This window comes from Collinsella sp. OM04-5 (genome assembly GCF_003439125.1).
Classification (GTDB): Bacteria; Actinomycetota; Coriobacteriia; order Coriobacteriales; family Coriobacteriaceae; genus Collinsella.
Genome location: NZ_QSUU01000012.1, coordinates 21247 through 78917, shown reverse-complemented (window position 1 = coordinate 78917; position 57671 = coordinate 21247). Strand labels below are relative to the sequence as shown.

Genomic DNA, 57671 nt, shown 5'->3' with positions numbered 1-57671 from the left:
CGACAACGCTCGTGGGCTTGGCGGACACATTGGCCACGAAGGTCGTGGTGCGGTTGGAGTCGTAGCCGTTGTAGCCGCCCTGCGAGGCCTCGGCGGTAAAGGTCGCGGTGCCGCCTGCGGCCTTGGAGCTGTAGACGGTGCTCACATGCTCACCGTAGGAGATATTGTCGATCGTGCCGTAGGAATCGTCCTCAGTCGTGTTGTTCTCGATGGAGGAGCCGTCGTCCTCGTACTGCGTAAAGGTGCCGTCGCCCTCGGTGGCGAAGAACTCGACGATACGCTGGCTGCGGTCGGTACCCTTGGTGTTGGTGTCGCTCACGGCCTCGGGGTTGTTGTTCTCGGCGTACATCGGCACGATAGCGTTGGCCTTCACAAACAGCGGCAGCTTCCAAAGCGGAGCCTCGTAGTTGTTGAGAACCTGGCCGCCGCGATACTGCTTACCCGAGAAGTAATCGATCCAGATGGTGGGATTCTCGTCGGTGCCGTAGTTGGGGAGGTAAATCCCATTGCGAATGTCGTTGCCGTTCTCGTCTGCCTGGGTATCCTGATACACCGGTGCCACTAGGAAGTTCTCACCGAACATATACTGGTACTGCGTCGAAGTGCTTGCGGCGTACTCGGAGTTGTCGGAAAGCAGCATGGCGCGGATCATGGGCAGGCCGGCATCGCCGTTACCCGTGTCGATGTTGGCCGCCGAGGCCGCGCTCGTGTAGATATAGGGCATGAGCTGCGCCTTGAGCTTGAGGTAGAAGCGCGAGATGCCTGTGTAGGGATCGCCGTGCGTCATGGGCGATTTACGGTAGGTGCCCCAACCGTCCATGTCAAGCATAGAGGGCGTGAACGTCTTCCACTGGTAGTCACGCGCAGAGATGATGGGGTCGCCGCCAAAGATGCCATCCATGTCGGAGCCGATGTTGGGGTTGCCCGAAAGACTCTGACCGATATACGTGGGGATATGGAAGCGAATGTACTCCCAGTTACCGCCATACTGGTCGCCGGTCCAAATGCCACCAAAGCGCTGCGTGCCGGCCCAACCATCGAGCGTGATGATGTTGGGGCGCTTGTTAGCGCCGGTCGTCACCGTGTCATAAGCTGTCTTGATGCCATTAAGACCAAAGGAGTAGCCAGATCCAACCCAGGCAACGTCGGTCTTAAGGGTAGTGATGCCTCCCGTCTTGACCTCGGCGTCGAAGTCGCGAAGCAGATGCCACGGGGTCTCAGGGTTGCTGTCGGGCTCAAGGTTGGACTGGGTCCACAAGCCCGTGCTCACACCCTTGGAGTTGGCATACTCGGTGAACTTCTTAAGGTTGTCGACATTGGCACGCACAGCGTTAAGACGGTCGGCCGAGCTCGCTCCGTCGGAGTTGACGCCGCCGGTCTTGTAGTAACCGTTCTGGCCATAGCCGGCGCCGTAACCGTCGTTCGGCAGGAACCAGCCGAGCGGCATGTCGTTGTCCTCGTAGTCATCGATAACCTGACGAGCAGAGAACTGGCGGTCGAAATCGGTCGCTTTCATGTTCTCGGTATCAACCGTAGGGCCCTCACCGTTGAGCGTCTCGGCCGCAAGTGTGCCGTCGAGCTTGTAGCCCGTCGACATGCCAGACTCGTACTTAACGTCGCCCTTCTCGCTCGAGGACTTGCTGCCCTTGGTCTCCCACTTCTTTTGACCCGAGGTCGTTGACCAGCCATCACGGTTATAGGCATTAAGATGACCAAGGTAGAACCCGTACTCGGGCAGCAGTACCGGGTTACCGGTCACCTTGTAGTAGTCCTGCAGCATCTCGGTTGCCACGTTCGAAGCGCCCTCGTTGGTCGCCACGAAGTAGTAGGCATCAAACTCATTCTCGCTGTGCAAAGTCGTGACCGTCGATGAGTCCGTGGAACCGAAGTCGTAGGAACCCTCTGCAAACGTGTTTCGGAGTACGCCGTAGCCGTCACTCGTCCAATAAAACGGGTTGGGCGAGGCAACGCCGCCATCGGTCCAGTTGTTCGTGTTGGAGATGGCGATGGTCTGGTTGGTGTGCAGGAAGCGTCCGTTCTGGGTGCCGCCGCCAAAGAAGTTCTCGGACTTCTCCTTGGCGAGCGTCTGGACGGTACCCTTCTTATCAAGGTCGAGGGACGCGGACTCGGAAACCACGACACGGTCGCCTGACTTGATACTCATCTTGCCGGTCGCCTTGTCCAGGATCACGGTCGCCTTTCCGCCGGTGATCTCGATAGTGTCGCCCTTGTCGGCAACCGTCGCACTCGGCTTGCTGTAGGTGTCCGAGGTATCGGGCTGAGCCTGGATTTTAGCCGTGTGGGACTTACTGCGCGGTGTGGCGTAATCGGAAAACTCACCCTTGGGGTCGACGTTATAACGGAAAATACCGTCCTCGAGGAACGTAATACGGCCCTTGATGCCGTCAGCGAAATCGATGTCGACGACATTCGAGGCAGACTGGGACACGGTCGCTGAGTCGACGCCCTTGAGTGGCGTGGCAATCGCCTGTTGGGGGTTGGCAAACACGAGCGTCGCTGCAGTGGCAACGAGGACCGCGCTTCCCTTCACCCACCGTTTCGTAAAAATGGAATTCCTGCGCACCTGGTCTCCTTTCTTCCGAGATGCTGAGGTGCCGAGGACGCCCCCCGGCAGCATGGGAAAACGTATCAAACGGGGATGTTCGGTACATTCCGCACAATGGGGCCACCCGTTACCAAGGGGCCAACTGGTAGTAACCAGATAGCCACCTACTAGGTCATATCAATATATGGGAGCACTTGCGCAACCAAGTTCGGAAGTCCACCAGCGGCAGTAAAATGAGCGTCAACGGCAAGGTGGGCTTAATAAGCCATACCAATTGGTTCTTCAGTCAAATACCAATCTAGCAAAAATGTACTGTTTATCTGGTATTACACAGACCATACCTTTCCCTCGGGAACTGGGCTTCGCGAAGTTTCCCGAGAGAAAAGCTCGACCGCCGCCCTGCGACCTACCGGAGATTGCTATGCCGTACGTTGGCTGATTTGGTTTGGAATGAGATGCTGACGGTAGTCAATGGGCACAACTGTCCCGGGTGCATTTCAAGATGCACCTAAATGTCTGCCTTCATCCTTATAGATTGTCCAGGTAGTCGTCGGCATCATAGGTAAGGCTGTAGGCTTTATTCAGGATGCGCACGAGCTCCTGAGCATCGTGTTCGCCGAGCGCTGAGAGCTGCTTCGAGAGCGATGCCACACTCTCGGCATTTTTTTTCGCCGCGAAATCACGGCCTTCCTCGGTAATGCTCACCAGCACACGCCGACGATCGTTTGGATCGGTCCTGCGCTGAACGTAACCCTTGCTCTCGAGTGAATCCAAGATATGCGACATGCGCGCACGGGAGAATTTCAGCTTCTTGGCAATCTCGGAGGGAATAACATCACCGTCAATACCCGATAGATACTGTAAAACCGGTGCCTCGCCCACACTGGCGCCGCCGGCAGCACTCAAGGATCCCTTGGCAAGGGAACGTGAGTACACAATCAGTTTTCGAGCGACGTCATCGTAATCCACTGGGGATATTGTCCTTTGCAACTCTAGAAGGGCCATAAAACCGTCATTTGCCGTACATTAGTTAACATTCGCAACAATTATTTATGATACCCCAACGCGGAAGTCTATTGCTCGTCCTTCTTGCGTCGCATAAGCTCCTCAACGTCGATACCCGCGGCCTCGAGCATACGCTCAACATTCTTTTTGGCGTTGGTCGTGCCAACCTTAAGCACAATCGAAAGCGGAGTGCCCACCACCAAGCATACGATGCCCGCGGGGACGCCCCAGCCGGGGCCGCCCTGCATACCCCACATCCCCACCAAAAAGCCAATAGCCACGAGCGAATAGCCCAGACGCAGCCAAACGTTGAGCCGCTGAATAGCATCGGTCTGCATCTTTGCCTCGCGGATCAAGTCGTCGCGCGAAAGGTCGTGTCCGTGTTTCTCGTGCATATGGGTCCTCCTCGTGCAAAGCGTGCATCATGTGCAAGAACATCGTTTTTCGAATACGTCATCTTTCAAGAGCAATATAGCGGGTGTCGTGTAGGCGATGGAGGTCGCTGGCCATATTGCCCTTGAAGGGCGGCGCAAAATCAGAAGGCCGTGCGGTTGAGGCCGCACGGCCTTACAGGGGGCCAGGGGATGATGACTAGTAGCTCAGTGCCGGGTCGAAGAAGCCAATAACAACGCCCACGAATGCGATCACGACGAGAATCAGCATCATAACGATGGGGTTGACCTTCTTCTTGGTCATCATGTACCAGCAGAAGATGATGAAGACCATCGGCAGCAGGTGCGGATAGATGCCATCGAGAGTGTCCTGGAACTTACCGCCGCCGGGCAGCACCAGGTTGGGGCTGCAGGTGATGGAGACCCAGGTAGCACCGACTGCACCGATGACCATGGTACCGACCATCACGATGGAATCGCGAAGAGCCTTTGCCTTGGGGCCGACCAGTGCCTCAACCGCCTTGCCGCCGAGCTCATAGCCCTGGTTGTAGGCAAAGCGCATGCCGAGGTACATGAGCAGGTTCCACACGACGATATAGAAGATAGCGCCGAGCGGGGAGCCGCCGGTCGAGAGACCGAGGGCGATACCGAGCAGGATCGGGATCAGGGTACCGACGATCAGCGAGTCGCCAAGGCCGGCGAGCGGGCCCATGAGGCCGGCGCGGATGCCGTTGATGGCGTCGTCGTCGATGGCCTCGCCGTTTGCGCGAGCCTCCTCGAGGCCGGCGGTGACGCCGACAATCATGGTGCCGATCTGCGGCTCGGTGTTGAAGAACGCGGAGTAGGTCTGGAGGGCCTGCTTCTGCTCCTCGGGCGTGTCGTAGAGCTCCTCGACGATCGGAAGCATGGCGCACAGGTAACCGAAGGTCTGCATGTGCTCCTGCGAGAAGCAAGTCAGGTTGCCATAGGACCAGTTGCGGAACGACTTGGCAAGCGTTTTCTTAGAGAGTTTCTTCTTCTCTGCCATTAGATGTCCTCCTCTTCCTCACCATCGGAGCCCGAGGCGATAGCTGCCTTGGGAGCGTTTGCGAGGTCGATCTTGAGCGAAGCGATCTCATAGTTGATCAGGGCGAAGAAGCAGCCGATGCCGGCGGCGGCAATCAGGTTGCATCCCATGACAGCGGACAGGGTGAAGCCGAAGAAGAACGTGAGGAAGTCCGTCGGCTTGGAGATGACCTGCTTGAGCAGGATGGCGATACCGACGGTAGGCAGCAGCGAGCCGACGGTGAACAGCGTCTTCATCGCGATGCCGTCCATGGGCATGTAGGTCTTCATGAGGTCGACCATGGCGGTGCCGCCCATGGTGATGATGAACGTCGGGAGGAACGAGCAGACGATGTGACCAATCCAAGGCAGAACGTTGTTGACCAGGTAGAGCTTGTGGAGATCGCCCTTCTCGAGCCACTTCCACCCCATGCCCTGCCACACCAGGTTGATGGTGGCGGTGCCATAGAAGAGCACAGTGCCGAGCGTGCCGACGGCGGCACCGAGGGATGCGGCCATGCCGGCAGCCTCAGCGGAGGCGGGATCGATGCCCGAGTTCTTGATGGCGAGGATCGCCAGCGGGATGCCGATATAGGACACGGCGCGGACGTCGGCGGAGACGGTTCCGCCGGGGGTCACGAGAGCGATGTAGACAACCTGGATGGCAGCGCCGACGAGGATGCCCGTCTGCATATCGCCCATGATGATGCCGACGATGAGGCCGGCGACCAGAGGACGACCCAGAGTGTAGTTGCCGATCGTCGTGCCGCCCATGCCAGGCAGTGATGCCAGGCAGGCGAACAGGCCGAACAGCGCGGCTTGGAATGCATTGATTGCCATGCTTTCCCCTTTCTTTATTCCTCAGCCCCTTTCCCCAGGGCTGTAGGTACCAAAATGCAGCTGGCGCCTAACTAGAAGCCAAACTGACCGCGGAACTTGGGCCACTCACCAATGGATTTCTCCTTGATAAGGGCGAACTCGACCGTGTAGCCGGCGTTGGTGAGATCCTCGAGCGCCTGGGCCTCTTCCTGCGTGATCGACTGGTTGTTGCCGAGCTTGGTGGCGCCGGGACGGTCGTTGCAGGGGCCGACGATGATGCGGTCCATGCCGGGCTTAAAGCCAAAATCGACGAGAAGTTCCTTCATGTCGAGCGGGTTCTTGGTGATCAGGAAGTACTTGGTGTTGGACTTGAGAACCTTCTCGGAGACCTCCTTGAAGTGCTCCTTGGTCCACACGAACGTCTTCTTGCCCGAGGCACTCTTGTAGGCCTCCTTGAGCACGGGGTTGGACGCTGCAGCGTCGTTGACGGCGATAAGACCGTCGCAGGGATACTCGAGGGCCCAACGGGTAACGGTCTGTCCATGGATCATACGGTCGTCAATACGGATGAACGAAATCATGCGTTCTCCCTTTCTTTATCACCGGGGGTCTTTCCTCTTAACCCCCGCTCCATCACAAAAATTGGGGCGGATGCGCTGCCTAGATGTCGTCGTCCTCGTCGTCGGCGTCATCGGTCGGGACCACAAGCTCGGACATACCGTTCTTGCCCTCCTGCAGCATCATCTGCTTGAGAGAATCCAGGTCCATGGTGGCAAGCCCCATCATGGCGGTCATAGCCATGGGCAGATTCATACCGCCGAAGGCAATGGTGTGGGCGAGCAAACCCTTCTCGGCCAGCGTGTTCATGGCATTGGTGAGCGGCGATCCGCCCAGGATGTCACCAAGCAGGACAACCTCGTCATCGGCGGTAACGGGAGCGAGCATCGCCTTGACGTTCTCGACATACTCGTCAGCGCCCATGCCGTCCACGAGACTCGTCGACAAGATGTTCGGGGCGTCATTGCCGAGCATCTTGAGGACACTGTGCAGTCCGGGAGCGAGCGTTCCGTGACTGACCATTACCAGATACCGCATGCGGTCTCCTCTCGACCTGCCGTGTGTCGCACGGCTTTGCTTTTTGCTGAGATTATTGTTGCGCCGGGGCATGTTCGGTACAAGAAAATAGCTGCGAACGGCAACTATTCATCGGTTAACGGTAGCAACTATTTTTGTGCCTAAATTATTTTTTCTTCTAATTACTTTTTAAAATAGCAGGTAGATTGCCTGATAAATGGTTTATGTTCCTTATGCACCATACATACCAGCAAGAATCGGGCCTGGCATCTCCGGTTTGCCCCGCAGTGTCAGACCATGTCACGTACGCCCACGACATGGAGGTACCCCATGGATATGATCTCGTTTCTCGCCTCCGAACCCTTCGACCGCAGCGGTGATACGCCGCTCTATGTCCAGCTTAAACATCGAATCGCTCTGCTTATCGCCAGCCAGGCGTTCGACACCAAGACGCCGCTGCCACGCGAGCTCGAAATCTGTGAGCGGCTGGAGTTATCGCGCGCGACCGTGCGCCGTTGCTTCCAAGATCTCGTCATCGAGGGGCGCGTGGTGCGCAAGCGCGGCCAGGGCACGTTCATCAAGCCCCAAACTTCAGCACCCGGCATCGACCTGGCCCTGAATTTCAGCGCGCGGATGCGCGAAGCGGGACGGGTTCCGAGCTCGCAGATTCTCGCCTTTTCAAGCATACCGGCCGTCCGCGGCATCGCCTCCGGGCTCAAAGTGCCCGAAGGGACACCCGTCTGGGAGATTCGCCGCCTGCGTCTCGCCAACGACAAACCCATGGAGCTCAACTACGTCTATATCCCCGTGTCACTTTGCCCCGAGCTCACGCGCAAAGACGTGGATGGCTCGCTCTACGCCTACATCGCGGAAAAGACCGGCATCCTGCCCGCAAGCGTCGATGCCGTCTACGAGACGGTCAACCTCGACAAGCATGAGGCGCGTCTTTTGGGACAGAACACCGGTAAGGCGGCGATGCGCATCGTGCGTTCGACCTACGACAAGACGGGAACCCCGTTCGAGGTAGGCGTGCTCATCAGCTGCGACGGTCAGGCAAAGCTGCACGTGCACATCGCCGCCGACAAAACAACCTTCACCGCCACAGCCCAATAAATCCAAAACGTGGGCGCCGTCGTTCAAACGAACGACGGCGCCCACACTCATTTTCTATTCAGCCCTAGTCATCGCACAAAGCCCCTTCGGCAGCACACGGTGCAACCGAGTCACCGTAGGCCGGGGCGGGAGGCGGTCCTTTCTCTCGGAAAACTTCGCGAAGCCCAGTTTCCGAGAGAAAGTGTCCGGCTGCCGCCCCGGCCGACCAGGTCACATTACACCGTGTGCTGCGGCAGGTCCTGCAGGGCGATGACGTCCATGCCCATGTCGTTGGCGCTGCCGTGACCCTGCTGGTCCTCACGCACCGCCTCGATGGCACTCACGTACGTGTTGGCGGCAGACATCGCGGTCACGCAGGTCACACCGCGTCGCACTGCCTCGGTGCGCAGCAGATAGCCGTCGCCGCGCGAGCCCGGACCGTACGGCGTGTTGATGATCACCGCGATCTTGCCATCGGCGATGAGGTCGCCGATGTTGGGGCGCTCGCCGTCGTGCGGGCCGCTAATCTTCTCCACGATCTCGCACGTCACGTTGCCTCCACGCAGCACGCGCGCCGTACCCTCGGTAGAGCAGATGTCAAAGCCCAGATAGCGCAGGATACGGGCGACCGAAAGGATATGGCGCTTGTCGCGGTCGCACACGCTAATGAACACCTTGCCGCAACTCGGGTCGGGCAGCTTGTAGTCGATCGCCAGCTGCGTCTTGGCGTATGCCTCGGGATAGCTCTTGGCGATACCCATGACCTCGCCCGTCGACTTCATCTCGGGCCCCAGGATGACGTCGGCGCCCGGGAAACGGCCCCAGGGCATAACGGCTTCCTTCATGCAGAACCAGTCCAGCTGACGCTCATCGCTCGGCAGGCCCAAGCTCGCGATGGAATCGCCCGCCATGATACGCGCCGCGCACTTGGCCAGCGGCACGCCGGTGGCCTTGGAGATAAACGGCACGGTACGGCTGGCACGCGGGTTGGCCTCGATCACGTAGACGGTCTCACCCTTGATGGCATACTGCACGTTGACCAGGCCGCGTACGCCCAGCGCCATCGCGATGCGGCGCGTGGTCTCGCGGAGCTTCGCCTGCAGGCTCTCGCTAAAGCTAAACGGCGGAATGCAGGTCGCAGAGTCGCCGGAGTGAATACCGGCCTCCTCAATATGCTCCAGGATGCCGCCGATGTAGACCTCTTCGCCGTCGCACAGGGCATCGACATCGGACTCAATCGCACCCTCCAGGAAGCGGTCGAGGTACACCGGGTAGTCGGGGCTAATGCGCGCAGCCTCGGCCATGTAATCGCGTAGATGCCCGGCATCGTAGGCGATCATCATGCCGCGGCCACCCAGCACGTAGCTCGGACGCACCAGCAGCGGGTAGCCGATGTGCGCGGCCACGGCCTCGGCCTCCTCAAACGAGGTGGCCTGACCCGCCGGCGGGTACATAATGCCCAGCTTGTCGAGTAGGGCGGCAAAGCGCTCGCGGTCCTCGGCAAAGTCGATGGCGTCGGGCTTTGTGCCCATAATGTTGACGCCGCTCTCCTCGAGCATGCGCGCCAGTTTAAGCGGGGTCTGGCCGCCGAGCGTCACCACGACGCCGTCGGGGCGCTCGACATCGATAACGTCCATGACGTCCTCGTAGGTGAGCGGCTCAAAGTACAGACGGTCGGACGTGTCATAGTCGGTCGAGACGGTCTCGGGATTGCAGTTGACCATGATGGTCTCGAAGCCGCGGGCCGCCAGCGCGTAGCTCGCGTGCACGCAGCAGTAATCGAACTCGATACCCTGGCCAATGCGGTTGGGGCCGGCGCCCAGGATCATCGCCTTGGGCTTGTCCGCCGGCGTGGTCTCGTCGGGAGCCACGCACTTCTTGGCATCCGGGCTCGTGCGGTAGATGTTCTCGTACGTCTTGTAGTGGTACTCCGTGGCGCTCGAAAACTCCGCAGCGCAGGTATCGACCGTCTTCATGCTGGGAACCACGCCCAGACCCTTGCGATAGGCGCGCACAAAGCGCTCGTCCGAGCCGGTCAGCGCGGCAATCTCGGCGTCGCTCGTGCCGTACTGCTTGAGCAGGCGCATCGCGTCGGCGTCGATATCCTCCACACGCAGGCCGCGGATGCTCTCCTGGACCTGCACCATGTCGTTGATACGGTTGAGGTACCACGGATCGATACCGCAGATGGCATGGATGTGGGCGATGTCCCAGCCACGGCGCAGGGCCTCGACCACAAAGAAGATGCGGTGCTCGGTCGGGGTTGCCACGGCCTGAGCGAGCTCATCGTCGCTCAGCTTGTCGGCACCCTCCTTGCCACCGGCGCAGATGCCCTGGTGACCGTCCTCCAGTGAGCGCATGGCCTTGCCGAAGGCCTCCTCAAAGGTGCGGCCGATCGCCATAATCTCGCCCACGGCCTTCATGCGCGTGGTGAGCGTGGGGTCGGTACCCTTAAACTTCTCGAAGGCAAAGCGCGGCACCTTGACCACACAGTAGTCGATCGTGGGCTCAAAGCAGGCGGGCGTTGCCTTGGTGATGTCGTTGACGATCTCGTCGAGCGTGTAGCCCACGGCCAGGCGAGCGGCGGCCTTGGCGATGGGGAAGCCCGTGGCCTTGGAGGCCAGTGCGGACGAACGGCTCACGCGCGGGTTCATCTCGATGACGATCAGACGGCCGGTCTGGGGGTTCACGGCAAACTGCACGTTGGAGCCGCCGGTCTCGACGCCAATCTTCTCCAGAATGGCGAGCGACGCGACACGCATGCGCTGGTACTCAAGGTCGGAGAGGGTCTGCGCTGGCGCCACGGTGATGGAGTCGCCGGTGTGCACGCCCATGGGGTCGAGGTTCTCGATGGAGCACACGATGATGCCGTTGCCGGCGTGGTCGCGCATGACCTCCATCTCATACTCTTTCCAACCCTCGATGGACTCCTCGACCAGCACCTCATGGGCAGGCGAGAGCTCAAGGCCCTGGCTCACGATGGAGACGAGCTCCTCGTGGGTATGCGCGATGCCGCCGCCGGCGCCACCGAGGGTAAAGCTCGGGCGCAGTACGCAGGGATATCCCACGCGCTCGGCGATAGCCTCGGCGTCGGCCACGCTGTAGGCATAGCCCGAGCGCGCGACCTCCAGGCCGATCTCGGCCATGGCCTCGTTAAAGAGTTTGCGGTCCTCGCCGCGCTCGATAGCGGCCAGGTCGCAGCCGATCATCTCGACGCCGTACTTGTCGAGCGTGCCGTCCTTTGCCAGCTCGACAGCGGCGTTCAGACCGGTCTGGCCGCCCAGCGTGGGCAGCAGCGCGTCCGGGCGCTCTTTCTTGATCACGCGCTCGATAAACTCGGCGGTGATAGGCTCAACATAGGTGCGGTCGGCCAAGCCCGGGTCGGTCATGATGGTCGCCGGATTGGAGTTGACCAGGATGACCTCAAAGCCATCCTCCTTGAGCACCTTGCAGGCCTGGGCGCCGGAGTAGTCGAACTCGCAGGCCTGGCCAATAACGATGGGGCCCGAACCAATAACGAGGATGCGCTTGATGTCAGTACGTTTAGGCATGTTAGTTCTCCTCGGTCGCAGCGTTCTCGGACTCGGCGAAATTCCAGCCGGCGAGGCGGTCCTTCGCGGTGTCGATGTCCAGGTAGTTCTCCTCGCCGTCCATGAGTCGCGTAAAGGCGGTAAAGAGATAGTGGGCATCGGTGGGGCCGGGCGAAGCCTCGGGGTGGTACTGGACCGAGAAACACGGGGCGTCGAGCAGCTGGATGCCCTCGGCGGTGCCGTCGTTGAGGTTCACATGTGTCAGGCGAATGCGACCAAAGCGCTCGTTCATCACGACCGGCGCGACGCCGCGACGCACCCAGGCGCGCAGGTCGCCATCGGCCGCATGCTCGGTTTCGCCGCCGGAAAGCTCCGGAATCAGTTTGCCCAGACTGGGGAACAGCAGGCCAAAGCCGTGGTTTTGTGCGGTGATCTCCACGCGACGGCTCACCAGATTCATAACCGGCTGGTTACCGCCACGGTGACCGAATTTAAGCTTTTCCATTTGGGCGCCGCAGGCCAAGCTGATCATCTGGTGACCCAGGCAAATACCAAAGACCGGCACCTTGCCGATCAGCTGCTGCACCTGCTCGTAGGTCTCCACCACGGCATCGGGGTCGCCGGGGCCGTTGGACAAAAAGACGCCATCAGGATTCATGTCGAGCACCTGCTGGGCGGGCGTATCCCACGGCACGACGGTGAGGTCGCAGCCGGCACGGACCAGGCCCTCCAGAATACCGCGCTTCACACCGCAGTCGTAGGCGACCACTTTGTGACGGGCAGGAGCGGCAGCCACAAGCGCAAAGCCATGCGTGGCAGGCAGGTCGGCGGCCACAAACTCGTGAGGCGCGGGACAGCTCACGGTCTTGACCAGGTTCTCGCCCACCAGCGTGGGCGCTGCGTCCAGACGCTCGGCGAGCTCGTCGACGTCGAAGATCTCTGTCGAGATAATGCCCATCTTGGAACCATTGTCGCGCAGATGGCGCACCAGAGCGCGGGTGTCGACACCCTCGATAGCGACGATGCCGTGAGCGCGCAGGTACTCCGGCACGCTGACGGCCGAGCGCCAGTTAGAAGGCGTGGCGCACATGTCGCGAACGATCATGCCGCGCATAGCCGGAGCGCTCGCGGGGCGCACGGCGTCGCCGGGGAAGGCCGACTGGACATCGGTCTCGTCGATACCGTAATTGCCGATCTGCGGATAGGTCATGGTTACAATTTGGCCGGCATAACTCGGGTCGGTCATGACCTCAAAGTAGCCCTCAAGCGAGGTGTTGAAGCAGACTTCGCCGGTCGCGGTGCCCTCGGCGCCGCATGCACGTCCATAAAAAATGGTCCCATCCTCAAGATACAGGATACAGGGACCGCAGGCGCCCTTGCTGGTTTTGGCCAGCATACGCTGGCAAAGCTCGCTGGGCGCGAAGGTGCGGGCGGCAGCGCCCGCGGTATGGTTGTTCGCCATAATTCTCCTTCCCGGTCTCACAGGACCGGCTTAAAGGTGTGTAGTTAGGCCTCGCGGTATTGTAACCGCAAGCATGCCTCATGGCGTTAATTTCATCGAAATGTTTACGAAATGATAATTATGACTTTCTATGCATAATGATTTTTTAATCCCCGTCCCGGAAAAATCATCCCGCGGGGCTTGTGGCTCACGCGGGATGATGGCGTCTTATTTTATCTTGTCCTGCTCCAGCAGTTCGGACGGTGTGCGATCGGGCTTGCCGCCGCGGAAAATCTCGCGGCCATGCAGACGATGCTCCAGGTCACGTTCGGCCTTTTCCTCGTCAATCTTGGTCTGGCTCACCACCGGGTCCTCAATCAACGACGACACCGAGTTCACCTGCTTCTGAATGCGCTCGGCGATGGTGTCATCCATACTCACGATGCGCATCTTCCAGTCGATACTCGTAGCGTTGGATGAGCTCTTGGTCCACACGAACGTCAGGATGGCGCTCTGGTGGCCCTGGGCGGGAAACATGCCAAAGAAGGAATCGTGCTGAATGTTGCTATCCTCGTCGATATAGGCGTGAACGTTATACACCACGCGGTCGATCTTATCGTTGAGCAACGCGTTGGTCGCAAGCGCCGCGGCCTGAATCTGCCCGTTGGACAGCAGCTCGAGCTCGTTGGCAGACGATGTGTCCAACACCGTCACCTCGACCGTGCCCGTACGCTCATCGGCTTCATCGACGGTAAAGTCGAGCGGGAACTGCGTAAAGCCGTTGCCCCACTCAAGGCCGCCCTTCAGCGCCGTCGAAACGGTATCGACCGAAACGCTCTCGGACAGGTTGGCGGTGTTCAGGCGACGCATCACGCCGTAGCCAATCTGCATGCCCACGATCAGCACCAAAATACCAATGACCACGGCCATCGCGGTCTTCGTAATGGTATGACTCACCTGCGAACCCGAAGGATCATCCTCGGACAGCGGGTCGATATGTTTTGCCTGGCTCGCGCGGTCCTCGCTGCGCAGCTGCGCTAGCGCCGCTTTGTCACCGCGCTTGGCCGCAGCCTCCTTCTCACGCATGCGCTCGGTTCGCTTTTTGGCAAGCGTGGGATCCAAGACACCGGATGCATCGATTTCGGAGAATAACTCCGTCACTTCTTCCGGAGTCAAAGGGTTCTTGTCAGCCATAAACTTCCTGTCATATCAATCAGTCGAGCTCGTGCGCACGCGCACCTTCGAACTGCATTCGATAGTAACGGGCATAGGTGCCGCCACGGGCGAGAAGCTGTTCATGCGTGCCACGTTCCACAACGCGACCATGCTCAACGGTCGCAATCTCATCGGCGTGTTTAATGGTCGAGAGACGGTGGGCGATGATGATTGTGGTACGGCCGCGTGCCAGCTCTTCGAGCGACTCCTGGACCGCCTCCTCGCTCTCGTTATCCAAAGCACTCGTCGCCTCGTCCAAGATCAAGATTTTGGGATTCTTGAGAAACACACGCGCGATGGCAACGCGCTGTTTCTGTCCGCCCGAAAGACGGCTGCCGCGCTCGCCCACGACCGTGTCATAGCCCTGTGGAAGCGACTCGATAAAGGCATCGATGTTGGCGCGACGGGCGGCCTCGGCGATCTCTCCTGCCGTAGCGCCCGGCTTGCCGTAGGCGATGTTCTCGCCAATCGTGCCGTCAAACAGATAGACATCCTGCTGCACCAGGCCGATGGCGCGACGCAGGCTCTGCTGCGTCACATCGCGCACGTCCTGGCCGTCGATGCTAATGGATCCGGCGGCCACGTCATAAAAGCGCGGCAGCAGCGAACAGGTCGTGGACTTGCCACCGCCCGAAGGGCCAACCAAAGCGATGGTCTGCCCGGGCTTGATGGACAGGTCCATATGGTCGATAACGGGACGCTCGTCGGCATCGCCCTCGCCCAGCTCAACATCCTCGTAGTTAAAGCACACGTCGTGATACTCCACGGCGCCGGCAGTCACCTGCAGATCCGTAGCGCCCGGCTTGTCCTGGATATCCGGCGCGGTCGAGAGCACCTCGTCCATACGCTTAAAGCCGGCGATAGCCTTCTGATACGTTTCGGCCGAATTGACGAGTGTCTCGAGCGGCGTGCAGAACAGCGAAATATAGAGTGCAAAGGTCGCCATATCGACCGCCTGCAGCTGCCCCTGGGCGACCAGCCAGCCGCCCAGCAGCACCACGATCACATAGAGCACACCCGAAAGCAGGCCATACGTCGCGGTATAGACGCCCATGGCGTGATACATGTTCTCCTTGGACGAAAGATAGCGATTGTTTGAGGCGCGGAACTTGAAGCGTTCGGTCTCCTCATTGGCAAAGCTCTTGACCACGCGCATGCCCGCCAGCGAATCCTGCAGCTGCGCATTGATGCCGCTGATCTTTTTGCGGTTGTCGCTAAAGACCTCGCGCATGCGCATGTTCTGCCAAAACATGATGGCCGAAAACGCCGCCGTCACCACGGCCATGGCGAGCGCCAGCACCGGGGCGATGGTAAAGAGGATCACAAACGAGCCGATAATCTCGATGCCGCAGATGATGATCCACTCGGGCACGTGATGCGCCGCCTCGCAGATATCGAACAGGTCGTTGACCACGCGGCTCATCATGTCGCCCGAGCTGTTGCGGTCGAAGTACGCAAAGCTGAAGCGCTCATACTGGTCGAACAGGTCCTCGCGCATCTTGGACTCCATGCGCGCGCCCATCACGTGACCCCAATAGCTCACAAAGTAGCGGCAGGCGCAGCGGACGGCATACATCAACACCAAGCCCACCGCGATCATGCCGAGCGCCTGCATAATGGCAGCCTGACCCTGAGTAAATAGCCCACCGGTCAAATTGCGCAGGATAATGGGGAGCGCCAGGTCAATGGCGGCAAGCACCAGAGCGCAAACAGTATCAGCAACAAAAAGCCCCATCTGGGGCTCGTAATACGAGAGAAACCTTTTAAACATGCAATCCTCGAAGAGAAATAAATAGCGTGAGAAATCCGGTTGAACCGGTCAGGCTGAAAACAAAGCGTCCCAACAAGCATAACGCCGATGTTCTGGCAGCGTCAGCGAAAACGTCCCTAAGCGAGCAAGGTGCCTTGAAAGAGGAGCGACGCGTACTTCGGTACGCGAGCGACGATTGAAAGGCAGATTGCCGCTTAGGGGCGTTTGCAGCGTCGACTCGTTACGCGGTTTGGTAAAACCGCGTAACCTAGAGCTCGGCCCCACCCAAGCGGTGCGCGATGCTGTCGCAGGCAAGCGCGCCTACGACGGTCTTGGCGTCTTCGATCTTGCCGTCGAGCACGGCGTCGATCAGCTCGTGCAGCGGCACCAGGTCCACGTTGACAAACTCGTCATCATCGGGGTTGGGCGCATCAAACTCGAGCTTGGTAGCCAAGTAGATGCGGATGATCTCATCGCAAAAACCGCAGGACGTGACAATCGACGTCAAAAAGCGAATACGACCAGCCCTAAAGCCCGTCTCCTCATGCAGTTCGCGCTTGGCGCAATCGAGCGGGTCCTCACCTGAATCGAGCTTGCCGGCGGGAATCTCGACCGTCACGCGGTCGATGGCGGTGCGGTACTGACGCACCAGTACGATCTTGCCACTCTCGGTCAGCGCCACAACGGCCGCCGCACCCGGATGGCGAACGATATCGCGGGCGCTGCGGCGACCGTTGGGCAGCTCAACCTCAAGACGGTGGACGTCGAGGATCTTGCCCTTCCAGGCGCACTCCTCCGAAAGAATCTTCTCGTGCAGCTCGGCATCGTGCGGGTCATCGTCGCCCAGCACCAGCGCCGGCTCGTCAGCGACCTCGCCACCAGGTTCGCCCTCGGCGTGCCCATACACGCGGCTGTCCTCCTCGACGATCTGCGCATCCACGAGCTCTTCGTTCTTTTCGTCCATCCGTCTCATTCCTCTCGGACTTTAGGCATCCCAGGCGTCGCGGCCGCGCAGCGCGCGCAGGCCGATGTCGTGACGCAGGGTCTTACCCTCAAAATCAATCTTCTCGCAGGCCTCGTAGGCAAGGTTGCGAGCGTTCTCGAACGTGTCGCCCAGAGCGGTCACGGCAAGCACGCGACCACCATTGGTCAAGAGCTGGCCGTTCACCACAGCAGTGCCCGCGTGGTACACGGTCACGTTCTCCATGGCCTCGGCATCGGTGATACCGGCGATGACCTTGCCCCTCTCGTAGCTGCCGGGATAGCCCGCGCTCGTCAGGACAACGGCCACGGCCCACTCGTCGCGCCAGTCGAGCTCAATCTGATCGAGCTCACAGTTGGCGCAGGCCAGCATGACCTCAACCAGGTCGTTCTTAAGGCGCGGCAGCACGACCTGCGTCTCGGGGTCGCCAAAGCGGGCATTGAACTCCAGCACCTTGGGGCCGGCGGGCGTGAGCATAAAGCCGCCGTACAGGCAGCCGCGGTAGTCGATGCCCTCGGCAGCAAGCTCGGCAACGGTCTGCTCCATGACCTTCACCATGGTGGCGTGCTCCTCGTCGGTCACGATGGGCACCGGGCTGTAGACACCCATGCCGCCGGTGTTGGGGCCCTTGTCGCCCTCGAGCGCGCGCTTGTGGTCCTGCGAGGTGGCCATGGGGCGCACGGTCTTGCCGTCGGTAAAGGCCAAAAGCGAGCACTCGGGGCCGGTCAGCATCTCCTCGATAACCACGGTGTTGCCGGCATCGCCAAAGGTGCCGCCAAAGCACTCGCGCACGGCCTCCTCGGCCTGCTCAAGTTCGGTCGCCACGATAACGCCCTTGCCCGCGGCAAGGCCGTCGGCCTTGACGACCAGCGGAGCGCCCTGCTCACGCACATAAGCAAGAGCCGAAGCCTCGTCGGTAAACGAGCCGTAGGCTGCCGTCGGAATGCCCGCGCGCTCCATGAGCTGCTTGGAGAACAGCTTAGAGCCCTCCATCTGGGCGCCCTCGGCACCCGGGCCAAAGCAGGGAATACCCACCGCGCGCACGGCGTCGGCCACGCCCGCCACGAGCGGAGCCTCGGGGCCAATTACCACGAGTCCGCATCCGTGGCTCTGCGCAAACGCCGCCACGGCCGCAGGATCGCAGTCGTCGAGAACAACGTTCTCGCCGCAGCTCGCGGTGCCGCCGTTGCCCGGCGCGATGTAGAGCTTGCCGGCGCGCGGTGATGCTGCGAGCTTAGCTGCCAAAGCATGCTCACGGCCGCCGCTGCCCAACAACAGGATGTCGATGGTTTGAGTGTCCGCCTTCAAGGGTGCCTCCTCTATGGATGAATGGCCCGCTCCGCGCGAGCCCTTTGCAAGCAAATATACCCCTCGGCCGCCCGCTTGGGCTGCAAAGGGGTATATCGCAATAACCAAATAGTCCCGATTACTTCCAGAATCGGTTGATGATCTGCTCGCGACCGGCGCCGACGCCAATGAACGTCACGCGGGTGTGTGCCAGATCCTCGATAAACGCCACGTAGTCCTGAGCCTCCTGCGGCAGCTCATCAAAGCTGCGGCAACCGGTGATGTCGCACTTCCAGCCGGGGAGCTCCTCGTAGATGGGCTTGGCATGCTCAAAGCGCACCTGATGCTCGGGCACGCTGGTGTAGCGCTCGCCATCGACGTCGTAGGCCACGCACACCTTGATGGTGTCGAAGGCCGAAAGCACGTCGAGCTTAGTCAGGGCGATATCGGTGAGGCCGTTGACGCGTGAGGCGTAGTTGGCGATGGGGCCGTCGAACCAGCCGCAGCGACGACGGCGACCGGTGGTCACACCGTACTCATAGCCCTCCTCGGTCAGCGTGTGACCGGCCTCGGACTCATAGGAAAGCTCGGTGGGCATGGGGCCCGAACCGACGCGGGTGATATAGGCCTTCATGACGCCCAGCACGCGGTCGACGTTCTTCATGCCCACGCCGGAGCCGGTGATGGCGCCGCCGGCGGTGCAGTTGGAAGACGTCACGTACGGATAGGTGCCGTGGTCGATGTCGAGCAACGTCGCCTGGGCGCCCTCAAACAGCAGGTCCTTGCCCTCATCGATCATGTTGTTGAGCAGCAGGCTCGTCTCGGTGATGTAGGGACGCAGGCGCTCGGCCATGGGCAGGTACTCGTCGCAAATCTGGTCCACGGTGTAGGTGGGCAGGTTGTAGATGAGCTCAAGCTCGGGGTTCACGCGGGCGAGAGCGGTCTCCAGCTTGTCGCGGAACAGCGCCTCGTCCAGCATATCCTGCATGCGCAGGCCAATGCGGGCCATCTTGTCCTGATAGCACGGACCGATACCGCGCTTGGTGGTACCGATGTTCTTCTTGCCGAGCTTCTGCTCAAAGGCGCCATCCAGGTCGATGTGGTACGGCATGATGACATGCGCGTTGCCGCTAATCTTGAGGTTCTTGGTGGTGATGCCGTCGGCCTCAAACATGTCGATCTCCTCAAGGACAACCTTGGGGTTGACGACGCAGCCGTTACCGATCACCGACACATGGTCGGAATACATGATGCCGGAGGGCACCTGGTGCAGGCCGTACTTCTTGCCGTTGACGACGATGGTGTGGCCGGCGTTGTTGCCGCCCGAGTAGCGCACGACGGCATCGAAGTCGCCGGCGACCAGGTCGCAGATCTTACCCTTGCCCTCATCGCCCCACTGGGCACCGACCAAAACGGTTGACGGCATGTTTACTCCTTACATTCATGGACTGTCTACGCGCCACGCCGGCACGCAGAAGCACAAAACATTCCCAGTATACCCGTGCAACGGGCGCCTGTCCTACTCCTCGGCATGTGCCCCATCAAGCTCATAGAACTTGGTGGATGCCGGCAGGAACATCAGGTCGACGTCGCCGATCGGGCCCGAACGGTTCTTGGCCACGACGATACGCGTAACGCCCTCGTCGGGTCGATCGTCGCGCGAGGCTTCGGCCTCGTCGGCGGAGCGGTCCAAGAACATAACGATATCGGCGTCCTGCTCGATGGAGCCCGATTCACGAAGGTCGGAAAGCTGCGGGCGCTTGCCGGTACGGGATTCGACCTGACGCGAGAGCTGCGACAGCGCGATGAGCGGGATCTTGAGTTCCTTGGCCATGATCTTCAGACCACGCGACATCTCGGAGACCTCGACGGTACGGCTCTCGGAGCGGCGTCCCGGCGGAGGACTCACCAGCTGCAGGTAGTCCAGGATGATGATGGCCTTCTCCTTGTTGTGGAGCATGCGGCGGCTCTTGGCGCGAATCTCGGTCACTGTGGTGCCGGGCGTATCGTCAATCAGAATATCGAGCTTGGACAAGGTCTGCGTGGCCTCGTTGATATTGGCCCACTGCTCGGGGCTAATGCGGCCCATGCGGAAGTCACTGATCGAAATCATGGCGTAGGCGCAAATCAGACGCTGGGCAATTTCCTTGCCCGACATCTCCAGCGAGAAGAAGCCGACGGTATAACCGGCCGCGGCAGCGTTGAGCGCCAGATTCAGGGCGAACGACGTCTTACCCACAGCAGGGCGGGCGCCGATGATGATGAGCTGGCCCTCGCGAAAACCCATGAGCATGCGGTCGAGCGACGGGAAGCCCGTGGGCACGCCCGCAGCCTGGCCGCCTGCCTGGCACACTTCCTCGGCCTCGTTATAGGCCTCGACCATAAACTCGGTCAGCGTCTTGTAGCTCGACTTGACCTCGCGCGCCGTGACCTTGAGCAACTTGCTCTCGGCCAGCTCCACGACCTCTTTGGTATCGGTGGGAGCGTTATAGGCCAGCGCGTTGATCTCGTTGGTGGCGCCGATCAGCTCACGCAGCATCGAATCGCGGCGAACGATAGCGGCATGGTGCTGCCAGTTGACGAGCGACAGGGTCTGACCCATCAACTCCAAAATGTAGGCCTCGCCGCCCACGGCATCAAGCTTGTTGATGCTTCGCAGGTAATCGATCAGCGAGATGGAGTCGATGGGAATGCGGCTGTTGTACATATCGACCATCGCGGTATAGATGGTCTTATGAATGGGCCGGTAGAAGTCATCGGGCTGCAGCTCGACCTGGGCCTCTTCGACCACCTCGGGCGATAGCAGCATAGCGGCCAGTACATTGGCCTCTGCATCTTGGTTTTGGGGAAGACCCAACTTGGAGCCGCGGTCCTCAACCGTCAGCCCGGTCTCCCTATCGTCATATGCCATGAGCATCCTCATTCATATCGCTTGCGAGCATCCATAGTATCAGCCACGGTCCCAAAACGCGCCGCGCGCCGCCAATCATCACCGAACCAAACGGATGAACGGTCCTGTATATAGGACTTCGACGCAACGTTCACCATGACACTCACTCAGCGCAAAAAACAAAAGGGCGCCCTGGTTTCCCAGAGCGCCCTTCTTAGAACAAGATTGTTGCGTTGCAGCAAATGCTACTCGGCAGCAGCCTCAGTCTCGACCTCGGCGGTCTCGGCCTCGGCGACCTCAGCGGCCTCCTCGACCTCAGCCTCGGCAGCGAGCTCCTCGGCGGTAACGCCGACGAGAACGACAACCTCGGCCTTGATCTCGCGGTACAGCGAGATGGCAACGGTGTGGGCACCGGCAACCTTGATGGGCTTACCGAGCTCGACGCGCTTGCGGTCGATGTCCATACCGAGCTGAGCCTTGATGGCGTCAGCGATCATAGCGGCGGTAACGGAGCCAAAGAGGATGCCCTCGTCGCCGACCTTGACGTCAACGGTGACCGTCTTGCCCTCGAAGGCAGCCTTGGTCTCGTTGGCGGTAGCCAGACGGACGGCCTCGCGCTTGGCGATGTTGTTGCGACGCTCGTCAAGCTGCTTGAGGTTGCCCTTGGTGGCGGCAACAGCGAGCTTCTTGGGGAACAGGAAGTTCTCAGCGTAACCCTGAGCGACCTCTACGACGTCACCCTCGCCGCCCTTGCCCTTGATCTCATCGAGAAGAATAACCTTCATGATGCGTCTCCCTTCTTAGCCGCGGTCGCGGTTGCCACGAGAGGAAACCACGGGGACGGTGTACGGCAGGAGAGCCATCTCGCGGGCGCGCTTGATGGCGTTGGCGATGTCATGCTGATGCTGCGTGCAAGCGCCAGTGACGCGACGGGGCTTAATCTTGCCACGGTCGGTCATGTACTTACGGAGAAGCTGAGTGTCCTTATAGTCGATGAACTCAGTGTTCTCCTTGCAGAACTGGCAGTACTTACGACGCGGCTGACGTGCAGAAAAATCATTAGCCATGTCAAAATACCTTTCGTTTGGCAACTTCGGCGAACCGAAGCCGCCTCTCACTCAAAAATAGGTGAACAACCCTTAGAACGGGATGTCCTCATCGTAGACGTCGACCGCGGGCGGCGTAGCCACCGGTGCGGCAGGACGTGCTGCGGGCGCGGGAGCTGCGGGGGCGTAACCGCCCTGGTCGTAGCCACCCTGGCCACCACGGGAGCTCATAAACTCGATCTCATCGACGATGACCTCAAGCTTGCTCCGGCGCTGGCCGTCGCGCTCCCAAGAGCTGTAGCGCAGCTTGCCCTCGATCGCGACCTTGTTTCCCTTTGCCAGGAAACGGCTCACGGCCTCGGCGCGGGTGCCGAACATGGTGCAGTCGACAAAGTTGGGATAGTCCTCCCACTCGCCAGTCTGCGCGTTGCGGCGACGATCGTTCACGGCGACGCCAAAGGACAGAACCTGGGTTCCGCCGGCGGTGGCGCGCAGCTCGGGATCGCGGGTGAGGTTACCGGTGATGTTCACTCGATTGATGCTCATAACTCACTACTTCCTCTTGGGGCACAAGCCCAGTCCAAAACGACAGTCTTACTCCTGGTCGTCGCGACGGACGATCATGTGGCGGACCACAGCGTCGGTGATGCGCAGGACGCGATCAAGCTCGGCGATCTGGGTAGGATCTGCGTGGAAGTTGATGAGGGTGTAGTCACCATCGGTGAGGTCGTTGATCTCGTAGGCGAGCTTGCGCTTGCCCCACTCGTCAACGGAGTCGACCTTGCCAGCGCCCTCAGCGATCGTGGTATCGATACGCTTCATAACAGCGAGACGAGTCTCGGGGTCGAGCGACGGGTCAACAAAGAACAGCAGTTCATAAGCCTTCATATTGTCACCTCCTCTGGGCAAATGTGGCTTCAGGTCGTGAAGGTGCGCCTGAAGCAGGAAAAGACTTGGTAATAATATCTTTCAACCTCCTAGGCTGCAAGAATATGCAGCTACAACCTCATGACCTCCACATATGTCCATGCTCACACGGCACTTCATGCGCATTCCAACCAAATGCTGACCAAATGCTTGACGGATCTGTGTTCAAGATACGGTGCCGTGGGGACAAGTTGAGTCAAGCCGCAGGTCAGCGGGCACAAGGCTGTGGTCGCAAAATGCATACCAGTGGCCCACAGCACCACCCAAAGATTTTTAAATTCATTGCCAAGTCGCTTATGAATACCCTTTTTTGAACAATTGAGTTGATCAACCACGCTGGTCGGAAGCCGTTTTTTGGGACCTCAAGCCCCACTGCAGCGCCAAGCACGGCCAAGCGTTTTAAAAAATGCCAACTTTTCTGTTTGCACTTTGCGATTCCTCGTGTATACTGACTTTCGCATTTAACGGAGAGTTGTCCGAGTGGCCGAAGGAGCACGATTGGAAATCGTGTAGGCGTCAAAAGCGTCTCCAGGGTTCAAATCCCTGACTCTCCGCCAGTTAATTCCAAAGCAGGCCTTCGAGCCTGCTTTGTTTTTACCCCACGCGGAGGGGTGGCAGAGTGGTTGAATGCGGCGGTCTCGAAAACCGTTTGGCCTGTATAAGGTCACGAGGGTTCGAATCCCTCCTCCTCCGCCATTTTGGTTGAGAAAGCTCCCGAAAACGGGGGCTTTTTTGTTTAGAGTCCCTTACAAGCAAATACGGCGGAGGAGGAGGGATTCGAACCCGTCAGGACGCGGAGCGTAAAGAAAACGCGCCAGTGGCGCGTTTTTAGCGCAGCGCGGTCGGCGCAAGCCGACCGAATAAATTTTGAGCTCCGCTCAAAATTTGGACATCCCTCCTATTCAGCCACGTCCCCCATTGCTTTCGATTTCACCTTGAATCTCAAACATGTACATCACCCTCCAAAAACGACATTTTTCGGCATCTTTGGAGGCTGATGTACATGTTTGGTACCCATGACCGTTCCCAGTCCCTACCGTTTGCCGAGCAATAGGGTCTCAATCGCCGCCAACCATGTACTATGTACGGGCATTGTTCAAACCCGAGAATCAAAGGACCTCATCTTGCCCGTCGTCGCCGCTATGACTGTTACTTCACACGCCTCAGATGCCATGGTCGCTATCCCATTTTGGCTCGAGATGTTCGCCGTTGTCGCGGCATCGATCTCGGGCGTGCTGGTCGCTCGCGAGCACAAGCTCGACCTGATGGGCGCGGTCGCGCTCGCGGTGGTCTGCGGTCTGGGCGGCGGTCTTTTGCGCGATATGACGCTCCAGGTCGGCAACGTCTACATCCTCAACCAGCCCATGGCACTACCGCTCTCCATCGCCACAGCCGCCATCATCTATATCTTCCCGGCAATCGTCGATAAGCCCGAAAAACTCATTCCCCTGCTCGACATCATCTCGGTCGGCATCTATGCAGCAACCGGCGCGGACAAGGCGTTGGTGTACGGATTTGCGCCCGCCGTATGTATCATGATGGGCTTCTTTACCGCCGTGGGCGGCGGCATGCTGCGCGACGGCTTTATGGGCGTGGTCCCGGGCATTTTCCAACGCACCAACTTCTATGCCATCGCGGCCATCGCCGGATCGGCAAGCTATGTAGCCCTCGTCATGAGCGGCCTCATGAGCAATGTTGCCGCGCTGGTCGTATGCGTTGTGGTGACCATGGGGCTGCGTTGGCTATCACTGCGCTTTGACATTAAAAGCCCTACCGAGGAAGACATCGCGCGCTTTTTGCACCGTAAAAAGTAGGTAGCACAGCACAACCCCTCGAAATGCAACCGAGAGATTCTTTTAGAGCGCCCGCGCGTTGGGTACCCTGTTAGATACCTGTCGAGTATCTAACGAAGGATTCACTATGCCTTGCAACCAAGTACCGTCGATCCGGCGCCACAAAGCGCAGGCCCGCATCACCATCCTATTCGCGCTGATTGCGCTCGCGCTCACCGCACTTCCCACGGTGTCGTTCGCCGGCACCGACACCGCGGGAAACGTGCTCGCAACCGAAGTTGACTCAACTCCGTCCGGTATCGAAGGCGACCTGTACTGGGCCGGCCAAAGTCTCAACCTAGACGACGCCTCCATCGGCCGCGATATTATCGCGGCGGGTGAGAACCTGTCGATTCGCGATTGCACCGTAGGCGGCGCCGTTCGTCTGGCGGCACGCACCATCGATATCGCCAAAACCGCAATCGATGGCAGCGTCACGGTGGCCGGCCAGCACGTCGTGCTCAACACCGGCAGCACCGCCAACTGTTTTTACGCGGCAGGCGAAACGGTCGCCCTGCGCGGCTCCGCCAAATCGGCGGCGCTTGCCGGCGACACCGTAACCATCGACGGCACCGTCGATGGCGATGTTGAGGTCTGGGCCGACAAGCTCATCCTGGGTAAAAACGCCCGCATCACCGGCACGGTGAACGCCCACGTCTCACAGGACCCCGAGCGGGCCGAGGGCGCCCAGGTCGGAGCTCTCAAGATCGACCGGACCGAGAACGAGAACACCTCTACGGCCAACGACATTATCGGCGGCATCGTTGCCGCGGCGCTTTCCACCTGCTTTGTCGCCATCCTGCTTGAGCTTGTCTTTCCACGCGCAACCGCCAGCGCTGCCGGCATGCTCCATCAGCGACCCATGCCGCTGTGGGTAAGTGGTCTTCTGGGCACGGTCGCCGTCGCTCCCGCCGTGCTGCTGCTCATCATCTCGATTGCAGGCCTGTCGCTCGCCGCCGCCCTCATGTGCGGCGTCATCGGCATCGCTTTGGTCTCGGCGGCATTTACGGGCACCGCGGTCGCGCGCATGGTCGGACACAACCAAAACCGCTACGCCATGGCCGCCGTGGGCGGTATCGTCGCGGGCGCACTCACGGCACTTCCTCTTATGGGCAACTTTGTCAGCGGTGTAGCCTTCGTCTTCACGCTCGGCTACGCCATCCAGATCATCTGGCGCAACGCCCACCTCAAGCCGCAGCAGCCGGCTAACACGCCAGGACTCCCCACCGCCTAGCCGCCAACCACCACAAAAGGGCCAGGCACCTTTGTGGTGGCGCAAAGCAACCTGATCCCATTGCACCAAAAAGGGCGCCGACCATTGCGGTCGACGCCCTTTCTTATTGGCAGTTATAAGCCCCAGCGCTTATTTGTTGACCTGGCCGGCGCGGACGGCTGCCTTCTTACGGTCGGTGGCGTTGAGCAGACGCTTGCGCAGGCGGATGTTCTTGGGAGTAATCTCCACCAGCTCGTCGTCGGCGATGTACTCCAGCGCCTCCTCCAGAGAGAAGGTGCGAGGCGGCACCAGCTGCACGGAGATGTCGGAGGTCGAGGAACGCTGGTTACCCAGGTTCTTGGTGCGGGCGATGTTGACGACCATGTCGCCGGCCTTGCTGCGCTCGCCCACGATCATGCCCTCGTAGCACTCGGTACCCGGCTCAACAAACAGCTGACCGCGCTCCTGCAGCGTACCCAGGGCGTAGGCAACGGCCTTCTCGGTGGTCATGGAGATCATGGCGCCGTTCTGGCGGTTGCCGATCTCGCCGGCGTAGGGGCCATACTCCAGGAAGGTGTGGTAGAACACGCCCTCGCCGTGGGTGACGTTCATGATGCGGTTCTTAAGGCCCATGATGCCACGCGTCGGGATCTTAAACTCAAGGTGCGTCACGATGCCCGAGGTATCCATGCTCGTCATGATACCACCGGAGGTGCCGAAGACCTCAACGACCTTGCCCGAGTACTCGTCCGGGCACTCGACGACGGCCTGCTCGACAGGCTCCATCTTGTTGCCGTTCTCGTCCTTCTTAAACAGAACGCGCGGACGACCGACCTGGAACTCAAAGCCCTCGCGGCGCATGGACTCCATCAGAACGGACAGGTGCAGAATGCCGCGGCCCGAGACCTCGACGCCGCTCTTGTCCTCGAGCTCCTCGATCTTCATGGTCACGTTGTTCTCGGCCTCGTTGAACAGGCGCTCCTTGAGCTGACGGGCGCCAACGATATCGCCGTCGCGGCCGACGAGCGGGGAGGTCGAAGCCTCAAAGACGATGGACAGGGTCGGCGGGTCGATCTCGATGGGCTCGAGCTCGACGGGATTCTCGGGGTCGGTGTAGACATCGCCGATATCGGTGCGGTCGATGCCCACAACGGCGGCAATGTCGCCGGCGCCGACTTCCTGGCACTCGGTACGGCCCAGGTAGTCGAAGGTAAAGAGTTGCTTGACGGTAGCGGTGGCGCTGGAGCCGTCGTTCTTGACGACCAAGATCTGGTCGCCCTGGTGGATGGTGCCGGAGTACACGCGGCCGATGCCGATACGGCCGACGAAGTTGGAGTGATCGATGGTCACGCACTGCATGGCCAGCGGAGCGGTCTCGTCAACCTCGGGTGCGGGCATGTCGTCGATGATCATGTCGAGCAGCGGGTACATGTCCATGTTGCCGTCCTCGGGATCATGACGGGCAAAGCCGTTGACGCCGCTGGCGTAGATGACATGCTCCATGGCAAACTCAAGCTGGTCGTCGGTAGCGCCCAGGTCGGCCATAAGGTCCAGGCAGTCGTTGTAGGCCTTCTCGGGGTTGGCACCCGGACGGTCGATCTTGTTGATGACGATCATGATCTTAAGGCCGGTATCGATAGCGTGACGCAGCACGAAGCGGGTCTGGGGCATGGGACCCTCAAAAGCGTCGACCAGCAACAGGGCGCCGTCGGCCATACGCAGCACGCGCTCGACCTCGCCGCCGAAGTCGGCGTGGCCCGGGGTGTCGATGACGTTGATCTTAACGTCCTTGTACTCGATAGAGATGTTCTTGGCGAGAATCGTAATGCCGCGCTCGCGCTCCTGGTCGTTAGAGTCCAGGACGCGGTCCTCGACCTGCTGGTTGGCACGGAAGGCGTCCGTGGCACGCAGGAGCTTGTCGACCATCGTCGTCTTGCCGTGGTCGACGTGGGCGATGATGGCGATGTTCCTCAGATTGTCTACGCGCATGTAGTTCCCCTATCTTCTATCCATATACAAACGGCACGCGTATGCGACCCGCCCAGCGATACAACGCTCAGCGGGAATATTGAGCCTTTTACCGAAAACTCGTTTATTTTAGCGATTTTAGATAAGAGGGGTTTCCTCACCTGCAGGTTCAGGGTCGCTCCACATAAAACCATCGCCGGCACCCATGCCCTCATACAGCACGTATGCCGAAAAACCGCTCTCGAGCGTGGTTTCGAAGAAGCTCACGAGCAGAGCATCGTGATAGCCGCCGTCAATCTCGACGCAGCCGGTGTAGCCGATGGCATAGCGGGCGATACGGCCCAGGCCCTCGTCCTTAAGACCCATCTTGTGCTCGGAGATAAAGTTGGTGGCAGCCTCCAGGCATGCCTCCTCGCCATCTTCGTCGAGTGCGGCCAGATAACGGTTGGAAGCGGCGTCCTCGATCGCCACAACCACGCCCGGGTTCTCGCCCGCGGCCAGGTCGTCCAAGAAGGCGCCAATCAGATCGCACACCATGGCGTCGAGCTCGGCGGAGACGTTACCGGCATCCTGCATATCCTGTGCCATCTTTAGACCTTCCCATCGAATCCGGCGTCGTTACAGTTCTTGTGCCTCAGCAGCGATCTTGGCGGCAGCGTCGCGGGCGTGCATCATATCCACCGCACGCTTGTCGAGCACCTTGATCTGACTGGTCAGCATTACCGCGTCGACCACGCCCCAGATCACCAGGCCCGTAGAGATCGAAAACCCAAGCGCACCAACTGTACCACGAAGGCGCGAGCAGATTGCCGCGACAAGGGCGGAGATGACAACCATCTTGATAAACGAGCCGCGGCGCTCGCGAAGCGTACGGGCCTGTGTCACATAGGCGAGGCGGGCCGCCTCGGATGCTTCCGAGCGCATCTGGGCTTCACGCGCGATGGCGGCCGCCTCAGCCGACATGCCGCCGGCCATCAGCGAACGCTCCGCAACCTGGACGCCCCGCATTTAGAAGTCATCGGGGGAGAGTGTATGGACGAACTCGTCGAACTTCTCGAACTCCTGCTCGTCGTCGACTTCCTCGGCGTGGGTAGAAACAGTGCCCAGGCGATTCATGATGTCGTCCTCCACAAACATGGGAGCATTGCTGCGCACGGCAAGGGCAATGGCATCACTGGGACGGGCGTCGATCTTGCGCTCCTCGCCATCGGCCAGTACGACGATCGTCGCGTAGAACACCGGCGGCTCGGCGCGAACGATCTCGATGCGCTCGAGCTTGGCGCCCAGGGCGTCGACGGTGTCGAGCAGCAGGTCATGGGTAATCGGGCGCTCGGCGCGGCCGCTATCGATGCCGCGGCTGATGGCAGCAGCTTCAAACGAACCAGTCTGAATGGAAAGGGAACGCAGCGGCGCGGGCGAGTCCGATTTGCTGCTGCGCTCACGAAGTACGATAAGCGATGGCACGGGACCGGCGGCCATGACGATGGTCTCTATGTCGACACGAACCATGGAACACCTCCGGTACGTAGCGGTTAACACGCGGCAGCCCGCCGCATTGAATAGCTATACTACCCAAACTTTCGCACAGCACACAAAATCAAAGTAGTTAATTTGGGGCGGGGCTTTTTTGACTACTTTCAGTAGGTAAGAAAAAAGCCCCGAGGCAACGCCCCAGGGCTCTTCACAGTTTTGATGGTGGACCTGACAAGATTCGAACTTGTGACCTCCCGGTTATCAGCCGGACGCTCTAACCAACTGAGCTACAGGTCCATCATGGTGGAGGTTAGGGGGATCGAACCCCTGACCTCAGGCTTGCAAAGCCCGCGCTCTCCCAGCTGAGCTAAACCCCCACGGAGACAGTAATAAACACCCCAGCGGCGACTCGGCTCTCGCTGGGGTGTTTATTGCGAAAGAAAGTGGTGGACCTGACAAGATTCGAACTTGTGACCTCCCGGTTATCAGCCGGACGCTCTAACCAACTGAGCTACAGGTCCATCGCGCAAGGGATATATTAGACGAGTCGTTACGCGCGCGTCAACAACTTTTTTGAAAATCTTTGAGGGGGGTGGTCGCCGGGCTGACGAGATGGTTTTGGTTTGCTGCTCGGACAGTCCTGCGCAAGACGAAGGCCACATTAAGTGGCCTTCTTTGCGTGCGGAACTCGCGACAAACCAAAACCATCTCGTCAGCCCGGCGACCATGGGGTCCCAAGGTTTTCAAAAAAGCGGTCGGCGCGCAGGTGCGCCGACCGCCGATATATGGGGTCTGATATTTTCTACCAGCTAGGGCCTCTTACTCGTCTAGGAGATCCTCTGGCATGTCGTTGCCGTCGCCTAGGTCGACTGGGGCCTCTTCGACGTCGATTGCGGCCTCGGCGCCTTCGCCTTCGGGCTTCTCCTTGGCGGCTGTCATGCGGGCTACGGCGCAGATGCGGTCGTTGTCGTCGACGGTCATCATCTTGACGCCCTGGGTAGCGCGGCCAGTCTGGCTAATCTCATCGGTCTTGACGCGAATGACCGTCGCGCCCTCCGTCACGATGAACAACTCGTGCTGCGGGCCCACCGTCTTCATGGCCGCGAGGTTGCCCTTACGCTCGGTCATTTGGATGGTGTAGACGCCCTGGCCGCCGCGATTCTGCTCCGGGTAGTCCGCGACCGGCGTGCGCTTGCCGTAGCCGCGCTCGGTGATGACGAATAGATCGCCGTTGCCGTTAGTGACTTCCATGCCCAGAACGCTCACGCCGTCCTTCATACCGATACCGCGAACGCCGCTAGTATCGCGGCCGGTGGCGCGCACCTGCTCCTCGGAGAACATGATCGCCTTGCCCGCGGTGGTGGCCAGGATAATCTTGTCGCCCTCGCGCACGCGGCGCACGTTCAGCAGGGCGTCGTCGTCACGCAGGTTGATAGCGATCAGGCCGTCGCGGCGGCTGCGGTCATATGCGCTCATTACGGTCTTCTTGACCATGCCGCTCTTGGTGGCAAACATCAGGTACTCGTCGGCAGGGAACTCGCGGCAGCTGATGACGCTCGCGATCTTCTCGCCCTCCTCGAAGGGCAGCAGGTTGACGATTGCGGTACCGCGCGCCTGGCGCGTACCCACCGGCAGCTCGTGCACCTTCAGGCGATAGACCTTACCCTTGCTCGAGAAGAACAGCACGTACTCGTGCGTGGACGCGATGAACATCTCGTCGATGACGTCGTCCTCTTTGAGGTTGACGCCCGACACGCCCTTGCCGCCGCGCTTCTGGGCGCGGTAGGCGGCCACCGGGATGCGCTTGACATAGCCGGTGTGGGTGATGGTCACGACCATGTCCTCATCGGCAATGAGGTCCTCGACGTCCAGGTCCTTCTCGACATGGCTGATCTCGGTGCGGCGCTTATCGCCGAACTTCTTGGAGATCTCGCGCATCTCTTCCTTAATGACGCCCAGGATCTTCTCCTCGTGCGCCAGCAGGTCCTCGTAGTAGGCGATGGCGCGGCGCAAGCCGTCCAGCTCTTCCTGAATCTTGTCGCGCTCCAGGCCGGTCAGGCGGCGCAGCTTCATCTCGAGGATGGCCGTGGTCTGCTCGGGCGTAAAGCCAAAGCGCTCGATCAGGCGGCTGCTGGCCTCGGAATCAGTCTGCGAGGAGCGGATGATGCTGATGACCTCGTCGATATGGTCAAGGGCCATCAGGTAGCCCTCAAGGATATGCGCGCGGGCCTGGGCCTTCTTAAGGTCGAAGCGGGTGCGGCGGGTGACGACGTCGACCTGGTGGTCGATGTAGTGCTGCAGCATCTCGCGCAGGCTCAGGCATTTGGGAACGCCGTTGACAAGCGCCAGGTTGTTGGCGCCAAAGGTCGTCTGCAGCGAGGTGTACTTGTACAGGTTGTTGAGCACGACTTGCGGAATGACGCCCTTCTTGAGCTCGATGACCAGACGGATACCCTTCTGGTTGGACTCATCGCGCATATCCGAGATGCCCTCGATGCGCTTATCGTTGACGAGCTGGGCGATCTTCTCCTGCAGGGTGCCCTTGTTGACCATGTAGGGAATCTCGGTAAAGACCAAGCGGCTGCGACCGGTCTTGGTGGACTCCACGTGCGCCTTGGCACGCACGGTAATGGAGCCGCGGCCGGTCTCGTAGCTCTGCTTAATGCCGGCGCTGCCCATGATGATGGCGCCGGTGGGGAAGTCCGGACCGGGCATGATCTGCATGAGCTCGTCGACGGTGGCCTCGGGGTTGTCGATCAGGTAGCAGGTGGCCTCGATCGCCTCGGTGAGGTTATGCGGGGCGATGTTGGTGGCCATGCCGACGGCGATGCCCTGGCTGCCGTTGACCAGCAGGTTGGGGAAGCGCGCGGGCAGCGCCTGGGGCTCGGCGAGCGACTCATCGTAGTTGGGCTGCCAGTCGACGGTATCCTTCTGCAGGTCGCGCAGCAGCTCCATGGCGGGCTTTGCCAGGCGGCTCTCGGTGTAACGCATGGCGGCGGCGCCGTCGCCATCGATGTTGCCAAAGTTGCCGTGACCGTCGATGAGCGGCGTGCGCATGGAGAACCACTGCGCCAGGCGGACCATGGCCTCGTAGACCGCGAAGTCACTGTGCGGATGGTACTTACCGATAACTTCGCCGACCGTCCAAGCGGACTTCTTGTGCGGACGGTTGGGGTAGATGCCGCTCTCGTTCATGGCGTACAGGATGCGACGGTGCACCGGCTTTAAGCCATCGCGCACGTCCGGCAGGGCGCGCGCCGTGATGACCGACATCGAGTACTCGATGAACGACTGCTTCATCTCGCGGCCGAACTCCGAAATCTGGAGCTGACCGCCGTTGATATCCTCGCCGGCCGAGGCGCCACGGTCGACTTCGCCAAAGCTCTCCTCGAGCTCGGCGTCGTCGTCCTCTTCCTCATCATCGGCATCGGGGTTATAGGCGTCCGGATCGCCGTCCTCGCCCTGCTCAGCACGGGCAAGCAGGCGCTTCAGATCATCGGGCATGCCGGCGTCGCCGGCCTCGTCCATACCCTCGTTATTGTTGATATCGTCTGCCACGTTACCTCCTCATGGTTTGCGTGGTCCATTAATCATCCTGCCACGGAGACGGCTTTTCCAGGTGCCGCAGATTCGCTCGAAAGAGGAGGGAAGCGTACTTGGGTACGCGACCGACGATTGAGGGCGAAGGTGCGGTGGCTGGGAAAGCCGAACAGGTTAGGCGTCTAAGAATCGTGCATCATGTGCGTGCTTCTCGATATATTCGCGGCGATAGCCGACCTCGGAACCCATCAGCTCGCGCACGGCGCGGTCCGCCACCACGGCGTCCTCGATCGACACACGCTGCAGAATGCGGGTCTTGGGGTCCATCGTCGTCGAGGCAAGCTGCTTGGGGTCCATCTCGCCCAGGCCCTTGTAGCGCTGGACGGTGTAGCCCTTGCGCTTCTTGGTGATCTTGCCGTCCTTGGCCTTGCCGTCCTCGTCGTTGTCGTCGGGGTTCAGGCCCAGACTCTGGATGGTGTCGCGCAGGATCTCGTCTTCGGGCTGGCGGCCGTTGGGATACACGTAGTGGATCTTGTTGCGCACCTTAATGCCAAAGATGGGCGGGCACGCGACGTACACGTAGCCGGCGTCAATCAGCGGGCGCATGTACTTGTAGAAGAACGTCAGCAGCAGAATGCGGATATGCGCACCGTCGACATCTGCATCGGTCATGATGATGATCTTGTGGTAGCGGGCCTTGGTGATATCAAAGTCGCCGCCGTCGCCGGCGCTCGTCGTGACGCCGCAGCCGATCGCGGTGATGAGGGACTGGATGGTGTCGCTCGAGAACGCACGATGATCGCCCACGCGCTCGACGTTCAAAATCTTGCCGCGCAGGGGCAGAATCGCCTGGATGTCTCGGCGACGGCCGTCCTTGGCCGAACCGCCTGCCGAGTCGCCCTCTACGATGAAGAGCTCGGTCAGCTCGGCATCGCGCACCGAGCAGTCAGCGAGCTTACCGGGCAGGGACGCCGTCTCGAGCAGGCTCTTGCGGCGGGTCGCCTCGCGCGCCTTGCGGGCGGCGTTGCGCGCCTTGCAGGCCTGTTGCGCCTTCTTGACGATCTCGCGGGCGGGCTTGGGATGCTCCTCCAAGTAATCGGCGAGGCCGTCGGTCACGATCTTGAGCGTCAGCGCGCGCATATAGGAGCTACCGAGCTTGGCCTTGGTCTGGCCCTCAAACTGCGGATCGGGCAGCTTGACCGAGATAACGGCCGAAAGGCCCTCGCGCACATCGTCGCCGGTCAGGTTGGCGTCTTTTTCCTTGAGCAGGTTCTGTTTGCGCGCGTAGTCGTTGATCACGCGGGTGAGCGCGGTGCGGAAGCCCTCAAGGTGCATGCCGCCCTCGGGAGTGTAGATGTCGTTGGCAAACGACATGACGTTCTCGCCGTAGCCGCTATTCCACTGCAGGGAAACCTCGACCTCGCCCATCTTGGCCACAGGCGCGTCCGGGTCCGATTTGCCCTCGATGTAGATGGGCTCCTTAAAGGCCTCAGGGACGTCCTTGCCCTCGTTGAGGAACTTGACGAAGTCGATGATGCCGCCCTCGTAGCAAAACTCCTCCACGTGGGGAGTCTCCTCGCGCTCGTCGGTCAGCACGATTTTGAGGTTCTTATTGAGGAACGCCGTCTCCTGCAGACGGTTGTGCAGCGTATCGAAATCGTAGATGCAGGTCTCGAAGATCTCGTCGTCGGGCCAGAAGGTGACGGTGGTACCCGTCGAATCCGAGGTGCCCACGACCTCCATCTTCTTGACGGTCTTGCCGCGCGAGAACTCCATCTCGTAGGTGTTGCCATCGCGACGAACCTGAACGACCACGCGCTTGGACAGTGCGTTGACGACGGAGATGCCTACGCCGTGCAGGCCGCCCGAGACCTTATAGGCCGAGTTATCGAACTTACCGCCGGCGTGCAAGATCGTCATAACGACCTCGAGCGTCGGGATCTTTTTAACAGGGTGCTCGTCGACGGGGATGCCGCGCCCGTTGTCGACGACCGTGATGGAGTTGTCGGCGTGGACCGTCACCTGGATCTCGGTGCAGAAACCGGCCATGGCCTCGTCGACGGAGTTGTCAACGATCTCCCACACCAGGTGATGCAGACCGCTGGCGCTCGTCGAGCCGATATACATGCCCGGGCGCTTACGAACGGCCTCGAGACCTTCGAGAATCTTAATCTCGCCGCCATCGTAATCGTTTTCGTTTGCCACACGTCCTCCTTCAGTCAAGAAAATGTGTACAGCCTTACTAGTTTATCGTAAAAAAATACCCTCGGGACCGAGGGTATTTGGCTCTACAAGGCCACCAGATGCGATTTAAGGCTCTTTTTTGCTTTGCACGCCCTTGGCCCACTCGGCACTGGCTCTCATGGCATTCTCGAGGGCCTCGCGCAGTTTTTGGTCTTCGATGGGCGCCACCTGGCGCTCGATCTCGGTGCACTCGGCCTCACTTAGGTCGGCGTGCGGGGCCGGCGGGCGCTCGGTCGTCGCCGGGCGCAGGCGCTCCTTGGCGGCGGGCGGCGTGTGACCGGGCGCGGTGGTTTTGAACACCAGGCCGTCCACATGCGCACCGGCGCGCTCCATGCGCGCGCGGATGATCTCGCGCAACAGCGTCATTTCCTGCGTCCACGAGGGCGAGTCGAGATACACCAGCAGCTCATTGGACTCGGGCAGGTAGCGCAGTCCCGTCACATGCCGCCCCTCGCGCGTGCCCGAGCACACCGCGTTCCAGGCGCGATAGACCGTGCGCGACTCCTCGGCGGCCTCCATCTGCGCACGGCGCTTAGGCGTTGCAGCCGCCAGGATGCGCTGGCGCTCTGCGTTCAAAAACCCGCTGAAGGCGACTGTCTCGCTCTCGCGCTCGTAATTAGCACGTCTCACCCATGCTCACCACCTTGGCTCGATCAAGCAGGTCATCGGTAAAGTACCCCAGGTTGGTCGTAGTTATGACCGTCTGGATATCATCGCCAATCAGCCGCAGGAAAGCGCCGCGACGCTCGCCGTCGAGCTCGCTCATCACGTCGTCCAAAAGCAGCAGTGGGGCGGTGCCCAGGACATCGCGAGCCACGGCAACCTCGGCCACCTTCCAGGACAGCACCAGCGTGCGCTGCTGTCCTTGGCTGGCAAATGAACGGGCGGAGCGACCCGCCACGGTAAACTCAATCTCGTCGCGATGCGGTCCCACCAACGTCACGCCGCGGCGAATTTCCTCGTCGGCATGCTCGTCAAGGGCGGCCAGCATGCGCTCGTACGCCCAACCCTTCAGCTCTTCGCGATCCTCGACCTGGGGCAAAGCCCCCAGCGTGGACGCATAGGTCACGTTGGCGGCCTCACCTGACGCTACTTGCCCGTAGGCAGTGTGCACATGGCCCGCCAGCCGGTCGAGCAGAGCCAACCGGTGCACGAGCAGGGCCGAGCCCGCGCGGGCAATCGAATCGTTCCACGCGCCGAGCATCTCGCGGCAGCACCAGGTCTCCTTGAGCAAGGCGTTACGCTGGGTCACGCAGCGCCCATAGGTGCTCGCAAGATCGGCATAGCGTGCGCTCAGTTGCATGCCAAAGTCATCGAGGGCGGCGCGGCGCACACTGGCGCCACGCTTAACCATGTCCAGATGGTCGGGGCAAAACAGCACGCTCGGAAGAACCCCGCGCACACCGGCGGCAGAGCATCTCTTGCCGTTGCGGCTAAACGAGCGCTTACCGTCCTCCGCGCTCAATCCCATATCAAGCACGCGGCCGTCGCCCTCGAGCCTCAGCTCGATCTTGCACGAGCCCACGCCGTCATGGACGAGCTCGGCTGCGGTCGGATGCCTAAACGAGGCGCCGCTCGTCAGCAGCTGCAGCGCCTCTATGAGATTGGTCTTTCCCGCCGCGTTGGGTCCCGCAAGTATCGTCACGCCCTCGTCCAGGGCAAGGTGATAGCTATCGAAGCTGCGGTAGTGCGCGACGGAAAGATCGCGGGCGAACATGGTCATGGCGCAGCGCTAGATGCGGACCGGCATGACCAGGTACAGGTAGTTGATCTTGTCGTAGGACTTAAAGATGCCCGCCTGCGAGTAGCTCTTGAGCTCCAGCGTGATCTCCTTCTCCTTGGACAGGGCATTGAGGCAGCCGAAGATGTAGTGGTAGTTGAAGGCGATGGTACCCGACTCGCCCTCGGCCTCGACATCGATCGTCTCCTGCGCAAGGTCCTGGTCATTGGAAATGGAGGACAGGCCCATCTGCCCGTTCTCGACATCGATCTCGAACTTGACGGCGGGGTTGGCGCTCGCGATGACGGCCACGCGCTTGAGGGCGGCGTTAAAGGCGGCGACGTCGATCTTGACGCTCGTCACGCACGAATCGGGGATGAGCTGCTTGTAGTTGGGGTACACGCCCTCGATGCGACGCGACACGTAGGTGGTGTTGCCGGCCTCGAAGACGACCTGGGTGTCGGTAGCGCCGATCATGATGGTCGCTTGGCTGGCCATGATGTTCAGCGCGTCGTTAAAGGCGTCAGCCGGAACGTTGAGCTCAAAGGAGCCCTCGAGGGTCGAGGTCTCGACCTGCGTATCGCACACGGCCAAGCGGAAGGAATCGGTCGCCACCAGGCGTACGGTGTTGTTCTCGACCTTCATGTGCACGCCGCCCAGGATGGGGCGAGCCTTGTCGGTCGAGGTGACGCGCCACACGCGGCCGACCATTTCGGACAAGACATCGGTCGGCAGCTCCACGGCACTCTCGATGGCATAGGCCGGAAACTCGGGGAAGTCATTGGCATCGAGCGTGTTCAGCCTAAAAGAGCTCTTCTCGCAACCAATCAGCACCTGGCGCTCGGACAGCTCAAAGGTGACCGGGGCATCGGGGAGGGTCTTGGTGATATTGGAGAGCACCTTACAGGGGATAACCATCTCGCCCTCTTCTTCGACATGCGCCGCGATGCGATGACGGATCGAGATAGTGTAGTTAGAGGTCTGGAATTCCAAGATGCCGTCTTGGGCCTTAACGAGCACGCCCGACAGGATGGGAAGGGTGGATGCCGAAGCGACACCCTTCATAACGACGCCGATGGCTTGTGTAAGCGAGCTCTGGCTGACGGTGAACTTCATCTTTTAATACCTTTCTATAGATATAAATATCTTAATAATAGTAATAGCACTGACGAAACTGTTGATTACTCCCAAAGACGCAGGTCAGACCAAGAAAGAGAATCGACAGCAACCTGTGTGCAACAGGGGTGGTTTTCCACGTTCAAAACCTGCGCAAAACTTTTCATCACCGCGGGTTGGGTTTTAGACACCTTATGCCCGTGGTTTCGACAAGTTTTCAACAGGTGTCTCTATTTCCCTACGAGCGCAGTGTAATTTTATCGCGCAGCGACTTGAGGTCTTCGGTGACGGTGCGGTCTTCCTGGATCATCTTCTGGACCTTTTTGTAACTCGTGCTGACGGTCGAGTGGTTGCGGTTGCCAAATTCGGCGCCCACCGCCGTGGTCGTCATCTCGCACATCTCGATGGCCAGGTAGATAGCGATATGGCGTGCTTTGGCGATATTGGCGTTGCGACGCGGGCCGATGAGCTCCTCGTGCGTCACGCCGTACTGCTCTTCGATGACGGACTGAACCGTCTGGACGTTGATCTTTTTGGCCGATGTGTCAAAGTACTGGCTGGCGATGGCGTCGATATCGTCAAAGGTGAGCTCCCCGCCCTCGCGCTCGCGGTCGCCCGCCTCGCCGGCGCAGCGCTCGCAAAAGCTCTCGAGTTCGCGGATGTTGGTGCCCGAGACCTCGGCCATGTGTTTAAAGTGCTCGTCGGTTAGGTGCCCGCCGTCGCCCCCATAGGCCGCCAGCAGCGAGTCGTCGCCTGCCTCGGGAGCGGCGACGATGGTGTTCTCGTAATAGCGCTGCAAGATCTTGTATTTCATTTCGTAGCTGGGCTCTGCGACCAGGCAGAGCATGCCGGCGTTGAAGCGGCTGGTTAGACGCTCGTCCATGCTCAGGTCCTTGGGGGCGCGGTCTGCCGCGATGACGACCTTCTTGTTGTTGCGGATGAACTCGTCCATGAGCTGGAAAAAGTAGTCCACGCTCGCGCGCTTGCCGATGATGTTTTGGATGTCGTCGATGATGAGCACGTCCACGCCGTGGTACGCCTGCATGATGGGGGCGTTGCTCTTCTTTTGGCGGTCGAACTCGGTCATCAGGTCGTCCAGATATGCCTGGGAGTTGGCATACTTGACCTTGATCTCGGGCAACTTTTCGGCGAGCTCGTTTTTGATGGCAAGCAGCAGGTGCGTCTTGCCCAGGCCCGATTTGCCGTAGATGAACAGTGATGTGCACGTGCCCCGCTCGTCCGCGAGGGCGGCAAACTTGAGTGCCGAGCGATAGGCATGGCTGTTCTCGGGGCCGTAGACAAAGTTCTCAAAGGTAAATTTTGAGTTCGCGGCGAGCGGGGCTCCATCCGTATTCTGTTCGGCCGGCGCGGTCGGTGCTGGCATGGGTGAAGCGGGGGTCGCAGCTTGCGTGGATTTAGTTGGCGCTCCGCCCTTCATCTGGTTCATCATGCGGCGAAAATCATCGGCCGAGAGCGTGTTCTTGATTGCAATGCCCGAATCCGCGCCCGTCGTTGCGTCGTGAGCGATGGGCATGTGCGTGACGGGTGCGTTCGTTGACGTCGCCGCCGCGGTCGGCAACGGTGCCATGGTTTCACGGGAAACATCGCTGTGCTGGTGCTCGATTGTCGGCACGTCGCCTGCGGAGGCCGGCACCGCCGGGGAAGCTGCGGGAGCCGTGGCAGGCGCCGTCGCGGCAGCGGATTCCGTCGCGGCGCCTTGCGGTGCCACGATGTCGAGCGCGATCGGTGCAAAGGCGATTTCTTCCAGATAGGCCTCAATGGTCGGCTGATGCTTTTTGAGCTGCGCGATGGCAAAGCGCGAGGGGGCCTCGATCGTGAGCGTATCTTCGGTCAGGCTTATGGCGCGCGATTGCCCCAGCATGTTGATGAGGCGTGCATCTCGGCCGTCGCGCTGGCAAAAGGCGATGGCATCCCCCAGGATGATGCTTGCTTCCTCGTCCACTGTCTCTCCCGTTCTTTAGCTCTGAGCTCGCACGCGAGCGGCGCCGAGTTCGGTCAGATGGTATTTCTGGCCATGCTTGATGACCAAGCCGGCCTGCGCCAAGTCATTGAGCGTGCGTGACCAAGTGGGGGCCGAGTTTCCAAACGCCCTCGCCAGATCGGTGGCACCGCACGCTTGATTTTGCGCCAGATAGCCCAGCGCGGCGTTGCCGCGATCGCTTACGAACACGTCCGGTTGTGGCTGCGCATACTGATTTGCTGCATTAGGATACATCATTTGAGCTGCTGGTTGTTGAGAACTCTGCATCGGCGGCATTTGCTGTTGAAAACTTTGAGGCCACTGGTGGTAAGGCTGCGGAGGCATCTGCTGGGCCCAGGGGTTGTACTGCTGCTGCGTCATCTGCTGGTACGGCTGCTGATATCCCTGCTGGTACTGCTGCGGGAACTGCTGGCCATACCCCAGTGGCGGCATCTGCTGATATGGATATCCCTGTTGGTACGGCTGATAGCCCATTTGCTGGCCACCCGGTGCCCCCGTCGCCTGCTGCATTGCTGCTGTATCCTGATCCGCCAGCGGCATGGCCTCTGGCACGTTTGGCGGCATCGACATCGACGCCGCCTGGGGCTCTTGTGTAGGAAGCATTCCGGGCTGCTGCATCTGTCCCACGCGGGGCTGCATCTGTTGCGTTGCCATGGGCTGCTGCGCAAAAGCTCCCGGCAGGGGATATGCGGGCTGCTCCGTCTCGGGCCGCACGGCAGCACCGCGCCCGCCGGCGCGTTCGATTTCCTGCACGCGTTTAGGGTCCAGGCTTACCGTAACCACGGTGCCGTTGCCCATGTTGTCCTCGATGGACACGGCCCCGCCGGCGTTTTCCAAATACTCCTGCACCATGGGAAACCCTGCTCCGGTTCCACGGATATAGCGCTTCATCTTGCTGTTTGCGCTGGTAACGCCAAAGTCGAAAGCGCGCTCCTTGTCGTCGATGCCGGGTCCTTGATCAGCAAAGCGGATGGTGTCTCCGCCGTCCAGAATCGAGATGATGGGCTCGGCAAAGTGTGCGTGGATAAAGTTTTCGACAATCTCGCGGATGACCATGAGCGAGATGTGGCCACCTTGCTCTTTCATACACTGGTAGACGGTGTTGGTCGTCTCTTCCAAATACGTGCGGACATCTTGCGGATCAATGACGATCACACGCGGTGTCGACAGCATGTCGTCATAGACGGCGATGCGCGCGGCGTACATGGCTTTTGGCGCCTGCGTGGTCGTCTGCTCGCCTTCCTTACGCTCTTCGCGCACGCCGGTGATGTGCTCGTTGTCGGGTGCCGGGTCTCCGGAATCGACCATGGTGTAAAAGTCGTCAGACATGCCGCTCGCAATCTTTCAAAAGGTTTCGAACAAATAGTAGCTCACCGTGCAATGTTTCTCATCTTTCGACAACTTTTCAAAACCTGTTGAAAACTTTGGAAAACGGACGAAAAGTTCTCAACATTGCCAACATGACCTGTTGAAAACTCGATGAAATATCGTGAAAAGTTGCCATGCACCGCTAAATCGAGCTCGGCTTATGGGGGAACCGTGTGAACTGCGCAACCTTTTACCTTTGATTTCTTGACATTTGAACATTGATTTCCCTACAATCTTCAAGCTCACGTGTCTATATCTGCGTCCGCGCCCCCGCGGACACTCGAAATGCAGCAGGAGGAACTTAAGATGAAGCGTACGTATCAGCCTAATAAGCGTAAGCGTGCCAAGACCCATGGCTTCCGTGCCCGTATGGCCTCCAAGGGTGGTCGTGCCGTGCTCGCCCGTCGTCGCGCCAAGGGCCGCAAGCGTCTCACTGTCTAGCAGCGATACACACATCTCGCATGAAGACTATTAAGTCTCGGCAAGATTTCGAGCATGTGTTCAGTCAGGGGCGTCGTTTCAATCACCCTCTGATTCGAATGACCATATGTGAATCGGTTGGCGAAGGCGACTCCGGAAGGGTCGCCTTCGTTGGTGCTAAACGGCTCGGTTGTGCTGTCGTGCGCAACCGTTCTAAGCGTGTGATGCGCGAGGCCGCCCGCAGCTGTGGATTTCCCGTTGCGGGTTATGACATCATCTTGTTCGCAACTCCCAAGACGAGGGTTTCCTCGCCGCAGGAGATGGACAATGCATTGCGTTCGCTTATGAAACGCGCCGGCGTTGCCGGGGAGGAGTGATGAGCAACCACGTTTTGCGACGTGTTGCCATCGCTCCTATTCGCATATATCAACAGGTTATTTCGCCCTTATTGCCTGACGCCTGCATTTATTACCCAACGTGCTCGCAATACGCCATCCAGGCGATTGAGAAGTACGGTGTTTTGAGAGGCTGCTGGCTTGCCGTGAGGCGCATCGCTCGCTGCAATCCCCTGCACGTCGGCGGTTATGACCCTGTGCCCTAGCGGGCACTCGCTATCGGAGGAAAACTTACATGTGGGATTGGATCGTTAACATCCTTTTCGAGCTGCTCAAGCTCATCCAGACCTTTGCGGTCGACTGGGGCCTGTCCATCATCATCCTGGTGGTCATCATCCGTCTGCTGCTGACGCCGCTTATGCTCAAGTCGACCAAGTCGACGGCTCGCATGCAGGTGCTGCAGCCCAAGATGCTCGAGATCCAGGAGCGCTATGCCGACGATCCCCAGCGTCAGGCCGAGGAGATGCAGAAGTTCTACAGCGAGAACAAGTTCAACCCCATGGCTGGTTGTCTGCCGCTTCTGATTCAGATGCCTATCCTGTTTGCCCTGTTTACGCTGCTTCGTAACCTGCCGCAGTACTTTAACGAGGGCACGTTCTCGTTCTTCAACATCCTGCCCGACCTGACCACCACGCCGAGCGCTTCCTTTGCCGATGGCTTTATGGTTGCACTGCCTGCGCTGGTCTGCCTGATCCTGTTTGCCGTCCTGACCCTGATTCCGCAGCTCTATATGTCGCGCAACCAGACCGGCCAGCAGGCCCAGAGCATGCGTATGATGGCCGTTGTCATGACGGTCATGATGCTTTGGATGGGCTGGAGCCTTCCCGTTGGTGTTCTGCTGTACTACGATGTGTCTTCTGCCTGGCAGGTTATCCAGCAGATCTTCGTGACACAGAAGGTTATCGACAAGGCTAAGGCCGATGAGGAGGAGCGCCTCAAGAACGCTCCGCTGCAGGTCGAGGTTACCCGTCGCGAGAAGAAGCCGCGCCCGCACAAGAAGAAGTAGTCGGGATATCAATCTTATTTAGGTACCTAACTTTTGGAGTACGTTATGTCTGAAGAGATCATCGAGGATATGCTTGAGGAGGTTGCCCCGCAGATTGTGGGCGATTATCCCGAGATTGCACAGCGCTACAAGGCCGGTGAAGAGCTGACCGATGAGGAGCTCGACACCATCGCCGATGTTGCGATTTCCATTCTGCGTTCCATCCTTTCGCACTTCGATGCCGCCAACTCTCCTATTGATGAGTACGAGGGTGACGAGGGCGAGCTGATTTTGGATGTTACCGCTCCTGATCTTGCTGTTCTCATTGGCCGTCATGGTCGTACCCTTGATGCCCTTCAGGTTATGTTCTCTTTGCTGGTGAGCCGCAAGCTTGGCTTTAGGTATCCGGTTGTAGTGGACGTCGAGGGATACAAGAGCCGCCGACAGGACAAGGTTGCCTCCATGGCTCAGTCTGCTGCCGAGCGTGCCATCCGCACTCATAAGAGTGTTTCGCTTCCGCCCATGAATGCCTACGAGCGCCGACTGGTTCACATTGCACTTCGTGGCAATGATGCCGTCGATACTCATTCTGAGGGTTCTGACCCCGATCGCCATGTGGTGATTGTTGCTCGATAATCTACTCGAGCTTATGCTAAGGGGACGTGGTTTCCACGTCCCCTTTTTTTGTCAAAAGTTCTCGATACACTGATTTTTGTCAGAAAGGAGCTTTCGTTGTTAGTACTTACTGAGCAGCAAGCTGACGAGATGTTGAGTCGCCTAACTTCCTATTGCAAAGAGTATTCCTCGAGCGTAACTGATGTTGAGCTGAGGAAATGTATCAAGCATTTGGATTTGGTTTTGGAAACAAATAAGACAACCAATCTCACCCGTATTCTCAACGTAGAAGATGCTGCAGTACTTCATATCCTCGACTCACTTGTTTTACTCCCCTATATCAATAAGGCTCCTGAGGGAGCTTTGCTCGATATGGGTACAGGTGCGGGCTTCCCTGGTATTCCGTTAACCATAGCCACGCATCGTAAAGCTACTTATATTGACTCTGTTGGCAAGAAGGTTGATGCTGTCGATTCCTTTGTCCATGCTCTTGGATTGAAACATGCTCATGCGGTCCATGATCGTCTTGAAGAATATGCTCGAAACCATAAGAAGCAGTTCTCTGTCGTAACCGCCCGCGCACTGGCCCCTCTACCGATTCTTGTTGAGTATGCGGCTCCGTTCCTCAAAGATGGAGGGCTATTTGTTATCACCAAGGGCAATCCTTCGGATGAGGAGCTTGCTTCCGGCATGTCAGTAGCTAAGATTTGCGGCTTTACTTTGCTTCTGAATGACGCAATCGATTTGCCTGAGGGCTTGGGCCACAGGGAGTTCATTGTTCTTAAGAAGAGCCATCCAGCATCTGTCTCATTGCCTCGTGCAAATGGCATGGCAAAGAAGAATCCGCTTGCCTAGATGTTTCACGTGAAACATAATGGATACTAACAACTTGCAGTGTTTCACGTGAAACATGGCGGTTGATATCGAATCGGAATGTTTCGCGTGAAACATCCTCCGTTTGACAGCATTAATACACACCAGGAGGGACCGTGGGATTTCGCGACGTTAAGCGTTCTAAGAGCGCAAAAGACACGCGTATCATTGCAATCATCAATCAAAAAGGCGGTGTCGGTAAGTCGACGACGGCTGTAAACCTTGCAGCAGCACTGGGTGAGCAGGGTCGTAAGACACTGATTGTCGATTTTGATCCGCAGGGAAACAGCACCAGTGGATTCGGAATTGAAAAAGAAGACCTTGATCGCTGCATCTATGATGCATTGTTGAATGATGTGCCGGCAGAATCACTTGTTCTTGATACAAATTGCAAAAAGGTATTCGTAATTCCGGCTACCATTCAGCTTGCAGGCGCGGAAATTGAGCTCGTAAGCGCAATTGCTCGTGAAACCCGCCTCAAAGATTTGCTTGAGCCAATTCAGGACGAGTTCGATTTTATTTTCATTGACTGTCCTCCTTCGCTCGGCTTGCTTACAATCAACGCCCTGACTGCAGCAGACAGTGTTTTGATTCCGATCCAGTGCGAGTATTATGCACTTGAGGGTGTTACGAAGCTGCTTGAGTCAATGAAGATGGTCAAATCACGTCTGAACAAGGGCTTAGACACCTATGGCGTGCTTATGACCATGTATGACTCGCGTACTTCTCTGTCGAATCAGGTTGTTGAGGAGGTTCAATCGTACTTTGGTGATAAGGCGTTTAAGACGTTGATTCCCCGTACAGTTAAAATCTCCGAAGCTCCGTCTTTTGGAGAACCGGTAATTACCTATGCACCTCAAAATAAGGGTGCAAAAGCGTATATGAACCTTGCAAAAGAGGTGATCAAGCGTGCCTAGTGCAAAGAAACGTGGCGGATTAGGACGTGGTCTCAATGCTTTGGTCTCAGAGGCCGAATATGAGACCGGTGGTTCGGCTGCATCTGCTTCAAATGCCGCATCTGAAACAAAACTCCCTATTGAGGATATCGTTCCCAACCCTAATCAGCCGCGAATTCACTTTAACGAAACTGAACTTCGCGAGTTGAGTGAGTCAATCCAAGAGCATGGTGTTTTGCAGCCGCTTTTGGTTCGCAAGCACGGAAACGGCTATGAGATCATTGCTGGTGAACGTCGTTACCAAGCGTCAAAGCTTGCTGGTCTTGAGGAACTGCCTGTCATCATTAAAGATGTTAATGATGAAGAGATGCTGGCCCTTGCACTTATCGAAAACCTTCAGCGTTCTGATCTGAATCCCGTTGAAGAAGCCAAGGGGTATCGCCAGCTCATTGATGCCAGTGGTATGACCCAAGAGGCATTGTCGAAGGCTGTAAGCAAGTCACGCTCTGCAATTACAAACTCACTGCGCCTTCTCGATCTCCCCGAAGTTGTTCAGCAGATGATTTTTGAGGGTAAACTTACTGCTGGTCATGCACGTGCGATTCTTGCTGTTCCCTATGAGGACGCTCGAATTCGACTTGCTGAGAAGGTTGTTGCAGAGGGTCTTTCCGTAAGAGCGACAGAAAATCTTGCTCCGTTGTTTTCTGCCGGAGAGACGCCTAAAACGTCGAGGCCTGCAACGCCTCAGTCTTTTAAAAAGGCTGCCCGTGTACTTCGTCAGGTATTTAATACCAACGTACGTGTGAAGAGCTCACGTGGAAAGAATAAGATTGAGATTGAGTTTAAAGACGAGGAAGAACTCTCTCGTATTCTTGGTGAAATGATTCAGTTTGATCAAGGAGACCAAGATGAGGAATAAGATTTTAACTGCGATTGCATTGGCGACGACTGTCGCGGCTGGTGCCTTTGCTGGCTATAAAATCGCGACAGACGATGAGCTCCGAGGTCGTTTGCTTCGTGGTGCGCAAGATATCGTCGATACGTCCAAGAAGAAAATGGATGTTATGACAGAAGATGTTGCCATGCGAACTGCTCAGGTAACGAAGAATCCCAAGATTAATCAAGGTTGGGTTAGCAACCAATGGGAAAATGTGGGCTATTAGGTACCTAACAATTACTCAGTAAATTTTGAGGGGTCCTTGTCTGATTCATGAGACAAGGGCCCCTTATTTTGGCCGTAAAAAATGGGACAGGAAGCAACTGATTCAAAATTGAGGTCAATAAATGAAACGGCCCCGGTTGCATATCCTGCAACCGGGGCCGTTCGATGTTTCACATGAAACGTTTTGGAGTGCGACTCCCCTATGCGTTCTTCTGAACTTTGAAGCGCTGTTTCAGCTGTCCGCAAGCGGCGTCAATATCGTTACCACGGGAGTTACGAATCGTGGTCTCGATGCCACGGGACTCAAGACGACGCTGAAGATCCTCAACCTTATGAATCGGCGACGGCTTGAGCGGGCTGCCCTCGATGTCGTTAAGTTGAATCAGGTTAACGTGGCACAGCGTTCCCTCGCAGAAGTCGCAGAGTGCCTGCATCTCGGGATTCGTGTCGTTGACGCCTTCGATCATGGCATACTCATAGGTCGGGCGGCGGCCAGTCTTCTCGGTGTAGAACTGAAGCGCTTCGTGAAGGCGAAGCAGCGTGTACTTCTTAACACCGGGCATGAGCTTATTGCGCGTCGACTGGATGGCGGAATGCAGGGAAACGGCAAGAGTGAACTGCTCGGGGATATCGGCAAATTTGCGAATACCGGGAATAACGCCGCTGGTAGAGACGGTGAGGTGACGAGCGCCGATACCGATGCCATCGGGGTCGTTGAGGATACGCAGTGCCTTGAGAACCTCGTCGTAGTTGGCAAACGGCTCGCCCTGGCCCATGAAGACAACACTTGTGGCACGCTCGCCAAAGTCGTTGGATACATGAAGCACCTGGTCGACGATCTCTTGAGCGGTCAGAGAGCGCTTGAGGCCGTTGAGACCGGTGGCGCAAAAGGCGCAGCCCATGCCGCAGCCTGCCTGGGTGGAAACGCAGACGGAAAGCTTGTTACGACGGGGCATGCCGACAGTCTCGACGGAAATGCCATCGTGGTACTCGAGCAGATACTTGCGCGAGCCATCTTTGGAAACCTGCTTGGTGAGTTCAGTCGGCGTATCAAAGGCAAAAGCCTCTTTAAGCTGCTCACGGAAAGCCTTGGGAAGGTTGGTCATATCGTCAAACGAACAAACGTTCTTCTCAAAGACCCATTCGATGAGCTGCTTCGCGCGGAAGGCGGGCTGGCCAAGTTCGGCCACGAGCTCGCGAATATCGTTTTGGCTCAAGTCGCGAATGTCCTGAGATTTAGTCTTGGGATTCATGGAAGCCTTTCGATTTTGGGGAAACGTAGAGGGTATCGCTACAATATGGTATCAGCTGCAGAAATTATAGAGGAGGAGTCTGCCCATGCCGGGTAAAAGCCTAGAGAACATGCACGTAGCGATCTTGGCGGGCGGTCATTCCGCCGAGCGCGAGATCTCGCTCGATTCGGGAAAGAACGTTGTGGTGGCACTGAAGGAAGCCGGCTACACCTCGGTGGAGCTGCTTGACACGGCCGCTGATGACTTTATGGTAACCATGGCGACCGGCGGATTCGATGTGGCATTTATCGCCATGCACGGCGCCGGCGGTGAGGATGGCGCCATGCAGGGTGCCATGGAGACCCTGGGTATCCCCTACACGGCCTCGGGCGTACTTGCCAGCGCCTGCGGTGCCGACAAGGAGGTCTCTAAGCTCCTATACGCCAAGGCGGGCATTCCCATTGCCCCCGGCCTTGCGCTCGAGGTGGGCGACGAAGTCGATATCGATCATATCGTCGAGGTTTGTGGCGAGCGCTGCTTTGTGAAGCCGGCCGTCAACGGTTCCAGCTATGGCATTTCCCTGGTCCATGAGCCCTCCGAGCTGCCCGCGGCAATCGCCAAGGCGTTTGAGTACGGCGACAAAGTGCTGGTCGAGAAGTGCATCGAGGGTACCGAGGTCACCGTCGGCGTATACGGCGAAGATGACGTGCGCGCCCTGCCGATTGTCGAGATTCGTAAGCCCGAGGACTGCGAGTTCTACGATCTGGACGTGAAGTATGTCGACCCTACGGATATCCATCGCATTCCGGCGCAGATTTCACCCGAGAATTACGCCCGCGCTCAGGAACTTGCCTGTGCCGCTCACAAGGCCCTCGGTTGCCTGGGTATCTCGCGCAGCGACTTTATTGTGAGCGAGGACGGCCCCGTTATCCTCGAGACCAATACCATTCCCGGCATGACCGATACGTCGCTGTATCCGGATGAGATCCGCCACACCGACGACATGACGTTCCCGCAGGTCTGTGACAGCCTGATCCGTATGGGCCTTCGTCGAGCGGGCATTGCATGCTAATCGAGGACGCGGTTTCGTCAGGAACGCCGCAGTTTGTCATCGACTCCTATGCCACGCTTGCCGACCGCGCCAAAACGCAGTCCTTCGGCCTTATCGAGGAAGATGTGATTATCCTCGATACCGAGACCACGGGTCTTTCGGTGCAGGACAACGAGCTGATCGAGATCTCGGCGGCCCGTCTTTCGGGCCGCGAGGTCATCGACCGCTTCGATACCTTCGTGCATCCCAGGCAGCTGATTCCCGCCGAGATTACCGAGCTCACGAGCATTACAAATGCCGATGTTGCAGATGCCCCGTCGGCGGTTGAGGCCGTCGCCGCTCTCGCCGATTTTGTCGGTGGCTGCCCGGTGATCGCACACAACGCCACGTTCGACCGCTCGTTTATCGAGTCGGTCAAAGGCGGCGTCAACGTGAGCGATATTTGGATCGATTCGCTGGCGCTGTCGCGCATCGCGCTTCCGCGCCTGGCCTCGCACAAGCTGTCTTTTATGGCCGATCTGTTTGGCTGCGACTCGGTATCACACCGTGCCAATGCCGACGTCGACGCCCTGTGTGGCGTATGGCGCGTGTTGCTCGTGGCGCTCACCGACTTGCCCCAGGGCTTCATGGCGCGCCTAGCCGACATGCATCTGGACGTGCCTTGGTCCTATCGTCCTATCTTCTCATTCTTGGCAGGGCAGAACCCTGGTTCCATCTTCTCTCTCAGCGCCGCTCGTGCTGACGTTCTCAAGGCCGATCGCGCCGACGATCGGGTGGACGCCGATGAACTGCCGGTTCTCAAGATGCCGAGTCGTGAGGAGATCGAGGCAGACTATGCGCCAGGTGGCCTGGTCAATCGCATGTATCCCACCTACGAGCCGCGTGATGAGCAGATCGCGATGGCGCTCGAGGTCCGCGATGCGCTGGTCACGGGCACTCATCGAGTAATTGAGGCAGGCACCGGCGTCGGCAAATCGATGGCCTATCTGGTGCCTTTTGCCGAGGCAGCACGCCGTAACAACATCACGGTTGGTATTGCGACCAAATCGAACAATCTTGCCGACCAGCTTATGTACCATGAGCTGCCAAAACTTGCGGAGCAACTGGACGGTGGTCTGTCATTTTGCGCTCTCAAGGGGTATGACCACTATCCGTGCCTGCGCAAGCTTGAGCGCATGAGCCGCGGCCAGGTCGAGATTACCACCAAGCGCGATCCGGCGGACACGCTCACGGCGGTCGCGGTCATTATGGCGTACGTCTGCCAATCAGCCGATGGCGACCTCGACTCGCTCGGCATTCGGTGGCGCAGCGTCAACCGTCCCGACTTTACGACGGCCTCGCGCGAGTGTGCTCGTCGCCTCTGCCCGTTTTTCCCTGATAAATGTTTGGTCCATGGCGCTCGCCGTCGTGCGGCGCATGCCGATGTGGTGGTCACCAACCATTCCCTGCTGTTCCGCAACGTCGCGGCCGAGGGCAGGATTTTGCCGCCGATTCGTCATTGGGTAATCGACGAGGCCCATTCCATCGAGCGCGAGGCGCGCCGTCAGTGGGCGCGCGTGGTGTCGGCGGACGAATCACGCGTCCTGTTCGAGCGCCTGGGTGGCTCGAGCACCGGCGCGCTAAGCCAGGTTTCCCGTGATTTGGCAACCTCCGAGGGCTCTACGCTCTATCTGGGCCTTACTGCCAAGGCGACGTCGACGGTTGCCCGCGCGAGCATGGCAATCGCCGACGTGTTCGATGGCGTTCGCGAGCTCGGCCGCCGTGCGCGTGGGGGTTATGACAATGCCAATCTATGGATTGGCCCCGAGCTGCGCGAATCAGACGACTGGCATGATTTCTTACAGTCGGCCTACACTGGCATCGACGCATTGGAACAAGCTGACAAGAGCGTCGACGCGCTGGTGCAAGCCGTCGCCGCCGACAAGCCCGAGGTTGTTGTCGACCTGGGTGATATCTCGCGCCGCCTGCACGAGCTGGCCGAGAACCTCAAACTCATCATTGATGGCACCGATGAGCACTACGTGTATTCGCTGCAGGTCAATCGCAGGCTGCGTGCCGGCGGAGAGTCGATGACCGCAGAGCGCATCGACATTGGCGAGGCCTTGGCAACCGAGTGGCTGCCCGAGGTTCACACGGCTATCTTTGCCTCGGCGACCATGACGGTGTCCAAAAGCTTTGAGCACTTTAACCATGCGGTCGGCCTTGATCGCATCGGTGCTTCAACGTCGTCATCGCTGCACTTGGATTCGAGCTACGACTTCGATTCGAACATGGCTGTAGTCGTTGCGGGCGATATCCCCGATCCGCGCGATCGTGAGAGCTATCTTACGGCGCTCGAGCGCGTACTGGTCGACGCCCATCTTGCCATGGGCGGATCGGTGCTCACGTTGTTCACCAATCGGCGCGACATGGAGGACCTATACGCCCGCGTTGAGCCCAAGATGGCCCGTGCGGGTCTGGAGCTCAACTGCCAGCAGCGCAACTCATCTCCTCGTCGCCTGCGCGACCGGTTTATCAACGAACCGACCTCGTCGCTTTTTGCGCTCAAGGCCTTCTGGGAGGGGTTTGATGCCAGCGGCGAGACGCTGCGCTGCGTCATCATTCCCAAGTTGCCGTTCTCGAGCCCCACGGACCCGCTCTCGTGCGAGCGCAACCTGCGCGAAGACCGCGCATGGGCGCGCTATTCGCTGCCCGAGGCGGTGCTCGAGGTTAAGCAGGCCGCGGGGCGTTTGATTCGCTCGTCGACCGATAGCGGCGTGCTGATCTTGGCGGATCCTCGCCTGGTGACGAAGGGCTATGGCAAGAAGTTCTTAACGTCGCTGCCCACGAGCTCCTACCAGCGCATCGAATCGGCGCAGATCGGGCACTATCTACAGCTGTGGCGTGCACGCCACGAGCGGCGGCGCTAAAGCGGACAGACGAGGGTTTTTGCCATATCGCACAGACGCTTTGACAGGGCGGGGTCATCCAAGATGCGGATGGCTCCGCCCGCTGCGATTATCTGGCTCAGCAGCCAACGCTCGGAGCCGTAATGTACGGTTACCGTTGCCATGTCTGTCCCGCTGCGCTTGATTAGGGTGATGCCGGCCCAGTCCAGATGCTCCGCCATATCGAATGGCATCAAGAGCTTTGCGCTGCGCTGCGTCCGGGCAAGGGAATCGTGGAGGGATGCAACGTCCGGTGCGTGAGGCACGACGGAGTCTTCCGTTAAGGCGAGTCCCTCGATTTTATCCATGCGATAGGTGCGCTGCTCATCGACTGCGATGTCCCAGGCAATCAGGTATGTTTGGTCGCCGTTTGCCGTAATGCGCAAGGGGTCGACCAGACGCTCGCGTGGCCGTGCATCGTCCATCGAGCGATACGAGATACGGCAGCGAACGCCGTCCTGAATGGCGCAGCTCAGCTGCTGCCAGTGCGACCCGTGGTTGACGGTGTCAAAGACGCGCTGGTTATAGCCGAGCTCTTCGGGTAGAAGAGCAAATCGAATCCGAGCCGCCGTCTGCGGCTCGATCCCCAACGATTCAAGCTCGTGGTTGAGCACGGCGCCCTCGGCGGCACTCAGGCGCAGCGGTAGCACACGACCGGCGTCACCGGTGAGGACCACACGCTCGCCGTGGCATTCGCAGATGATGCGCGCGCCCGATTCTCGGTCCGCGAGCGTCGAGACGATCTCGAGAATCTCGTCGAGCGACGCCCCCGTGATGTCAAAGCGACTGCAAATCTCGGTTCGTGTCATGCCGCTCTCGCCGGCGGCGTAGAGGGCCTCCATGATGTCGATGGCGCGCGAGAGCCTCTGCTCGCTGGTGAGTTTACGCACGGGCATGCTCGTGCACCGTCCTTTCAATGAGGTGGTTCCACGCCTGCTTGAGCGATTTGGGGGCCATGGGCCTCATGCCGTCCATGGCGTGGGCCATGCAAAATGAGGCGGCGGCTTCAAGATCGCGCACGGCAACGGTCCAAGTCCATCCCGAATCGGTGTGTGCGAGCTCACCTCGCCCGCGCGTGAGGCCGTTGATCATATCGATCTGCGTCTGCGGGGCGAACGAGAACGTAGCCGCAACGGGCGGGCGGTCGGCAAAATCGAATTCAAAGAACAGGTAGTCGTTGAGATTGAAGTCTGCAGGGATGGCGTAGGCCTTCGAAGGACGCCAAGCGCGAACGATACGGTCGCAGCGGAATGTCCTGATGTCGTCGGTGGCATTGTCGAGGCCGCAGAAGTACGCAACGCCCTCGCGCTCGAACATGCCGTAGACGCAGACGGTACGCTCTTTCTGCTCACCGCGTCCGTTCTGATATAAAAATCGCAGCGCGCATCGCTCGGCAAAGGCGCTCCATACCGCATCGACGGTGGGAGAGCGGCGGATCGGTGCTTCGTCCGCCGTCGTCCTGCCGGTGAGGTAGGCAATCTTGGAACGAATATCGGCAAGCGGCGCGGCAAAAGTGGATGAGCCGGCCGCTATTGTCTGGTCGATAGCGTTGAGCAGGATATCGGCGTCGTCTGCGGTGATGAGGCCGCCTGCCGCAAACGTGTGCTCGCGGTCGATTGTCCATGAGCTTTCCTCGGTCTCCTGCGCGCCGGCGGGGCGAACCTCCTTGATTAAGATGCCGCGTTCGAGCAGTTTGTCACGATCGCGCCGAAACTTGCGCTTATCCGAGTCGATATTGCCCGAGCCATATCCCAGGTCAGAATCCAAGACGATCTGCTCGGTCGTCAGCGGTTCGGGGGAGCTGTTGAGCACAAAGAAAAGATTGAGGATGCGCTGAGCCGTTTTATCGAAACTGGGCTCCGAATTTCCCTTTTTAATTGTCGCGGTCGCGTCGCTTGCCGTCATAGAGTCCTCGCATGAGAAGGTGGTTTGCTGCCATGATTTTAGTCCGATATGGAGATTAGGCTATATCCTTGTCCGCTCGGGGCGTTAAGATGGCCCGAATTCGGTCGTTTGCGCTCGCTCGGGGTATACTTTCGACTATATACGGTTCTAATGTGCAAGCATTGGGCCTATTTGTCGGATTATGGATGTGGAGCGCACATGGCGAACACCCAGAACTATATTAACCACCTGCTGCAGAACACCGGCATTACGCCGGCATGCAGCGAAGAAGAGCGCTTGGCTGCCGAGGATATCGCTCAGATCTTCCGCAACCACGGCTTTGATCCCGAGGTTCAGGAGTTCAATGCCCCGGCGCCCAGTAGATTGGCATTTGCCGTTACCGGCATCCTTGCGTTTGCCGGCGCCCTGCTGATGGGCATCGGCGGCGGTATCGGCTTGGTCGGCACCTTGCTGGCCATTGTCGGTGCCGTGCTCTACGTGCTCGAGCGCACGGGCCACCCCGTGGTTTCGCGCCTGGGCAAGACGGGCGTGAGCCAAAATGTCACCGCCTACCACAAGGCCTCGGGCCCGCTCGCATCTCCGCGCAACCGCCCGGTGGTCGTTGTCGCACACTACGACTCTCCCCGTGCTGAGCTGCTCGCCCGCGAGCCCTATGCTTCGTATCGTGCACTCATCGCCAAGCTGTTGCCCGTTGCCACGGTTGCCCCTGCTGCCGTTGCCATCCTGCGCATCCTGCCGCTCCCCGGCGCGCTCAAGGTTCTGCTGTGGATTGTCGCGATCCTCGCTTCCCTCGCTGCACTTGTCAACGCGGCAAACATCATCTCTAACCGCCACATTCTTCCCTATACGTCCGGCGCAGTGTGCAACAAGTCTTCTGTCGCCGCTATGCTCGGCGTTATGGACAACGTTGCTCCCTTCCAGGGCGAAAACGAGTTTCCCGACGATGTTCCGTTCGATACCTATTTTGGGGAGCAGAAGCGTCGTGCCGAGGAAATGGCGCGCGCAGCGGCGGAGTATGCCGCGGCCCAGCAGCAAAACGACTACGGCAACACCATCGAGTATGAAGAGCCTACCTACGCCGAGGACGAGTTCGGTCAGCCGATTGCTCCCGACGCTCCGGCCGAGCCCGAACAGGGTGAGGCTTTCGACGAGCAGATCGCGGGCTTTGAGGGTGCGTCTGCCGACGAGACGCTGATTGGCGCCATTGTGCCCGAGGATCAGAATCAGGCTGTCCAGGCCGAAGAGTTCAATGACGAGGTTCCCGCTGCCGAGCCGGCGGAGGAGCCTGTCGCGGCCGAGCCCGAGCCCAAGCTCTATCGCAATGCCGCCGGCAACATCCGCTTTGGTTCGGATGCCATCCGTGCGCTCGGAATGCTTCCCGAGTCCTGCACGCTCGATTACGAGGAGGGCGAGGAGCCGACGTTTGAGGCCGAGCCTGCTCCCGTCGTGACGGCGCCTGCGCCCGTTGCCACCGTGGATGATGAGTCTGCCGCGGTTACCGCTGCCGTTGCCGAGCCCGAGGCAGTGTCCGCGATCGATCCCGCGGCAGGACTGGACATTTTGGCTCCCGCCGCGCCGGCGCAAGACGTTGCGGACGAGTCTGACGACGATTACGTTGAACAGCCGAGGCGTGCGTCTTACGAGAGCGATACTGATTTCTCGGCCGAGATTCCCGCGGCAACGCCCCATGCCGATATTGCATCCGCGTTCTCTTCGATTGGCGCCGGCGCTTCCAACTTCTTTAAGGGTGCGCTTGCAAAGGGCAGGAAATTTGTCGACGATTTCGAGGAGAAGCGCGCTGCCGCACGCGAGGCTGCCGAGCAGGAGGCTATCGCTCAGCAGCAGGCAGCCGAGGCGGCACGTGAGCGCGCGGCGCAAGAGTTCGAGCAGAACGAGGCTATGCAGTCCGTGCCTGTCGACGCTGCCGAAGCTACGACGTCCTTTGAGTCCCAGCAACCGGCGTCCGCGGATGTTGTTGAGGCGACGACGTCTTTCGAGGCTCAGCAGCACGTCGATAGCACCATGTCGTTTGATGCCGCGCAGTTCGATTCCACGATAACGTTTGAAAAGCAAGGCACCGCGATTGCCGAGTCCCTTCCTGTTTCCGATGAGCGGGGCGATGCGGCAGACGATGACGAGCCTATTGATGCTGCCGCAATCCAAGATGCCGCCGAGGACGAGCCCGTCGAGGCCAACTCTGACGAAGAGCAATACGCAACAGCCGAGCAAGATGATTCGACCGAGGTCGAGCAGGAGGAAGTGCCTGCGGTTTCCGAGGTTCCCGAGACAGATGAGTCGAGGCCTTACTCCACGCAGATTTTCACCATGCCGACCCCGAGTGGTTCCGGTGCCACGGTTGCCGATGTTGCTTCCACCCAGGACGAAACGGTCGATTCCCTTATGGCCCAGATTTCCTCCCAGGCATCACCGCGTCCGCAGATGAATGTTCCCGATCCGACGTCGGCACCGTCGCCTGCACCCTCCTCGTCTCCGCTGGCTTCGGTCCCCGATCCGTCGCTGCCGTCGATGAAGCAGGCAAACGTTGCGTCTCGCACGTCGCTGTTCGACCTTCCCGACCCCTCCGCACAGGTCAACGACCCCTTTGCTACCGCTCAGGGTCCCGAACCCACATCGGCACCCGTTGCGCCTCCTATGCCCGTTGCGTCGGGCGCTCAGCCGATCGAGACCATTTCGGCTCCCGCCCCGGCGGCACCCAAGTCTCGCAAGCGCGGCCTGGGCGGCCTGTTCGGTCGTAAAAAGAAAAACGAACAGGACAGCATGAGTGATTGGCTGGGCGTCGAAGACGATTACGATGCCAAGAAGTCCGGTCGCGGCATCGGTTCGTGGGATAATTTCGAGGACGATAACGATGGCTGGAAGGGCGGCGCTACGTCTTCCGACGGCGCTTCTTCCGAAGATATGCTTTCGGCTGTCGCCTCTATGGGTGACGATGAGCTGCTCGGTCACGATATCTGGTTTGTGGCAACGGGCGCCTCGGATTGTGATGGCGCCGGCATGAAGGCCTTCTTGGCTTCGCATCGCGATAAGCTCCGCGGCGTATTCTTCATCAATCTTGAATCCGTCGGCGCCGGTAGGCTTTCGGTGGTGACGGTTGAGGGCGAACGGCAGCTGCTCAAGGGCGATCGCCGCATCATGAACCTGGTCAGCAAGGTGTGCAAGTCGTTCCATGTCGATTGTGGCGCGCTCGAGATGCCCTATGCCAAGACCGATGCCTACGCCGCGCTCGAGGCGAGCCGCCGAGCCCTCACCATCGCCGGCGTGGACGGCACGCGCCTGGCTTGTGCTCGTACCGAGGACGACCTGCCCCACAATGTCAACCCGACGAACATTGCCACGGTATCCGAGGTCGTGACCGAGGTTATCCGCCGTTCGTAGACGGAGCTCTAAGGAGTCAACGTGTTTTCGTATATTAAGCGCCATTGGCCTGTCTACGTGATTTTGACCTTGATTGCCATTGCGTTGGGGTTTGGAGCCGCCTATATCGTGGGCGCGAAGGGCTCGACCCCCGCCTCCGCAATCAGCGAAGAGGTGGAGCAAGAACAGAGCACGGGTGCCGATGGGATTCATGAGTCCGAGCAAGCAATCGTTGATGGTGGATCTTCGTCTGCAGAGTAGATACGGCGATTTAAATGATTGAAAGCGGGCGAGCCGGG

General features: G+C 59.3%; 49 protein-coding genes and 5 tRNA genes (1 of these 54 running past the window's edge). 18 read left to right on the top strand and 36 right to left on the bottom strand.

Going from position 1 to position 57671, the window contains the following annotated elements; all coding sequences use genetic code 11:
- From DXB53_RS08050 to DXB53_RS08020, 7 genes are all read right to left on the bottom strand, one after another.
- Positions 1 to 2551 carry the start of a discoidin domain-containing protein gene (locus DXB53_RS08050; protein ID WP_158556510.1) on the bottom strand. Its footprint begins 3830 nt before the window's first position, so the window shows 2551 of its 6381 coding nt (coding positions 1-2551); the start codon lies at positions 2549 to 2551; the stop codon falls past the left edge of the window.
- A 543-nt stretch (positions 2552 to 3094) separates the two neighbouring features.
- Entirely contained in the window at positions 3095 to 3535 is a 441-nt protein-coding gene (locus tag DXB53_RS08045) for a MarR family winged helix-turn-helix transcriptional regulator (protein WP_158550938.1), read from the bottom strand.
- Between the two features lie 104 nt (positions 3536 to 3639).
- A complete protein-coding gene (locus tag DXB53_RS08040; RefSeq protein ID WP_117584044.1) occupies positions 3640 to 3966 on the bottom strand; it encodes a DUF202 domain-containing protein in 327 nt (108 codons plus the stop codon).
- Between the two features lie 196 nt (positions 3967 to 4162).
- The gene (locus tag DXB53_RS08035) at positions 4163 to 4990 is read right to left on the bottom strand and encodes a PTS system mannose/fructose/sorbose family transporter subunit IID (RefSeq protein WP_117584043.1); all 828 of its coding nucleotides are present in this window, start codon (positions 4988 to 4990) and stop codon (positions 4163 to 4165) included.
- Positions 4990 to 5847: a PTS sugar transporter subunit IIC gene (locus DXB53_RS08030; protein WP_117584042.1), complete on the bottom strand. Its 858-nt coding sequence runs from the start codon at positions 5845 to 5847 to the stop codon at positions 4990 to 4992. The genes DXB53_RS08035 and DXB53_RS08030 overlap by 1 nt, the downstream gene beginning before the upstream one ends.
- Before the next feature lie 71 nt (positions 5848 to 5918).
- Complete coding sequence (locus tag DXB53_RS08025) at positions 5919 to 6407, bottom strand: PTS sugar transporter subunit IIB (protein ID WP_117584041.1); 489 nt, start codon at positions 6405 to 6407, stop codon at positions 5919 to 5921.
- Positions 6408 to 6486: 79 nt separating this feature from the next.
- A complete protein-coding gene (locus DXB53_RS08020) occupies positions 6487 to 6921 on the bottom strand; it encodes a PTS sugar transporter subunit IIA (RefSeq protein ID WP_089572603.1) in 435 nt (144 codons plus the stop codon).
- A gap of 309 nt (positions 6922 to 7230) precedes the next feature.
- On the opposite strand from DXB53_RS08020, the gene DXB53_RS08015 reads away from it, so the two are divergent.
- Complete coding sequence (locus tag DXB53_RS08015) at positions 7231 to 8013, top strand: GntR family transcriptional regulator (protein WP_158551165.1); 783 nt, start codon at positions 7231 to 7233, stop codon at positions 8011 to 8013.
- A gap of 215 nt (positions 8014 to 8228) precedes the next feature.
- Here the strand turns inward: DXB53_RS08015 and carB are convergent, their stop codons facing one another.
- The 12 genes from carB to rpsF all read right to left on the bottom strand — a co-directional run bounded on the left by carB (position 8229) and on the right by rpsF (position 23021).
- Positions 8229 to 11543 (bottom strand): carbamoyl-phosphate synthase large subunit, encoded by a 3315-nt coding sequence (carB, locus tag DXB53_RS08010; protein ID WP_117564030.1) that lies wholly within the window; start codon positions 11541 to 11543, stop codon positions 8229 to 8231.
- Between the two features lies 1 nt (position 11544).
- Complete coding sequence (gene carA, locus DXB53_RS08005) at positions 11545 to 12984, bottom strand: glutamine-hydrolyzing carbamoyl-phosphate synthase small subunit (protein WP_117584039.1); 1440 nt, start codon at positions 12982 to 12984, stop codon at positions 11545 to 11547.
- Between the two features lie 207 nt (positions 12985 to 13191).
- Positions 13192 to 14157, bottom strand: coding sequence for a hypothetical protein (locus DXB53_RS08000; protein ID WP_117584038.1), 966 nt, complete (start codon positions 14155 to 14157; stop codon positions 13192 to 13194).
- Positions 14158 to 14176: 19 nt separating this feature from the next.
- Positions 14177 to 15949 (bottom strand): ABC transporter ATP-binding protein, encoded by a 1773-nt coding sequence (locus DXB53_RS07995; protein ID WP_117584037.1) that lies wholly within the window; start codon positions 15947 to 15949, stop codon positions 14177 to 14179.
- A 247-nt stretch (positions 15950 to 16196) separates the two neighbouring features.
- Positions 16197 to 16892 (bottom strand): NUDIX domain-containing protein, encoded by a 696-nt coding sequence (locus tag DXB53_RS07990; protein WP_199409703.1) that lies wholly within the window; start codon positions 16890 to 16892, stop codon positions 16197 to 16199.
- A gap of 21 nt (positions 16893 to 16913) precedes the next feature.
- On the bottom strand, positions 16914 to 18218 hold the full coding sequence (gene purD / locus DXB53_RS07985) for a phosphoribosylamine--glycine ligase (protein ID WP_117584036.1): 1305 nt from the start codon (positions 18216 to 18218) through the stop codon (positions 16914 to 16916).
- Positions 18219 to 18336: 118 nt separating this feature from the next.
- Positions 18337 to 19623 (bottom strand): adenylosuccinate synthase, encoded by a 1287-nt coding sequence (locus DXB53_RS07980; RefSeq protein WP_055251352.1) that lies wholly within the window; start codon positions 19621 to 19623, stop codon positions 18337 to 18339.
- A gap of 93 nt (positions 19624 to 19716) precedes the next feature.
- A complete protein-coding gene (gene dnaB / locus DXB53_RS07975; RefSeq protein WP_006235827.1) occupies positions 19717 to 21114 on the bottom strand; it encodes a replicative DNA helicase in 1398 nt (465 codons plus the stop codon).
- A gap of 218 nt (positions 21115 to 21332) precedes the next feature.
- The gene (gene rplI, locus DXB53_RS07970; RefSeq protein ID WP_022094073.1) at positions 21333 to 21872 is read right to left on the bottom strand and encodes a 50S ribosomal protein L9; all 540 of its coding nucleotides are present in this window, start codon (positions 21870 to 21872) and stop codon (positions 21333 to 21335) included.
- Between the two features lie 15 nt (positions 21873 to 21887).
- A complete protein-coding gene (gene rpsR / locus DXB53_RS07965; protein WP_006235829.1) occupies positions 21888 to 22154 on the bottom strand; it encodes a 30S ribosomal protein S18 in 267 nt (88 codons plus the stop codon).
- A 72-nt stretch (positions 22155 to 22226) separates the two neighbouring features.
- On the bottom strand, positions 22227 to 22679 hold the full coding sequence (locus tag DXB53_RS07960; RefSeq protein ID WP_006235830.1) for a single-stranded DNA-binding protein: 453 nt from the start codon (positions 22677 to 22679) through the stop codon (positions 22227 to 22229).
- Between the two features lie 48 nt (positions 22680 to 22727).
- Positions 22728 to 23021 carry a 30S ribosomal protein S6 gene (rpsF, locus tag DXB53_RS07955; RefSeq protein ID WP_006235831.1) on the bottom strand — a complete coding sequence of 98 codons (294 nt, stop codon included), beginning with the start codon at positions 23019 to 23021 and terminating at the stop codon, positions 22728 to 22730.
- Between the two features lie 505 nt (positions 23022 to 23526).
- Between rpsF and DXB53_RS07950 the strand changes: the two genes are divergently transcribed.
- The 4 genes from DXB53_RS07950 (at position 23527) to DXB53_RS07935 (ending at position 26126) form a co-directional block, all read left to right on the top strand.
- Positions 23527 to 23617: transfer RNA gene (locus tag DXB53_RS07950), tRNA-Ser, on the top strand.
- Between the two features lie 48 nt (positions 23618 to 23665).
- Positions 23666 to 23756, top strand: a tRNA-Ser gene (locus DXB53_RS07945).
- Between the two features lie 428 nt (positions 23757 to 24184).
- Positions 24185 to 24874 (top strand): trimeric intracellular cation channel family protein, encoded by a 690-nt coding sequence (locus tag DXB53_RS07940; RefSeq protein ID WP_233503846.1) that lies wholly within the window; start codon positions 24185 to 24187, stop codon positions 24872 to 24874.
- Positions 24875 to 24980: 106 nt separating this feature from the next.
- Entirely contained in the window at positions 24981 to 26126 is a 1146-nt protein-coding gene (locus DXB53_RS07935; RefSeq protein WP_117564022.1) for a polymer-forming cytoskeletal protein, read from the top strand.
- A 129-nt stretch (positions 26127 to 26255) separates the two neighbouring features.
- Here DXB53_RS07935 and typA read toward each other — a convergent pair whose 3' ends face one another.
- The 14 genes from typA to DXB53_RS07865 form a co-directional block, all read right to left on the bottom strand.
- Positions 26256 to 28094: a translational GTPase TypA gene (gene typA, locus DXB53_RS07930; RefSeq protein WP_117584035.1), complete on the bottom strand. Its 1839-nt coding sequence runs from the start codon at positions 28092 to 28094 to the stop codon at positions 26256 to 26258.
- A gap of 117 nt (positions 28095 to 28211) precedes the next feature.
- Positions 28212 to 28661, bottom strand: coding sequence for a hypothetical protein (locus DXB53_RS07925; RefSeq protein WP_089572580.1), 450 nt, complete (start codon positions 28659 to 28661; stop codon positions 28212 to 28214).
- A gap of 30 nt (positions 28662 to 28691) precedes the next feature.
- The gene (locus DXB53_RS07920) at positions 28692 to 29081 is read right to left on the bottom strand and encodes a hypothetical protein (protein WP_117584034.1); all 390 of its coding nucleotides are present in this window, start codon (positions 29079 to 29081) and stop codon (positions 28692 to 28694) included.
- On the bottom strand, positions 29082 to 29582 hold the full coding sequence (locus tag DXB53_RS07915) for a bifunctional nuclease family protein (RefSeq protein WP_099432413.1): 501 nt from the start codon (positions 29580 to 29582) through the stop codon (positions 29082 to 29084).
- 184 nt (positions 29583 to 29766) lie between these two features.
- Positions 29767 to 29843: transfer RNA gene (locus DXB53_RS07910), tRNA-Ile, on the bottom strand.
- A 4-nt stretch (positions 29844 to 29847) separates the two neighbouring features.
- Positions 29848 to 29923, bottom strand: a tRNA-Ala gene (locus tag DXB53_RS07905).
- 67 nt (positions 29924 to 29990) lie between these two features.
- Positions 29991 to 30067, bottom strand: a tRNA-Ile gene (locus DXB53_RS07900).
- A gap of 298 nt (positions 30068 to 30365) precedes the next feature.
- On the bottom strand, positions 30366 to 33074 hold the full coding sequence (gene gyrA, locus DXB53_RS07895) for a DNA gyrase subunit A (protein ID WP_117584054.1): 2709 nt from the start codon (positions 33072 to 33074) through the stop codon (positions 30366 to 30368).
- 186 nt (positions 33075 to 33260) lie between these two features.
- Positions 33261 to 35291, bottom strand: a complete 2031-nt coding sequence (gene gyrB / locus DXB53_RS07890) for a DNA topoisomerase (ATP-hydrolyzing) subunit B (RefSeq protein ID WP_117584033.1) — start codon at positions 35289 to 35291, stop codon at positions 33261 to 33263.
- 105 nt (positions 35292 to 35396) lie between these two features.
- Entirely contained in the window at positions 35397 to 35960 is a 564-nt protein-coding gene (locus DXB53_RS07885) for a DciA family protein (RefSeq protein ID WP_117584032.1), read from the bottom strand.
- The gene (locus DXB53_RS07880) at positions 35947 to 37053 is read right to left on the bottom strand and encodes a DNA replication/repair protein RecF (RefSeq protein WP_117584031.1); all 1107 of its coding nucleotides are present in this window, start codon (positions 37051 to 37053) and stop codon (positions 35947 to 35949) included. The genes DXB53_RS07885 and DXB53_RS07880 overlap by 14 nt, the downstream gene beginning before the upstream one ends.
- A 9-nt stretch (positions 37054 to 37062) precedes the next feature.
- Positions 37063 to 38166 (bottom strand): DNA polymerase III subunit beta, encoded by a 1104-nt coding sequence (gene dnaN, locus DXB53_RS07875; protein ID WP_117584030.1) that lies wholly within the window; start codon positions 38164 to 38166, stop codon positions 37063 to 37065.
- A gap of 238 nt (positions 38167 to 38404) precedes the next feature.
- Complete coding sequence (locus DXB53_RS07870; RefSeq protein ID WP_117584029.1) at positions 38405 to 40129, bottom strand: DnaA ATPase domain-containing protein; 1725 nt, start codon at positions 40127 to 40129, stop codon at positions 38405 to 38407.
- 15 nt (positions 40130 to 40144) lie between these two features.
- Positions 40145 to 41497 (bottom strand): ATP-binding protein, encoded by a 1353-nt coding sequence (locus DXB53_RS07865; protein ID WP_089572572.1) that lies wholly within the window; start codon positions 41495 to 41497, stop codon positions 40145 to 40147.
- A 345-nt stretch (positions 41498 to 41842) separates the two neighbouring features.
- Here DXB53_RS07865 and rpmH point away from each other — a divergent pair, with 345 nt between their 5' ends.
- The 9 genes from rpmH (at position 41843) to DXB53_RS07820 (ending at position 46883) form a co-directional block, all read left to right on the top strand.
- The gene (gene rpmH, locus DXB53_RS07860; RefSeq protein WP_117584028.1) at positions 41843 to 41977 is read left to right on the top strand and encodes a 50S ribosomal protein L34; all 135 of its coding nucleotides are present in this window, start codon (positions 41843 to 41845) and stop codon (positions 41975 to 41977) included.
- Positions 41978 to 41997: 20 nt separating this feature from the next.
- Positions 41998 to 42333, top strand: coding sequence for a ribonuclease P protein component (rnpA, locus tag DXB53_RS07855; RefSeq protein WP_117584027.1), 336 nt, complete (start codon positions 41998 to 42000; stop codon positions 42331 to 42333).
- Complete coding sequence (gene yidD, locus DXB53_RS07850) at positions 42333 to 42557, top strand: membrane protein insertion efficiency factor YidD (RefSeq protein WP_117584026.1); 225 nt, start codon at positions 42333 to 42335, stop codon at positions 42555 to 42557. The genes rnpA and yidD overlap by 1 nt, the downstream gene beginning before the upstream one ends.
- 29 nt (positions 42558 to 42586) lie before the next feature.
- Positions 42587 to 43357: a YidC/Oxa1 family membrane protein insertase gene (locus DXB53_RS07845; protein WP_117584025.1), complete on the top strand. Its 771-nt coding sequence runs from the start codon at positions 42587 to 42589 to the stop codon at positions 43355 to 43357.
- Between the two features lie 45 nt (positions 43358 to 43402).
- Positions 43403 to 43972, top strand: coding sequence for a R3H domain-containing nucleic acid-binding protein (locus DXB53_RS07840; protein ID WP_117584024.1), 570 nt, complete (start codon positions 43403 to 43405; stop codon positions 43970 to 43972).
- Positions 43973 to 44068: 96 nt separating this feature from the next.
- On the top strand, positions 44069 to 44806 hold the full coding sequence (rsmG, locus tag DXB53_RS07835) for a 16S rRNA (guanine(527)-N(7))-methyltransferase RsmG (RefSeq protein WP_233503845.1): 738 nt from the start codon (positions 44069 to 44071) through the stop codon (positions 44804 to 44806).
- A 134-nt stretch (positions 44807 to 44940) separates the two neighbouring features.
- The gene (locus DXB53_RS07830) at positions 44941 to 45741 is read left to right on the top strand and encodes a ParA family protein (RefSeq protein ID WP_117584022.1); all 801 of its coding nucleotides are present in this window, start codon (positions 44941 to 44943) and stop codon (positions 45739 to 45741) included.
- Complete coding sequence (locus tag DXB53_RS07825) at positions 45734 to 46639, top strand: ParB/RepB/Spo0J family partition protein (protein ID WP_199409702.1); 906 nt, start codon at positions 45734 to 45736, stop codon at positions 46637 to 46639. Before DXB53_RS07830 ends, DXB53_RS07825 begins: the two co-directional genes overlap by 8 nt.
- Positions 46629 to 46883: a hypothetical protein gene (locus tag DXB53_RS07820; protein WP_022093798.1), complete on the top strand. Its 255-nt coding sequence runs from the start codon at positions 46629 to 46631 to the stop codon at positions 46881 to 46883. Before DXB53_RS07825 ends, DXB53_RS07820 begins: the two co-directional genes overlap by 11 nt.
- Before the next feature lie 199 nt (positions 46884 to 47082).
- On the opposite strand, the gene rlmN is transcribed toward DXB53_RS07820, so the two are convergent.
- Positions 47083 to 48135, bottom strand: a complete 1053-nt coding sequence (rlmN, locus tag DXB53_RS07815) for a 23S rRNA (adenine(2503)-C(2))-methyltransferase RlmN (RefSeq protein WP_117584021.1) — start codon at positions 48133 to 48135, stop codon at positions 47083 to 47085.
- Between the two features lie 85 nt (positions 48136 to 48220).
- Here rlmN and DXB53_RS07810 point away from each other — a divergent pair, with 85 nt between their 5' ends.
- Complete coding sequence (locus tag DXB53_RS07810) at positions 48221 to 49186, top strand: D-alanine--D-alanine ligase (protein WP_117584020.1); 966 nt, start codon at positions 48221 to 48223, stop codon at positions 49184 to 49186.
- On the top strand, positions 49180 to 52074 hold the full coding sequence (locus tag DXB53_RS07805) for a helicase C-terminal domain-containing protein (RefSeq protein ID WP_117584019.1): 2895 nt from the start codon (positions 49180 to 49182) through the stop codon (positions 52072 to 52074). Before DXB53_RS07810 ends, DXB53_RS07805 begins: the two co-directional genes overlap by 7 nt.
- Here the strand turns inward: DXB53_RS07805 and DXB53_RS07800 are convergent.
- Positions 52071 to 52988, bottom strand: a complete 918-nt coding sequence (locus tag DXB53_RS07800) for a YafY family protein (RefSeq protein ID WP_117584018.1) — start codon at positions 52986 to 52988, stop codon at positions 52071 to 52073. The two genes, DXB53_RS07805 and DXB53_RS07800, sit on opposite strands and share 4 nt — an antisense overlap.
- Positions 52975 to 53997, bottom strand: coding sequence for a YafY family protein (locus DXB53_RS07795; protein WP_117584017.1), 1023 nt, complete (start codon positions 53995 to 53997; stop codon positions 52975 to 52977). Before DXB53_RS07795 ends, DXB53_RS07800 begins: the two co-directional genes overlap by 14 nt.
- A 198-nt stretch (positions 53998 to 54195) precedes the next feature.
- Here DXB53_RS07795 and DXB53_RS07790 point away from each other — a divergent pair, with 198 nt between their 5' ends.
- Together DXB53_RS07790 and DXB53_RS07785 are read left to right on the top strand one after the other, a co-directional pair.
- On the top strand, positions 54196 to 57393 hold the full coding sequence (locus DXB53_RS07790) for a hypothetical protein (RefSeq protein WP_117584016.1): 3198 nt from the start codon (positions 54196 to 54198) through the stop codon (positions 57391 to 57393).
- 21 nt (positions 57394 to 57414) lie between these two features.
- On the top strand, positions 57415 to 57633 hold the full coding sequence (locus DXB53_RS07785; protein WP_117584015.1) for a hypothetical protein: 219 nt from the start codon (positions 57415 to 57417) through the stop codon (positions 57631 to 57633).
- Positions 57634 to 57671: the final 38 nt, after the last annotated feature.

Coding starts and splice junctions, on each gene's coding strand:
- DXB53_RS07880 (WP_117584031.1), bottom strand. CDS start 37,053: ATGACCATGTTCGCCCGCGATCTTTCCGTCGCGCACTACCGCAGCTTC.
- DXB53_RS07995 (WP_117584037.1), bottom strand. CDS start 15,949: ATGTTTAAAAGGTTTCTCTCGTATTACGAGCCCCAGATGGGGCTTTTT.
- DXB53_RS07800 (WP_117584018.1), bottom strand. CDS start 52,988: ATGCCCGTGCGTAAACTCACCAGCGAGCAGAGGCTCTCGCGCGCCATC.
- DXB53_RS08040 (WP_117584044.1), bottom strand. CDS start 3,966: ATGCACGAGAAACACGGACACGACCTTTCGCGCGACGACTTGATCCGC.
- DXB53_RS07795 (WP_117584017.1), bottom strand. CDS start 53,997: ATGACGGCAAGCGACGCGACCGCGACAATTAAAAAGGGAAATTCGGAG.
- DXB53_RS07980 (WP_055251352.1), bottom strand. CDS start 19,623: ATGCCGTCAACCGTTTTGGTCGGTGCCCAGTGGGGCGATGAGGGCAAG.
- DXB53_RS07805 (WP_117584019.1), top strand. CDS start 49,180: ATGCTAATCGAGGACGCGGTTTCGTCAGGAACGCCGCAGTTTGTCATC.
- DXB53_RS07865 (WP_089572572.1), bottom strand. CDS start 41,497: ATGTCTGACGACTTTTACACCATGGTCGATTCCGGAGACCCGGCACCC.
- DXB53_RS08000 (WP_117584038.1), bottom strand. CDS start 14,157: ATGGCTGACAAGAACCCTTTGACTCCGGAAGAAGTGACGGAGTTATTC.
- DXB53_RS07840 (WP_117584024.1), top strand. CDS start 43,403: ATGTCTGAAGAGATCATCGAGGATATGCTTGAGGAGGTTGCCCCGCAG.
- dnaN (WP_117584030.1), bottom strand. CDS start 38,166: ATGAAGTTCACCGTCAGCCAGAGCTCGCTTACACAAGCCATCGGCGTC.
- rpsF (WP_006235831.1), bottom strand. CDS start 23,021: ATGAAGGCTTATGAACTGCTGTTCTTTGTTGACCCGTCGCTCGACCCC.
- carB (WP_117564030.1), bottom strand. CDS start 11,543: ATGCCTAAACGTACTGACATCAAGCGCATCCTCGTTATTGGTTCGGGC.
- DXB53_RS07845 (WP_117584025.1), top strand. CDS start 42,587: ATGTGGGATTGGATCGTTAACATCCTTTTCGAGCTGCTCAAGCTCATC.
- typA (WP_117584035.1), bottom strand. CDS start 28,094: ATGCGCGTAGACAATCTGAGGAACATCGCCATCATCGCCCACGTCGAC.
- yidD (WP_117584026.1), top strand. CDS start 42,333: ATGAGCAACCACGTTTTGCGACGTGTTGCCATCGCTCCTATTCGCATA.
- DXB53_RS08025 (WP_117584041.1), bottom strand. CDS start 6,407: ATGATTTCGTTCATCCGTATTGACGACCGTATGATCCATGGACAGACC.
- DXB53_RS07915 (WP_099432413.1), bottom strand. CDS start 29,582: ATGGTTCGTGTCGACATAGAGACCATCGTCATGGCCGCCGGTCCCGTG.
- DXB53_RS07990 (WP_199409703.1), bottom strand. CDS start 16,892: ATGGACGAAAAGAACGAAGAGCTCGTGGATGCGCAGATCGTCGAGGAG.
- DXB53_RS07820 (WP_022093798.1), top strand. CDS start 46,629: ATGAGGAATAAGATTTTAACTGCGATTGCATTGGCGACGACTGTCGCG.
- DXB53_RS08020 (WP_089572603.1), bottom strand. CDS start 6,921: ATGCGGTATCTGGTAATGGTCAGTCACGGAACGCTCGCTCCCGGACTG.
- carA (WP_117584039.1), bottom strand. CDS start 12,984: ATGGCGAACAACCATACCGCGGGCGCTGCCGCCCGCACCTTCGCGCCC.
- DXB53_RS08035 (WP_117584043.1), bottom strand. CDS start 4,990: ATGGCAGAGAAGAAGAAACTCTCTAAGAAAACGCTTGCCAAGTCGTTC.
- DXB53_RS08015 (WP_158551165.1), top strand. CDS start 7,231: ATGGATATGATCTCGTTTCTCGCCTCCGAACCCTTCGACCGCAGCGGT.
- dnaB (WP_006235827.1), bottom strand. CDS start 21,114: ATGCTCATGGCATATGACGATAGGGAGACCGGGCTGACGGTTGAGGAC.
- rplI (WP_022094073.1), bottom strand. CDS start 21,872: ATGAAGGTTATTCTTCTCGATGAGATCAAGGGCAAGGGCGGCGAGGGT.
- rlmN (WP_117584021.1), bottom strand. CDS start 48,135: ATGAATCCCAAGACTAAATCTCAGGACATTCGCGACTTGAGCCAAAAC.
- rnpA (WP_117584027.1), top strand. CDS start 41,998: ATGAAGACTATTAAGTCTCGGCAAGATTTCGAGCATGTGTTCAGTCAG.
- DXB53_RS07935 (WP_117564022.1), top strand. CDS start 24,981: ATGCCTTGCAACCAAGTACCGTCGATCCGGCGCCACAAAGCGCAGGCC.
- DXB53_RS07790 (WP_117584016.1), top strand. CDS start 54,196: ATGGCGAACACCCAGAACTATATTAACCACCTGCTGCAGAACACCGGC.
- DXB53_RS07810 (WP_117584020.1), top strand. CDS start 48,221: ATGCCGGGTAAAAGCCTAGAGAACATGCACGTAGCGATCTTGGCGGGC.
- rpmH (WP_117584028.1), top strand. CDS start 41,843: ATGAAGCGTACGTATCAGCCTAATAAGCGTAAGCGTGCCAAGACCCAT.
- rpsR (WP_006235829.1), bottom strand. CDS start 22,154: ATGGCTAATGATTTTTCTGCACGTCAGCCGCGTCGTAAGTACTGCCAG.
- DXB53_RS07925 (WP_089572580.1), bottom strand. CDS start 28,661: ATGGCACAGGATATGCAGGATGCCGGTAACGTCTCCGCCGAGCTCGAC.
- DXB53_RS07920 (WP_117584034.1), bottom strand. CDS start 29,081: ATGCGGGGCGTCCAGGTTGCGGAGCGTTCGCTGATGGCCGGCGGCATG.
- gyrA (WP_117584054.1), bottom strand. CDS start 33,074: ATGGACGAGGCCGGCGACGCCGGCATGCCCGATGATCTGAAGCGCCTG.
- DXB53_RS07960 (WP_006235830.1), bottom strand. CDS start 22,679: ATGAGCATCAATCGAGTGAACATCACCGGTAACCTCACCCGCGATCCC.
- DXB53_RS08030 (WP_117584042.1), bottom strand. CDS start 5,847: ATGGCAATCAATGCATTCCAAGCCGCGCTGTTCGGCCTGTTCGCCTGC.